41 protein-coding genes and 3 pseudogenes are annotated in these 44874 nt (G+C 66.8%); 23 read left to right on the plus strand and 21 right to left on the minus strand.

Annotated features, from left to right (window positions below):
* Positions 1–191: 191 nt before the first annotated feature.
* Both O0J73_RS05340 and O0J73_RS05345 read right to left on the minus strand, forming a co-directional pair.
* Positions 192–2297, minus strand: a complete 2106-nt coding sequence (locus tag O0J73_RS05340; protein ID WP_006474506.1) for a phosphoglycerol transferase I — start codon at positions 2295–2297, stop codon at positions 192–194.
* Between the two features lie 244 nt (positions 2298–2541).
* A pseudogene (locus tag O0J73_RS05345) lies at positions 2542–4197 on the minus strand (AarF/UbiB family protein); the annotation flags it as partial.
* Positions 4198–4395: 198 nt separating this feature from the next.
* On the opposite strand from O0J73_RS05345, the gene O0J73_RS05350 reads away from it, so the two are divergent.
* Positions 4396–5322 (plus strand): DUF808 domain-containing protein, encoded by a 927-nt coding sequence (locus tag O0J73_RS05350; RefSeq protein WP_308308176.1) that lies wholly within the window; start codon positions 4396–4398, stop codon positions 5320–5322.
* A gap of 105 nt (positions 5323–5427) precedes the next feature.
* On the opposite strand, the gene O0J73_RS05355 is transcribed toward O0J73_RS05350, so the two are convergent.
* Entirely contained in the window at positions 5428–6966 is a 1539-nt protein-coding gene (locus O0J73_RS05355) for a GGDEF domain-containing protein (protein WP_197564019.1), read from the minus strand.
* A 105-nt stretch (positions 6967–7071) separates the two neighbouring features.
* On the opposite strand from O0J73_RS05355, the gene O0J73_RS05360 reads away from it, so the two are divergent.
* From O0J73_RS05360 to O0J73_RS05370, 3 genes are all read left to right on the plus strand, one after another.
* On the plus strand, positions 7072–7707 hold the full coding sequence (locus O0J73_RS05360; protein ID WP_308308177.1) for an NAD-dependent dehydratase: 636 nt from the start codon (positions 7072–7074) through the stop codon (positions 7705–7707).
* Positions 7707–8414: a YafY family protein gene (locus tag O0J73_RS05365; RefSeq protein WP_308308178.1), complete on the plus strand. Its 708-nt coding sequence runs from the start codon at positions 7707–7709 to the stop codon at positions 8412–8414. The genes O0J73_RS05360 and O0J73_RS05365 overlap by 1 nt, the downstream gene beginning before the upstream one ends.
* A gap of 282 nt (positions 8415–8696) precedes the next feature.
* Entirely contained in the window at positions 8697–9083 is a 387-nt protein-coding gene (locus O0J73_RS05370; RefSeq protein WP_308308179.1) for a VOC family protein, read from the plus strand.
* Positions 9084–9194: 111 nt separating this feature from the next.
* Here the strand turns inward: O0J73_RS05370 and O0J73_RS05375 are convergent, their stop codons facing one another.
* From O0J73_RS05375 to pdhA, 4 genes are read right to left on the minus strand one after another with little or no spacing between them, the layout of a single operon-like run.
* The gene (locus O0J73_RS05375; protein WP_197564017.1) at positions 9195–10583 is read right to left on the minus strand and encodes a dihydrolipoamide acetyltransferase family protein; all 1389 of its coding nucleotides are present in this window, start codon (positions 10581–10583) and stop codon (positions 9195–9197) included.
* Positions 10580–10933, minus strand: coding sequence for an SH3 domain-containing protein (locus O0J73_RS05380; RefSeq protein WP_012512332.1), 354 nt, complete (start codon positions 10931–10933; stop codon positions 10580–10582). The genes O0J73_RS05375 and O0J73_RS05380 overlap by 4 nt, the downstream gene beginning before the upstream one ends.
* A gap of 1 nt (position 10934) precedes the next feature.
* A complete protein-coding gene (locus O0J73_RS05385) occupies positions 10935–12002 on the minus strand; it encodes an alpha-ketoacid dehydrogenase subunit beta (RefSeq protein WP_006474353.1) in 1068 nt (355 codons plus the stop codon).
* Positions 11995–13077 (minus strand): pyruvate dehydrogenase (acetyl-transferring) E1 component subunit alpha, encoded by a 1083-nt coding sequence (gene pdhA, locus O0J73_RS05390; protein ID WP_006474350.1) that lies wholly within the window; start codon positions 13075–13077, stop codon positions 11995–11997. The genes O0J73_RS05385 and pdhA overlap by 8 nt, the downstream gene beginning before the upstream one ends.
* A gap of 335 nt (positions 13078–13412) precedes the next feature.
* On the opposite strand from pdhA, the gene O0J73_RS05395 reads away from it, so the two are divergent.
* The 4 genes from O0J73_RS05395 to O0J73_RS05410 all read left to right on the plus strand — a co-directional run bounded on the left by O0J73_RS05395 (position 13413) and on the right by O0J73_RS05410 (position 17936).
* Positions 13413–14288, plus strand: coding sequence for a tryptophan 2,3-dioxygenase family protein (locus tag O0J73_RS05395; RefSeq protein WP_008265566.1), 876 nt, complete (start codon positions 13413–13415; stop codon positions 14286–14288).
* A gap of 180 nt (positions 14289–14468) precedes the next feature.
* Positions 14469–15968: a peptide MFS transporter gene (locus tag O0J73_RS05400; protein WP_049456245.1), complete on the plus strand. Its 1500-nt coding sequence runs from the start codon at positions 14469–14471 to the stop codon at positions 15966–15968.
* A gap of 19 nt (positions 15969–15987) precedes the next feature.
* A complete protein-coding gene (locus O0J73_RS05405) occupies positions 15988–16593 on the plus strand; it encodes a thioredoxin family protein (RefSeq protein ID WP_049456244.1) in 606 nt (201 codons plus the stop codon).
* Between the two features lie 203 nt (positions 16594–16796).
* The gene (locus O0J73_RS05410; RefSeq protein WP_274511259.1) at positions 16797–17936 is read left to right on the plus strand and encodes a hypothetical protein; all 1140 of its coding nucleotides are present in this window, start codon (positions 16797–16799) and stop codon (positions 17934–17936) included.
* A 79-nt stretch (positions 17937–18015) separates the two neighbouring features.
* On the opposite strand, the gene O0J73_RS05415 is transcribed toward O0J73_RS05410, so the two are convergent.
* Positions 18016–18507 (minus strand): MarR family winged helix-turn-helix transcriptional regulator, encoded by a 492-nt coding sequence (locus O0J73_RS05415; RefSeq protein WP_049456242.1) that lies wholly within the window; start codon positions 18505–18507, stop codon positions 18016–18018.
* Between the two features lie 129 nt (positions 18508–18636).
* Between O0J73_RS05415 and hppD the strand changes: the two genes are divergently transcribed.
* A complete protein-coding gene (gene hppD, locus O0J73_RS05420) occupies positions 18637–19749 on the plus strand; it encodes a 4-hydroxyphenylpyruvate dioxygenase (RefSeq protein ID WP_006474253.1) in 1113 nt (370 codons plus the stop codon).
* An 85-nt stretch (positions 19750–19834) separates the two neighbouring features.
* Positions 19835–21142, plus strand: a complete 1308-nt coding sequence (gene hmgA / locus O0J73_RS05425; protein WP_006474249.1) for a homogentisate 1,2-dioxygenase — start codon at positions 19835–19837, stop codon at positions 21140–21142.
* 75 nt (positions 21143–21217) lie between these two features.
* Here hmgA and O0J73_RS05430 read toward each other — a convergent pair whose 3' ends face one another.
* Positions 21218–21757, minus strand: coding sequence for a hypothetical protein (locus tag O0J73_RS05430; protein ID WP_308308180.1), 540 nt, complete (start codon positions 21755–21757; stop codon positions 21218–21220).
* A gap of 125 nt (positions 21758–21882) precedes the next feature.
* Between O0J73_RS05430 and O0J73_RS05435 the strand changes: the two genes are divergently transcribed.
* Together O0J73_RS05435 and O0J73_RS05440 are read left to right on the plus strand one after the other, a co-directional pair.
* On the plus strand, positions 21883–22539 hold the full coding sequence (locus O0J73_RS05435; RefSeq protein ID WP_308308181.1) for a hypothetical protein: 657 nt from the start codon (positions 21883–21885) through the stop codon (positions 22537–22539).
* Positions 22540–22612: 73 nt separating this feature from the next.
* Entirely contained in the window at positions 22613–23572 is a 960-nt protein-coding gene (locus tag O0J73_RS05440) for a sodium:calcium antiporter (protein WP_308308182.1), read from the plus strand.
* A gap of 49 nt (positions 23573–23621) precedes the next feature.
* Here the strand turns inward: O0J73_RS05440 and O0J73_RS05445 are convergent.
* The 8 genes and pseudogenes from O0J73_RS05445 to O0J73_RS05480 form a co-directional block, all read right to left on the minus strand.
* Positions 23622–23966: pseudogene (locus O0J73_RS05445) on the minus strand (Na+/H+ antiporter subunit G); the annotation flags it as partial.
* Positions 23963–24247, minus strand: coding sequence for a K+/H+ antiporter subunit F (locus tag O0J73_RS05450; RefSeq protein WP_006399171.1), 285 nt, complete (start codon positions 24245–24247; stop codon positions 23963–23965). The pseudogene O0J73_RS05445 and the gene O0J73_RS05450, both read right to left, overlap by 4 nt.
* Positions 24244–24750, minus strand: a complete 507-nt coding sequence (locus O0J73_RS05455) for a Na+/H+ antiporter subunit E (RefSeq protein WP_006474206.1) — start codon at positions 24748–24750, stop codon at positions 24244–24246. Before O0J73_RS05455 ends, O0J73_RS05450 begins: the two co-directional genes overlap by 4 nt.
* Positions 24747–26282: a monovalent cation/H+ antiporter subunit D gene (locus tag O0J73_RS05460; protein ID WP_006474205.1), complete on the minus strand. Its 1536-nt coding sequence runs from the start codon at positions 26280–26282 to the stop codon at positions 24747–24749. The genes O0J73_RS05455 and O0J73_RS05460 overlap by 4 nt, the downstream gene beginning before the upstream one ends.
* Complete coding sequence (locus tag O0J73_RS05465) at positions 26279–26671, minus strand: Na+/H+ antiporter subunit C (protein WP_308308183.1); 393 nt, start codon at positions 26669–26671, stop codon at positions 26279–26281. The genes O0J73_RS05460 and O0J73_RS05465 overlap by 4 nt, the downstream gene beginning before the upstream one ends.
* Positions 26671–29499: a monovalent cation/H+ antiporter subunit A gene (locus O0J73_RS05470; RefSeq protein ID WP_308308184.1), complete on the minus strand. Its 2829-nt coding sequence runs from the start codon at positions 29497–29499 to the stop codon at positions 26671–26673. The genes O0J73_RS05465 and O0J73_RS05470 overlap by 1 nt, the downstream gene beginning before the upstream one ends.
* A 333-nt stretch (positions 29500–29832) precedes the next feature.
* Positions 29833–30318, minus strand: coding sequence for an Mpo1-like protein (locus O0J73_RS05475; protein WP_049456234.1), 486 nt, complete (start codon positions 30316–30318; stop codon positions 29833–29835).
* A 144-nt stretch (positions 30319–30462) separates the two neighbouring features.
* On the minus strand, positions 30463–31389 hold the full coding sequence (locus O0J73_RS05480) for a phosphoribosylaminoimidazolesuccinocarboxamide synthase (protein ID WP_197564877.1): 927 nt from the start codon (positions 31387–31389) through the stop codon (positions 30463–30465).
* Between the two features lie 144 nt (positions 31390–31533).
* On the opposite strand from O0J73_RS05480, the gene O0J73_RS05485 reads away from it, so the two are divergent.
* From O0J73_RS05485 to trpE, 5 genes are all read left to right on the plus strand, one after another.
* A complete protein-coding gene (locus O0J73_RS05485) occupies positions 31534–31863 on the plus strand; it encodes a DnaJ domain-containing protein (protein WP_005411327.1) in 330 nt (109 codons plus the stop codon).
* A gap of 29 nt (positions 31864–31892) precedes the next feature.
* Entirely contained in the window at positions 31893–32570 is a 678-nt protein-coding gene (rpe, locus tag O0J73_RS05490; protein WP_010482664.1) for a ribulose-phosphate 3-epimerase, read from the plus strand.
* Between the two features lie 12 nt (positions 32571–32582).
* Positions 32583–33065, plus strand: coding sequence for a GNAT family N-acetyltransferase (locus tag O0J73_RS05495; RefSeq protein ID WP_308308190.1), 483 nt, complete (start codon positions 32583–32585; stop codon positions 33063–33065).
* A gap of 290 nt (positions 33066–33355) precedes the next feature.
* On the plus strand, positions 33356–34309 hold the full coding sequence (yegS, locus tag O0J73_RS05500; RefSeq protein WP_308308185.1) for a lipid kinase YegS: 954 nt from the start codon (positions 33356–33358) through the stop codon (positions 34307–34309).
* A 197-nt stretch (positions 34310–34506) separates the two neighbouring features.
* Positions 34507–35997: an anthranilate synthase component I gene (gene trpE / locus O0J73_RS05505; protein WP_006474076.1), complete on the plus strand. Its 1491-nt coding sequence runs from the start codon at positions 34507–34509 to the stop codon at positions 35995–35997.
* An 86-nt stretch (positions 35998–36083) separates the two neighbouring features.
* Here the strand turns inward: trpE and O0J73_RS05510 are convergent, their stop codons facing one another.
* A complete protein-coding gene (locus O0J73_RS05510) occupies positions 36084–36593 on the minus strand; it encodes a hypothetical protein (protein ID WP_308308186.1) in 510 nt (169 codons plus the stop codon).
* Positions 36578–37705, minus strand: coding sequence for a PAAR domain-containing protein (locus tag O0J73_RS05515; protein WP_308308187.1), 1128 nt, complete (start codon positions 37703–37705; stop codon positions 36578–36580). The genes O0J73_RS05510 and O0J73_RS05515 overlap by 16 nt, the downstream gene beginning before the upstream one ends.
* A gap of 600 nt (positions 37706–38305) precedes the next feature.
* Here O0J73_RS05515 and O0J73_RS05520 point away from each other — a divergent pair.
* The 5 genes and pseudogenes from O0J73_RS05520 to O0J73_RS05540 all read left to right on the plus strand — a co-directional run.
* Positions 38306–39076 (plus strand): SIMPL domain-containing protein, encoded by a 771-nt coding sequence (locus O0J73_RS05520; RefSeq protein ID WP_308308188.1) that lies wholly within the window; start codon positions 38306–38308, stop codon positions 39074–39076.
* Positions 39077–39078: 2 nt separating this feature from the next.
* Positions 39079–39666: an aminodeoxychorismate/anthranilate synthase component II gene (locus O0J73_RS05525; protein ID WP_006474038.1), complete on the plus strand. Its 588-nt coding sequence runs from the start codon at positions 39079–39081 to the stop codon at positions 39664–39666.
* A gap of 16 nt (positions 39667–39682) precedes the next feature.
* Positions 39683–40714, plus strand: coding sequence for an anthranilate phosphoribosyltransferase (gene trpD / locus O0J73_RS05530; RefSeq protein WP_006474036.1), 1032 nt, complete (start codon positions 39683–39685; stop codon positions 40712–40714).
* A 74-nt stretch (positions 40715–40788) separates the two neighbouring features.
* Entirely contained in the window at positions 40789–41583 is a 795-nt protein-coding gene (gene trpC, locus O0J73_RS05535; protein ID WP_308308189.1) for an indole-3-glycerol phosphate synthase TrpC, read from the plus strand.
* A pseudogene (locus O0J73_RS05540) lies at positions 41580–42248 on the plus strand (haloacid dehalogenase-like hydrolase); the annotation flags it as partial. The gene trpC and the pseudogene O0J73_RS05540, both read left to right, overlap by 4 nt.
* 44 nt (positions 42249–42292) lie before the next feature.
* On the opposite strand, the gene O0J73_RS05545 reads toward O0J73_RS05540, so the two are convergent.
* Both O0J73_RS05545 and crp read right to left on the minus strand, forming a co-directional pair.
* The gene (locus O0J73_RS05545; protein ID WP_006473912.1) at positions 42293–43054 is read right to left on the minus strand and encodes a sulfite exporter TauE/SafE family protein; all 762 of its coding nucleotides are present in this window, start codon (positions 43052–43054) and stop codon (positions 42293–42295) included.
* 62 nt (positions 43055–43116) lie between these two features.
* Positions 43117–43806 (minus strand): cAMP-activated global transcriptional regulator CRP, encoded by a 690-nt coding sequence (gene crp / locus O0J73_RS05550; RefSeq protein ID WP_010482649.1) that lies wholly within the window; start codon positions 43804–43806, stop codon positions 43117–43119.
* Positions 43807–43955: 149 nt separating this feature from the next.
* On the opposite strand from crp, the gene speD reads away from it, so the two are divergent.
* Positions 43956–44750: an adenosylmethionine decarboxylase gene (speD, locus tag O0J73_RS05555; RefSeq protein WP_006473908.1), complete on the plus strand. Its 795-nt coding sequence runs from the start codon at positions 43956–43958 to the stop codon at positions 44748–44750.
* The last annotated feature ends 124 nt before the right edge of the window (positions 44751–44874 follow it).

Here is a 44874-nt window from a genome sequence, read left to right on the forward strand (position 1 = left end):
GGGCAGGACGCCCAACCCCGGTCTTGCCGTGTGCGCAGGACTGCGCAGACGAGCAAGCGGCTGCCAAGCCTACAAGGACGTACTTGCGGCGTCCCCGCACTCCGACACCGCCCCGCCAACCCACGGACTGCCCGCTCTTGATGTTGCCGTTGCTTGCAGCAGGTGCAGGGCCGCAGGCCCTGCAAAGAACCCTACCCCCGCGGGCGGCTGCGCGAGGGCACCAGCGCGAAGGTATCCACCGCCAGCTTCTCGGCATGGTTCAACCACGCACGGATCTCCAGATCATCCACTTCGTGGTCCAGCCCGAAGGACACGTTGATCTTGCCGTTGGCATCAGGCTGAACCCACTGCTGGGCCAACACCACCTTGCGCTGCGAGGACACCGCCTCGATCCAGAAACCGCGATCCGGGCGCGTGCTCGCCACCAGCTGCAGCATGTACTGGCCGGCGCGGGTACGGCGGCCCTTCTGGGTGATCATGTGTGCCTGGCGCACGCTCGGGCGCGGGCCCTGGAAGGCGTCCAGCGGTGCATCCACCGCGATGCCGCCGCGCAGGTCATTGTCGCGGTAGAGCTTGATGCCGTTGTCGCGGTTGACCAGCAGGGCGCACCAGTCGCCGTCGGCCGAGCCGTCCTCGAACGCGGTGCAGCGGTCGACGTAGGCCAGGGTGTTGTCCGGGTTCGCGTCATCGAACTGGCGCGAGGTGTTTTCCAGATACACCGACTTCAGGCCCCAGTCCTTGTCGTACTCCAGCAGCACCGGTGGCTGCACGTGCTGCAGGCCGACCACTACCTGGTCATCGCCATCGATCTTCAGTTCGCGGGTCGGTTCGCCCAGCCACAGTGAACGCGCGAAGGCGAGGTACTGCGGATAGTCCCGGCCCCCCTCGCGGCGTGCGGCCACGCTGGCACTCGGTGCGCGCTTCTCATCCAGCAGCGAACGGCCGAAGCCCATGGTCTGCAGCTTCGGGTCGAGCAGGCTGAGCAGGGTGGCGCCGGAATCGAGCGTCGAACCGTCCTCCACCGCCAGCTGGCGCGGTGCCACGCCGTTGCCGAGGAACAGCAGCAGGTTCTCGCGCTTCTGCTGGGTCAGGATGTGGGTCAGATCGTTGGGCATCGCCAGGTGGTCGGAGGCGATCACGATCAGCGTGTCCTTGCCGTACGGGCTGGCCTGGATGCGCTGCACCAGCTGCGAGATCAGCCGGTCGCTGCACTTGAGCGCGTTGAGCATGTTGATGTTGCCGTACTGGCTCTGGTAGCGCTCGCCCTTGCACGACACCGGCAGATGGCCGGCGGGATGATGGGTGTCCATCGTAAGCGTGGTCAGCATGAACGGTGAGCCCGCACGCGAGAGCTGTTCGAAGCGCTGGTAGGCGGTATCCAGCAGTACGTCGTCATGCACGCCCCAGGCCGAGTAGTGGATGCGGCCGATCTTCTTCTGCTGCTTGAACCACGCCAGGTCGTGCACTTCATCGAAGCCGTGGCTGGCCAGGAACTGGCCCTTGCCGGCGAACTGGCCGTTGGCGCCGCCCAGGTAATGATTGGTGTAGCCCTGCTGCTTCAGGTAGTCGCCCAGGCACACGGCCTTGGGCAGGAAGCTGCCCATGCGGTCCATGCTGTTCTCGTCGCCCTGCGAGGTGGTCAGCGGCACGCCGCACATCGACGACACCAGGCCGGCGATGGTCCAGCCGCTGCCCTCGGCCGAGGCCAGCCCCCGCACGTCCAGAGACTCGGAGGCCAGGCGGTTGAGGTTGGGCATCAGGCCCGGGAACACGTTCTCGTCCAGGTAGGTGCGCTCCAGGCTTTCGCCGTAGATCCAGACGATGTTGCGCGGGCGCTGCAATGGCTGCGTCGGCACCTGGTATTCGGGTGCGATACGGGCGAAATCGACCGGGCGCAGCTGCTGGTACAGGCGCTGGCCGTCGCGCGCCAGCGGGCTGATCATGATCGTGGCCACCCACACCGCCGCGAAGCCTGCAAACCAGGCAGCACCGCGGCCGGGCCGGCGCCAGCGCTTCACCCGCGTGGCAAACAACGGGAGCAGCGAGACCAGCGCCAGCACGATGAAACCGGCGATATAGCCCTTGAAGTCGGCGACACCGGCGCCTTCCATGTCGGCGCCCAGGTGGTACAGGGTGGCGGCATTGAGCCCGTCACCAGACAGCTTGTCGATCAACCACCACGCACTGAGTGCAAGCAGCAGCAGCGAGAACGCACCGGCCTTCCACCACACCCACCTGTCGGACGCGAGGAACAACCAGCACAGCAGCAACAACGACAGCAGCAGTATCCAGAGCATAGGCAGCTTCGGCAGTGACGGGGTGGTGGTGATGGACGTCGTACCGACGCGTGTCCATCCGACCGGCGCTGCCACAAGCACATCCACATGACAGGCCGATGACCCGATAGTGCATGCACGAACCTGACTGAAATGTTTGTTGAAATGACGCGCGCGGAATCACGCCCGCAAGGTAAAGCAGGCGTGAAAGGCTTCGTTGGATTGCATTAAAAACCGCATGAATACGGCGGTTTCAATGCATGCGCTAGCGGTGGCCGCGTTCCTCGCGTGCCCGCGCGCGACGATCGAACAGTAGCGCGCTGGTCACGATGCCCAATCCGAGCACCACGCCGATCAACAGCAGGATCAGCGCGATGAGCGGGTAGCCGAACAGGTGCCAGCCAGTGTCGATCTTCATCATCATCGCAGCGGCCATGATCAATGCGGCGCTGATGATGCCGGCCGCCACGCGGTTGGCGATCTTCTGCAGGTTCTCCATCAACCGTGATTCTTCCAGGCCGGTCACCTTCATCTGCAGGCGGTTCTCGGCCAACAGCGCCATGATGTCCGACAGCTTGCGCGGCCCATCGCGCAGCAGCTGCTGCAGCTCCATCGCTTCGCTGGCGATGTTGGCGGCCGACAGCGATTTCTTCAGGCGCGCGCGCATGACGTGCTGCAGCTGGCGCTCGACGATGCGGCGGGTTTCCAGCTCGGGCGCCAGCAGCCGGCACACGGTTTCCAGGTTGAGCAGCGCCTTGCCCAGCAGGCTCAGCTCCGGCGGCGTGCGCAGGCCGCAGGCGGTGGAGATGCGCACCATGTCCAGCACCACGCGGCCCTCGGAGAAACTGCCGCTGGCGGCGTAGCGCGCAATCAACTGGCCGGTCTCGCGCAGGTAGCGCTCCTCGTCGAACGCCTCCAGCCGGGTGCTGATGCTGATCAGGTCGTCGGCCACTTCTTCGCCGCGGCCATCGACGGCGGCGAACAGGATCTTCAGCAGCCGCTCGCGCAGGCGCGGCGGCATGTGCGCGACCATGCCCAGGTCGAAGATCGCCAGCCGGCCATCGGGCATCACCCGCAGGTTGCCCGGGTGCGGATCGGCATGGATCTCGCCGTGCACGAAGATCTGGTCCAGGTAGCCACGGATCAGCGCCGCGGCCAGCGGGTCCATTGATTGCTCGGTGCGGCGCACATCGGGAATCGCGTCCACGCGCACGCCGGTAGCCAGTTCCATGGTCAGCACGCGCTGGCTGCTGTAATCCCACAGCGGTTGCGGAATCCACAGCCGGCGGAATGGCTTGAGATGGCGACCAAACCGCGCCAGGTTCTCGGCCTCGGCGTGGTAGTCCAGCTCCTGCATCAGGGTCTTGGCGAACTCGTTGAGCCAGTCGCGCAGGCGCACGCGGCGGCCCACCTGGGTCAGGTGGTCGGCAGCCAGCGCGAAGCTGCGCAGCGCCTCCAGGTCCGAGCGCAGCTGCGCGGCCACCTCGGGCTTCTGTACCTTCACCGCCACCTGCCGGCCATCGTGCAGCACCGCGCGGTGCACCTGCGCGATCGATGCGCAGCCCAGCGGCTCGGGATCGAACGAAGCGAACAGCTTGTTCACCGGCGCACCCAGTTCCTGCTCGACGATGGCATGGATGCGCTCGACCGGGATCTCGGCCACCTTTTCCTGCATGCGCTCCAGCGCTGTGGCGAATTCCACCGGCACCATGTCCGGTCGCGTGGACAGCATCTGGCCCAGTTTGACGAAGGTCGGCCCCAGCGCTTCCAGATCGCTGACGAACTGTTCCGGGTTGCCGTCGGCGGGCACGTCGGCCTGGTGGCTGGCAGCATCCAGGTTCATGCCCGAGAACACCCCCGAATGGCGGTAGCGCATCAGCAGGCGCAGGATCTGGCTGCGCCGGTTCATGCCCTTGACCAGCGGGGGATTGCCATTGGCGGTGGGCGGATTGCTCAAGCGACACTCCCATGCGACAAAGTTGGTAGTGCCGGCCGCTGGCCGGCAATGTCCAGATTCCGCAGTGTCGCCGGGGGGCGGTAGGCACGCGGTGAATCCGACCGCTTCCGCAGCGGCCCCGGTATCGGTCAGAATCCGCTCATTCCCTCACTTGGATGCCCCATGGCCGGTGCCAGCCTGTTCGCCCTGCTCGACGATATCGCCTCCCTGCTTGACGATGTCTCGGTGCTGACCAAGGTGGCGGCGAAGAAGACCGCGGGTGTGCTGGGCGACGACCTGGCGCTGAACGCGCAGCAGGTGACCGGGGTCAACGCCAACCGCGAGCTGCCGGTGGTGTGGGCGGTGGCCAAGGGGTCGCTGGTCAACAAGGTGATCCTGGTGCCGGCTGCGCTGGCGATCAGTGCGCTGGAGGCGTGGCTGCACAGCCGTGGCTGGAACGTGCCGCTGATCGTGCCGTTGATGATGATCGGTGGCGCCTTCCTGTGCTTTGAAGGCGTGGAGAAACTGGCACACCGCTTCCTGCACTCATCCGATGACGACGCCGAGCGCCAGGCCGAGCGGCGCAAGGCGCTGGCCGACGCGCAGGTGGACATGGTGGCGTGGGAGAAGGACAAGGTGAAGGGGGCGATCCGCACCGACTTCATCCTCTCGGCCGAGATCATCGTGTTGACCCTGGGCGTGGTGGCCACCGCGACCTTCACCAACCAGCTGCTGACGCTGGCGGTGGTCGCACTGGCAATGACGATCTTCGTCTACGGACTGGTGGCGGGCATCGTCAAGCTCGACGACGTCGGCCTGTACCTGTCGCGCAAGGGCGGCGCGATTGCGGCGTTCGGTCGTGGCCTGGTTGCCTCTGCACCGTGGCTGATGAAGTTCCTGTCGGTAGCCGGCACCATCGCCATGTTCCTGGTCGGTGGCGGCATCCTGGTGCACAACGTGCCGGCACTGCATCACGCGGTGCAGGCACTGGGCGGCGAGGGCCAGTGGGGCTGGCTGGTCAGCGCGGTGGGCAACATGGTGGTCGGCGTCATCGCCGGTACCATCGTGCTGGCGGCGGTGAGCGGCTTCCAGAAGCTGCGCGGGAAGTAAGCGGCGACGGGGTCCCCGGTGGAGGCCGGCCTTGGTCGGCGCTTTGTTTCCCGCACGTGCCAACCAAGGTTGGCACCCACCGAAGCGGTTCACGGGGGCCGGGCGCTATCCCGCCTGCACCCGGTTCTTGCCTTGTCGCTTGGCCGCGTACAACGCATCATCGGCGCGCCGCAGCAGCGCTTCGGCGTCGTCGCCGGGCTGCCATTGGGCCAGCCCCGCACTGAAATGCACCGGCACACGCTTCTCCTGCACGGTCAGCACGCGGTGTGCCAGCGAGCGTTGCAGCCGCTGCACCGTGGCCATGCTGTCAGCGCCCTGGGTTTCCGGCAGCACCAGCACGAACTCGTCCCCGCCCAGTCGCGCGATGCCATCGGTGGCGCGCAGCAGCAGCTTGCATACGGACACCAGGTGCTGCAGCAGCGCATCGCCACCGGCATGGCCATGCGCATCGTTGGTCTGGTGGAAATCATCCAGATCGATCACTGCCACGCCCAGCGGCGAGTTGTTGCGCGCGGCACGCGCCAGCTCGCGTTGCAGCAGCTCTTCCAGGCCACGGCGGTTCAATGCCTGGGTCAGTGGATCGATGCGCGCCAGATCGCCGGCCGCGCGCAGTTCCTGCTCCAGCTCGGCGATGCGTTGTTCGGCACGTTCCACTTCCTGGCGCGCATTGGCCAGGTGGTCGCGCGCCTGCGCGGCTTGCTGCTGCACCTTGCCGGTGTCGCGCATCACGTCCTGCAGCAGCTGGTTGAGGTCGGCGATGCTGCGCGCTTCGCGCAGCTGCAACGCGTAGCTACCGATGCGATCGTGGTATTCGCCGGTGCTGGCAGCCATGCCATCCATGCGCTCGATGAACTCGCCCATCAGCCCGCGCATCGCTGCCTTTGAATCGTCGATGCCCTGGCGCAGCAGGCCTTGCTTGTAGATCACTTCGCGCAGCTCGGCGCGGGTGCGCTCGACGGCTTCGGCCTCCAGCGGCCCGTCCAGCAGCTGGCGTACCGCGGCGATCTGGCCCTGCAGCCAGCTGCGGTCGTCCAGCAGTTCGCTCACGTTCTCCAGCAGCAGCGCGAACAGCTCCAGCAGCAGCGCCTGCTGCTCCTGCCAGCTCTCCGCGCGCACGCCGACCTGGTGGCCGAGTTCGCGCACGCCCTGTTCAATCGGCTCCAGAGCGGTGCCCGGCTGCCACTGGCGCAGGCGCAGGGCGAGCGCCTGTGCCTGTTCGCGCAGGTCCGGGTCGTGCTGCAGCAGTGCGACCACCGCGCCGCCCAGCAGCAGCCGCAGCTGCTCGGACAAGCGCAGGCTTTCGGGCTGCCCGTCCGGCGAATGCTGCTCGATGGTGCGGATGTACTTGTCGATCAACTGCCGCATCGCGCGCCCGTAGCGCGGCCAATCGGCACTGGCCTGCGCCGATTGCAGGCGGTCGCCCATGTCGCCAAGCTCGCCGGGCAGAGTGGCCATGCCGTTGGCGAACGCGGCCAGCAGCGGCTCCGGTGCATCGGCGCCAGCAAACAGCTGCTGCAGGGCCACGCCACCGCCGCCCTGCAGCACCACGCGGTCGCCCAGCCCGTCATCCACCACCGCGCGCACGCGTGCCGGCGGCCCAAGGGCAGTACCGGGGGCGGGGCGGTGGTCGGGCTGGTCCGTCATGGAGCAAATCCTGGGGCTGGCAGGGACTGGTTCCAGCATATCGGCGCGGCCGCCGACGGCTTGAACGGCTAGGATGGGCGACAGGATGCCGCAGTGGAGGTAGTGATGCGCGTGATGCTGCTGGGGGCAACGGGCCTGGTCGGCGGGCTGGCCCTGCCGATGCTGCTGGAGGACCCGCGCTGCCGCGCCGTGGTGGCCCCTTCCCGGCGGGCGCTGACCCTGGCCCACCCGAAGCTGTACGCGCCGGTGCTGCAGTTCGACGCCCTGCCGGAGGCGCCCGACTGGGCGCAGGTGGATGCGGTGATCTGCGCGCTGGGCAGCATGATGGCCCAAGCGGGGAGCCGTGAGGCCTTCCACCGTATCGACCATGACTACCCGCTGGCGTTTGCGCAGCTGGCACGCGGCCAGGGCGCGCGCGCGTTCGTACTGAATTCGGCAGCGGGGGCCAATGCAGGCTCCGCGATCTTCTACAACCGGGTGAAGGGTGAACTGGAGCGCGATCTGCGCACGCTCGCGTTTGCTTCGCTCACCCTGGTGCGGCCCGGCCTGATTGGCGGGCAGCGGCAGCAGATGCGCCGTGGCGAACACTTCGCCCTGCGGGTGCTGGGGGTGCTGGGGCCGGTGTTGCCGCGGGCGTGGCGGATCAATCCGGCCGAACGGATTGCCAGGGCGCTGGTGGATGCCGCGCTGGCTCCGCCGCCGGGCGAGCACGTGGTGGCATCCAGCGCACTGGTCGGCTGATGTCGCGTGCGCTGCGCCTGACCCAGCTGCTGCAGCTGCTGCGCCGCCATCGGCGGCCGGTGGCCGGGCAGACGTTGGCCGACGCGCTGGGCATCAGCCTGCGCACGCTGTACCGCGATATCGAGACCCTGCGCGAGCAGGGAGCCGACCTGCGCGGGGAAGCCGGCATCGGCTACCAGCTGGCGCCGAGCGATACCCTGCCGCCGATGACCCTGCCACCGGCTGAGATCGATGCATTGGTGCTGGGCCTGCGCTGGGTTGCGGCCCGTACCGAACCCGCGTTGGCCGAAGCCGCACGCGATGCCCTGGCGCGTATCGCGCATGTGTTGCCCGCAGCGCGGCGCGAGGCATTGCGTGACAGTGGCCTGCGGGTAGGCCCTTCGCGAACGGCGGCCAAAGTGCCGGCGGCGCGCCTGCAGGCCGTGCGCGAGGCGGTCAGTGCGCAGCAGCGCCTCAGGTTCGGTTACGAGGATGCGCATGGCCAGCGCAGCGAACGCATCGTCTGGCCGTTCGCGCTGGCCTACTTCGATGAAGTTCCGATGCTGGCTGCCTGGTGCGAGAGCCGCCAGGACTTCCGCCATTTCCGCCTGGACCGCATCCGCCAGGTGCGCGCGCTGGAGGATCGCTACCTCGTGCCGCGCGCCACCCTGCTGCGGCGGTGGCAGAAGGCGCAGGGCATCGCACCGGACTGGCTGGACCGTTCGTAGCGTCGAGCTTGCTCGACTGCTTCTGTGCTTCGCTTCCGGCTCCTGGGGAGGGCGGCTTTCGCTCTTCGCTCTTGGTAGGGGTCGAGCTTGCTCGACCGCCTTTGATCTTCGCGAACAGCCGTCGAGCAAGCTCGACCTCTACCAGAGCAAGAACAACAGCCGTCGAGCAAGCTCGACCTCTACCAGGGCAAGGGCAACAGCCGTCGAGCACGCTCGACGCTACTGACAGAATCTGTCAGCAGGCCGGTACCACCATGAAGCCTCCCAACAACGGAGCTTCCCATGTTCACGCCCAGCACCCTGCTGCAGTACGTGCGCGACGTCGCCGCAAGCGCCTCCTTCTACAGCGGCATCCTCGGCAAACCGCCGGTCGAGCAGTCACCAGGCTTTGCCCTGTTCCTGCTCGGCGATGGCGCCGCACTGGGCCTGTGGCAGCGCGATGACGTGCAGCCCCCCGTGTCTGCGCAGGCCGGTGCCGCCGAACTGGCGATGGTGGTGGACAACCCGGAAGCCGTGCAGCAGATGCACGATGCATGGCGCGCGCTCGGCGTGCAGATCCTGCAGGCGCCGGTAGCCCTGGAATTCGGACACACCTTCGTCGGTGCCGATCCCGATGGCCATCGCCTGCGCGTCTACAGTCGCGCCGAGGGGTTGGTCGCGCGCGATTGATCGCCCGCATTGTGTAGATCCACGCCATGCCTGGATACGGGCACAAAAAAACGCCGGGCAGTGCCCGGCGTTTTTCCAGATCATGTGCCAACCAAGGTTGGCACCCACCGATCAGCTGGCCAGCGCCAGGTCGTCCATCATCGCGCGCAGGAAGCGGGCCGCTTCACCACCGGTGGCCGCGCGGTGGTCGAAGGTGACCGACAGCGGGATCACCTTGTGCGCTTCCACGCCGCCCATCACCGGGGTCATCTGGTGGCGGGCACGGCCGGCACCGACGATGGCCACGCACGGCGGCACCACGACCGGGGTCGCGTAGCGGCCGGCGAACATGCCGAAGTTGGACAGCGAGATGGTGTAGCCGCTCAGTTCCGAGGCGGCGATCGAACGCGATTCCACCTGCTCGCGCAGGCGGTTGACGCCTTCGCGGATGCCGCGGGCATCGAGCATGTCGGCATTGCGCAGCGCCGGCACGAACAGGCCGTCGTCGGTGTCCACGGCGATGCCGATGTCCACCTGCGCGTGCAGGGTGCGGGTCAGCGCTTCACCGTCGAACCAGGCATTCATCGCCGGCACCTTCTGCGCGGCCACCACGATCGAACGCACCAGGCGTGCGGTGACGTCGTTGCCCGGCAGCCAGGCGTGGATGTCGGCATCGTCGTTCAGCGTGGTCGGCACGACCTTGCTGTGCGCGTCGGCCATCACGCGGGCCATGTTGCGGCGCACGCCCTTCAGCGGTTCCGGCTGGCCCTTGGCCACCACGCCCGGCGGCTGGGTGCGCATCGGCTTGCCGGCGGCAGACAGCGGGGTGCGCGCTTCGCTCTGCACCGGGGCCGATACCTGCGCCGGGGCCGGCGCGGCATAGGCAGCCGCGGCAACCGGTGCCGGGGTGGCGCCAAGCTTGGCGCTGCCGTTGGCGGCGGCCTGCTTGACGTCGGCCATGGTCACCGCGCCATCGGTGCCGGTGGCAGGCACGCGGCTCAGGTCGACGCCCAGCTTGCGCGCCATCGCACGCACGGCGGGTACGGCCTTGACGCCACCGACGGCCAGCGCCTGCTCGGCGTGCACGGCATTGGAGCTCTGCATCGCGCCGACCACGGTACCGGCGTCATCGCGCTCGGCAGCGGCGGGCTTGGCGGCTTCGGCAGCCACCGGTGCGGCAGCGGCCGGCAGCGGCGGCGGGGTCGGTGCGGCAGCCGGTGCGGCATGGCCATGGCTGTGGCCGGTGTCCTGGCCATCGGCACGCTGCGGCAGGTTCGGGTCCAGCTCGAAGCTGGCCAGCACCGAGCCGGTCGGGATGATGTCGCCGGCCACGCCGGACAGCTTCAGCACCTTGCCGGAGAACGGCGAGGGCACTTCGACGACGGCCTTGGCGGTCTCCATCGAGACCAGCGGCTCGTCCAGCTTGATCACATCGCCTTCCTTGACGAACCACTCGACGATGGTCGCGTCCGGCAGGCCTTCGCCCAGGTCGGGCAGGTTGAAGTTCTTGGTCTGGCTCATTTGCAGTTCTCTTCCAGCAGTTCCAGTTCGCGGGCCGGCAGCCAGCCCGTCGCGCCATTGGCGCGCTCGGACCACCACCACCCACCGTGTTCGTGATGAAGCTTCACCATCTCGCCGCTCTCCACATCCAGCTCGCGGGCGTCGTAGTCGCACAGCGCTTCGGCGCGACCCTCGTCCAGCAGCTGCAGCCAGGCGATGGGCGCCCATCCAGCGCGCCCATCGTTGGTGCGTACCCAGGCAAACGCCGGCCATTCCTCGTCACGAACGCCTACTTCGACGATCTGGCCGGTGCGGAACCGGAGCGGGTTGGGATACTGGCTGCGGTAAGCCCCCAGAAGGCGGGCCCGCATGTCAGCCGGCCGCCACCGCGCGCTTGGCCGCAGCCACGATCCGCTCAACGCTCGGCAGGTACTTCATTTCCAGGCGGAACAGCGGAATGTGGGTGTCGTAGCCAGTGACGCGCTCGACCGGAGCCAGCAGGTCGTAGATCGATTCCTCGGCCAGGCGCGCGGCGATCTCGGCGCCGAAGCCCGCGGTCTTCGGGGCCTCCTGCACGATCACGCAGCGGCCGGTCTTGGCCACCGACTCGGCGATGGTGGCGAAGTCCAGCGGACGCAGCGTGGCCACGTCGATCACTTCGGCGCTGATGCCTTCGCCGGCCAGCTTGTCGGCCGCTTCCAACGCTTCCTTCACCTGTGCGCCCCAGGTCACCAGGGTCACGTCGGTGCCGTCGCGCAGCACGAAGCAGACGTCCAGCGGCAGGGCCTCGCCGTCGTTGACGACCACTTCCTTGTACTGGCGGTAGATGCGCTTGGGCTCCATGTAGATCACCGGATCCGGCTCGCGGATCGCGGCCAGCAGCAGGCCATACGCACGCTGCGGCGACGACGGCAGCACCACGCGCAGGCCCGGCACGTTGGTGAAGATGGCCTCGTTGGCTTCGCTGTGGTGTTCCGGCGCGCGGATGCCACCGCCCCACGGCACGCGCAGCACCATCGGGCAGTGCAGGCGGCCACGGGTGCGGTAACGCAGGCGCGCGGCGTGGCAGACGATATGGTCGACCATCGGGTACATGAAACCGTCGAACTGGGCCTCGGCCACCGGCTTCATGCCCTGCGCGGCCAGGCCGATGGTCAGGCCGGCGATGGTGGTTTCATCCAGCGGGGTGTCGAGGATGCGCTCGGAGCCGAAGCGCTGCTGCAGGCCGGCGGTGGCACGGAACACGCCACCGTTGACGCCCACGTCCTCGCCCAGCACCAGCACCGACGGGTCGTGCTCCAGCTCCCAGGCCAGTGCCTGGGTGATGGCTTCGATCAGGGTGATGGGGGTGGTGGTCATGCTCTGTTCTCCGCGCGCGACGGCGGCGCTGTCGGCGGCGTTGGTGTGCGCGCCGGGCGCGCCGTTCTTGATCTCATCCATGGCGCTGCTCCAGGGCGATCGCCTGTGCACGCTGTGCCAGCAGGTCCTGCGGTGGATCGGCGTAGAGGAAATCGAACATCGCCTCGACCGGCTGCACCGGCGTGTTGAGATACAGGTTCACTTCCTCGTCCACGCGCGTGCCGCACGCGGCGACCCAGGCGGTTTCTTCTTCCTCGCTCCAGACGCCGGCGTTGATCAGGTACTTGCGCAGGCGCAGCATCGGCTCGCGCTGCCAGGCATCCTTCACCTCGGCATCGTCGCGGTAGCGGCGCGCGTCATCGGCGGTGGTGTGGTCGGACAAGCGATAGGTCATCAGTTCCAGCACGGTGCCACCGTCGCCGGCCAGCGCACGTTCGCGCGCCTGCTCCATGGCCGCCAGCACCGCGATCAGGTCGTTGCCGTCCACCTGCAGGCAGTGCAGGCCGCCGGCCAGGCCCTTCTGCGCCAGCGTCTCGGCACCGGTCTGGGCCGAACGCGGAACCGAGATGGCCCAGCCGTTGTTGACGATGCACAGGATCAGCGGCAGCTTGTAGGCGCCGGCCGAATTCAATGCAGCATAGAAGTCGGTCTTGGAGCTGCCGCCGTCGCCGCACACCGCCACGGCGATCTGCGGTTCCTTGTTGAGCTTGAACTTCAGTGCGGCACCTGCGGCGTGCAGGCACTGGGTGGAGATCGGCACGCAGAACGGGAAGTCCTTGGCCGCATTGCCGCCGTAGTCGTTGCCGCGCTCGTCGCCGCCCCAGTACATCAGCACGTCGTGCGGACGTACGCCACGCATGAACATCGCGCCATACTCGCGGTAGGACGGTGCGAACACGTCGTCCTTCTGCATCGCGGCGCCGATACCCACGTGCGCGGCTTCATGGCCCAGGCAGGCGGCGTAGGTGCCGAGCTTGCCGGTGCGCTGCAGCGCAATGGATTTGCTGTCGAACGTACGTACGAACAGCATCTGCTTGAACAGCGGTACCAGGACCTTGGGGTCGCGCAGCGACGCGGGCAGGTCATCGCGGACGAGCTTGCCGTCCGCGTCCAGGTACTGCAGGTATTCGATCTTGAATTCAGCGGCAACCGTCATTGCGTACTGCACCTTCGACAGAGAAGTTACAAATGATATGAATCGCCATGTTAAGGAACGCGTACGGAATAGCCTTCCTGCGCCGCAACACGGCGAAGCCCTGTTTTACCCCTGCCGGCGGGTGGGGGGCCAATAACAACAACGTATTCAGTCGTTGCTGCAAAGCATCAGAATACGCCTCTGGCTGACTGGCTGCGCAACGGCCTGATCGGTTCCACGCGCAGCCCCGGCATCGGCCGATGCTCCACGGCCAACCGCACGGCCCGGTATGGACCCGGCGGCTGCCAGCGCGGCGGCAACGCGCTACCCTTGCCGCCCCCGATCTGGTCCCGCCCATGTCCGTCGACAACAACCAACGCGATCTCGAAGCCGGCATCCACACCGATCTGCAGGGGCGCCTGACCTATGGAGGCTACCTGCGGCTGGACCAGCTGCTCAGCGCGCAGCAGCCGCTGTCCAGTCCGCCGCACCACGACGAGATGCTCTTCATCATCCAGCACCAGACCTCGGAGCTGTGGCTGAAGCTGCTCGGCCACGAACTGCGGGCGGCGATCGGCTTCCTGCAGCGCGATGAAGTCTGGCAGTGCCGCAAGGTGCTGGCGCGCAGCAAGCAGGTGCTGCGCCAGCTCACCGAGCAGTGGTCGGTGCTGGAAACGCTGACCCCGTCCGAGTACATGGGTTTCCGCGATGTGCTGGGCCCGTCCTCGGGCTTCCAGTCGCTGCAGTACCGCTACATCGAGTTCCTGCTGGGCAACAAGAACGCGCAGATGCTGCAGGTGTTCGAGCACGACCCGGCCGGGCAGGCGCAGCTGCGCACCGTGCTGGAGGCGCCGAGCCTGTACGAGGAATTCCTGAAGTACCTGGCCCGCTTCGGCCACGCCGTGCCGGCGGTGTACGAGACCCACGACTGGACCCAGCCGCACGTGGCCGACGACGCCCTGCAGCCGGTGTTCGAGCGCATCTACCAGGACACCGACCGCTACTGGCGCGAGTACTCACTGTGCGAGGACCTGGTGGACCTGGAGACTGCCTTCCAGCTCTGGCGATTCCGTCACATGCGCACCGTGATGCGGGTGATCGGCTTCAAGCGCGGCACCGGCGGCTCGTCCGGGGTGGGCTTCCTGGCCAAGGCGCTGGAGCTGACCTTCTTCCCCGAGCTGTTCCAGGTACGCACCAGCCTGCAGGCGGCGCCCCCGGCCGCATTGGGCTGATCCCCATTCAGCTTGAATCCCGGCCGGCGGCTGGATCGTTTCAGATGCAAGTTCAGCGAGCAGGCGGTGACCTGCCTCAAACGGCGTGTATTTGACGTGAACGCCAGAAGTCGGTGATCCTCGCGCGTTGCTCCACTGCACATCGGACGTGCTCGTCATCCACCGAACCAGGAAACCCGCATGAGCGTAAACGCCACTGCGAACACCCCAGAGCCGGCGCTGCCGGACTTCAAGACCACGCTGGGCCATCCGCGCCCGCTGTGGATGCTGTTCATGACCGAGTTCTGGGAACGCTTTGCGTTCTACGGCATCCGCTGGGCCTTGGTGCTGTACATCGTCTCCCAGTTCTACAACGGCAACGCTGCCGGTGAGGGCGACGCCAGCCGCATCTACGGTGCCTACCTGGCCCTGGTGTACGCCGCGGCGATCTTCGGTGGCTACGTGGCCGACCGGGTACTGGGCTACCAGCGCTCGATCCTGACCGGCGCGATCATCATGGCCGCCGGCCTGTTCATGATCTCGCTGCCGCAGGAGCACATCTTCAAGCTCGGCCTGGCCACGATCATCGTTGGCAACGGCCTGTTCAAGCCGAACATCTCGACCATGGTCGGCAAGCTCTACGGCCTGAAGGATGAGCGTCGCGATTCGGGCTTCACCATCTTCTACATGGGTATCAACATCGGCGCGATGATCGCCCCGGTGCTGACCGAGTACCTGGCCCGCAAGGTCTTCGGTACCTCGGAAATGCCGTCGTACAAGGTCGTGTTCATCGCCTCGGGCGTGGGCATGCTGATCTCGCTGGTGTGGTTCTACATCGGCCGCGCCGGCCTGAAGGGCATCGGTGCACCGCCGGCCGGCGCTGAAGGTTTCGGCCGCATCATCATGGTGCTGGTCGGTGCCGTGGTCGCGATCCCGGTTGCGTACTTCCTGCTGGCCACCGGCGCCACTGCGCTGGCCTGGATCCTGGGCGCGATGTTCACCGCGCTGGCCATCCTGCTGCTGGTCGAGGGCATCCGCGAGGGCAAGGTGCAGCGCGACCGCGTGATCGCCATGCTGATCATCTTCGCGTTCAACGTGATGTTCTGGATGTTCTTCGAACAGGCCGGCAGCTCGTTCACCTTCCTGGCCGAGAACATCGTCAACCGCCAGATGGGTGACTGGACCTTCCCGACGGCCTGGTTCCAGTCGGTCAACTCGGTGGCCATCATCACCCTGGCGCCGATCATCGCCTGGATCTGGGTGGCCCTGGGTCGCGCCAATCCGTCGATTCCGCGCAAGTTCGGCCTCGGCCTGCTGTTCAACGGCGCCGCCTTCGCCCTGCTGATGTACGCGCTGTCGCAGATGGTCGTGGACGGCAAGATCCCGTTCTGGACCCTGTTCATGGTCTACGTCATCCAGTCGGTAGGTGAGTTGTGCCTGTCGCCGATCGGCCTGTCGATGGTGACCAAGCTGGCTCCGGTGCGCCTGGTCGGCTTCGGCATGGGTGGCTGGTTCCTGTCCACCGGCATCGGCAACAACCTGTCGGGCATCTTCGCCGGCGTGGTCAGTGGTGAAGGCGGCATGACGGTCGAGTCGGCCCTGAAGGGGTATACCTTCGGGTTCTGGGCCCTGATCGGCTCCGGCGTGGTGCTGTTCCTGATCGCCCCGCTGATCAACAAGCTGATGCACGGCGTCAAGTAATGATGAGAGGGTAGCTGGCATGCGTATGAAGCTCGGTAGTGCAGTGGTGGTGGTCTGTGCGGCGCTGATCGGCGCCTGTTCCCAACCGCAACCGCCTGCCGCCGCCGAGCCGACGCAGCCGCTGGACACCCGACCCACCGAGCCACCGGTCGCTGACCCCAGCGAACCGGTGGCCTCGGGCAACACCCCGGTGGCGGCGGACATCGCCGCCATCGCCGGGCTCGGCGCGCAGTTCGACCCGGCCCGAGACCCCGCCGATGACCTGGCCACCGCCAAGGTGGAAGCCCAGCGCGGCAAGAAGCGCATCCTGCTCGAGGTCGGCAACGCGGCCTGCGATCGCTGCCAGGCGCTGGACGAGCTGGTGGAAGGCAACGGCGACCTGCGCCGCTTCCGCGACGCCCACTACGTGTGGGTGAAGGTCAACGCCAGCGACGAACAGCCCAACACCGCCTTCCTCGCCCAGTTCCCGGAAATGGAGCGCGACTACCCGCACCTGCTGGTGCTGGACGCCGACGGCAGCCTGCTGGTGTCGCAGGCCACCGCCGAGTTGCGCCGGGGCGAAGCGTTCCAGCCTGTGCGTGTGAGCGCCTTCCTCAAGCAGTGGGCGCCTGACAAACCGGAATGAGGTCGCGCCGACCGCTGGCCGGCATGCTCGGTGGGTACCGACCGTTGGCCGGCACTGATACCGGCTCGCATCCGCGCCCCGCGCGGATCTACTGCGCGCGCCGTCACACTCTCCGAATTGGCGTCTCAACTTCACCGAACGTACGCCGTTACCGGCAAGGACTTCAGTCGACGCTCCGTCGACACAACCTACCGGAACGCCCCATGCACAGCGACCACGCCGAACGATTGCCCGAAGCTGCCAGCGACCTGGCCGACGCTGGGGCAGGCGACGGCGTGACCCTGCCGCCGCAGGAAGCGCTGCTGGATGACGCGGGCACCGGCCAGGACACCGTCGAACTGGCCCCCCCGCGCCACCGCCTGCCGCAGATCGCGCTGCCCGACAACGTGGTGCTGAAGGGTGCGGTGCAGAAGCTGGTCGAGCAGAAATCGCGGCTCGACGCGCTGGCTGCCGAGGGCCAGCTGGCCGGACTGCTGCCGCCGGAATGGCAGGGCCATGGCGTGCGCGCGATCGAACTGTCCACCTTCATCCAGGGCGTGCTGCCGTTCCTGCAGCCGGGCGAGCGGGGCGAGACCGCCCCGGCGCGGCTGCCGGTGCGCCACGTGCTGGGCGATGACAGCCGCTGGGGGCTGGATGATGTGTCCGAACCGAAGTCACTGGCCTGGTACCTGGCCAGTGACGAGCGCGCCACCGCCGGCAGCAAGGACGTGGCCGAGGCCTACCTGGTGGGGGCGCTGGGCCTGGCGTGGATGCAGGAAGGGCGCAGCCGCCCGGGTTTCCTGCGTGCGATGGGCCAGGACAGCCTGGCGGCACGGGTGACCATGCTGGGCTACCCGCCGGCCAACGAGCTGGCGCTGTACAGCGTCACCGCGCACGGCCAGCCGCAGATCTGGTGCGTGCATGGCCGTCGCCGCATGCGCCCGCTGGTGGCGCCGTGGCTGAGCGTGCCGCTGCTGACCGCTTACGGCGTGCCGGCACCGGTCGCGTGGCCGACCAGCTTCCCGCCGGTGGAGGCGGTTGCCGAAGTGCTGGCCACCGCCCGGCTCGGCCGCGCGCTGCCCGAAGTGGACCTGGGCAAGGTGGTGGCGAAGATCGCCGAAGACGCCGCATCCGAAGCCTGGCAGCCGGTCAGCCTGCTGCAGCTCAACACGTGGTCGCCGCGCTGGCACTTCTTCCTGGGTACCTTCGTCGGCCTGCCGTCACTGCTGCTGGTGGCCGCGGCACTGGCACTGCCGGGGGCGGTCGAAGCGGCAACCGTCGCGGCGTCACTGGGCTTCGCCGGCGGCGCCATCGCGGCGCTGGCAGTGCCGTGGATCCACGCGCGGCGCAAGCACCTGAGCTGAAAAAGGGGACGGAGGGGATTAAGCCGCAATCAGCACACGTGTGCCCAAAACGACTTAATCCCCTCCGTCCCTTTTTTGCTCAGACCCCTTCGCCCATCCGCTCCAGGCCGTCGCTGGCCAGGCGCAGGATCAGCTTCTCCAGCACCTGCTCTTCCTCGTCGCTCAGTACCGACATCAGCTTGCGGGTGATCTCGATCACCATCGGCGCGATGGTCTCGTACACCTCGAAGCCGGCCGCGGACAGTGCCAGCACCGAGCGCCGGCGGTCGTCGCCGTGGGTTTCGCGCTTGATGAAGCCGCGCTCCAGCAGGCGGGCCACGGCGCGGCTGACCGCCACCTTGTCCATCGCCGTGCGGTCGGACACCTCGCTGGCCGACGAGCCGGGGTACAGCGCCAGGATGGTGATGACCCGCCACTCGGGAATCGCCAGGCCGTAACGATCGCCGTACAGCTTGGCGATGTTGCCGCTGACCCGGTTGGACAGCACGCTCAGCCGGTAGGGCAGGAACTGTTCAAGGTCGAGCAGGACGTGCGAGGCACGCAGGCGGGTCGAGGCGGGTTCGGGGCTCATGTTGCGGTGCACCTTGCTGGTGGTTTCAAGTGTAACTATAAGGGGTAGGTCCAGACCCTGCATTCTCGCCGGGTCGCCACCTGCCCGCACCTGGTTTGTACCGATGCGGTACCGATTCGGAGCCACGCCATGAATACCGCAGTCCCGACCGCCTCGCACCCCAACCCCGGCATGCAGGTCACCACCTTCGAGAACCCGATGGGCATCGACGGCTTCGAGTTCGTCGAATTCGCCGCCCCGGCCGGCCGTGGCCAGGAGCTGCACGAGTACTTCCGGAAGATGGGCTTCAGCGCGGTGCTCAAGCACAAGCAGCGTCCGATTACCGTCTATCGCCAGGGCGACGTCAACTTCCTGGTCAATGAAGACCCCGATTCGTTCGCCGCCGACTTCGCCGAAAAGCATGGTCCGTGCGCCTGCGGCTTCGCCATCCGCTTCAAGAAGCCGGGCCAGGAGGTCTACCAGACCGCGCTGGGCAACGGAGCCGAAGCCATCGCCTTCAAGCCGGACAGCAAGGCGGTCAACGCGCCGGTCATCAAGGGCATCGGCGACTGCATGCTGTACCTGGTCGACCGCTATGGCAGCGCCGGCAGCATCTTCGACGGCGACTACGAGCAGATCCCGGGTACCGACCTGCACCCGGTCGGCTTCGGCCTGACCTTCATCGACCACCTGACCCACAACCTGTACTTCGGCAACATGCAGCAGTGGTCGGACTACTACGAGCGCCTGTTCAACTTCCGCGAGATCCGCTACTTCGACATCAAGGGCCTGAAGACCGGCCTGGTGTCCAAGGCGATGACCGCGCCGGACGGCATCGTGCGCATCCCGCTGAACGAATCGTCCGACCCGAAGAGCCAGATCAACGAGTACCTGGACGCGTACAAGGGCGAGGGCATCCAGCACATCGCCTGCTTCACCGAGAACATCTACGAGACCGTTGAAGCGATGCGCGCGCAGGGCGTGGACTTCCTCGACACGCCGGAGACCTACTTCGACGTGATCGACCAGCGCGTGCCGAACCACGGTGAAGACGTGGCGCGCCTGGCGAAGAACAAGATCCTGATCGACGCCGATCCGGAAACCCACCAGCGCAAGCTGCTGCAGATCTTCACCCAGAACTGCATCGGCCCGATCTTCTTCGAGATCATCCAGCGCAAGGGCAACGAAGGCTTCGGCGAAGGCAACTTCACCGCGCTGTTCGAGAGCATCGAGCGCGACCAGATCCGCCGCGGCGTGCTGTAAGGTCTGCGGGTAATGTCGGCCTCCCGCCGGCATGGCCTGTCCAAATGGTAGTGCCGGCCGCTGGCCGGCAATCTCTGGAGTTTCCATGTCCACCGCCCTCACCGCCCGCGGCTACCAGTCCGGTTTCGGCAACGAATTCGCCACCGAGGCCGTGGCCGGTGCACTGCCGGTCGGGCAGAACTCGCCGCAGAAGGTGGCCCACGGCCTGTACGCCGAACAGCTGACCGGCACCGCGTTCACCGCGCCGCGTGGCAGCAACCGCCGCAGCTGGCTGTACCGGATCCGTCCGGCCGTCACCCACGGCGAGTTCACCCCGTTCGCGCAGTCGCAGCTACAGTGCGATTTCGGCGCACAGCCGGCCTCGCCGAACCAGCTGCGCTGGAGCCCGCTGCCGTTGCCGGAGCTGCCAACCGACTTCGTCGAAGGCCTGTACACCATGGGTGGCAACGGTTCGCCCGATGCGCACGCGGGTGTGGGCATCCATCTGTACGCGGCCAACCGCGACATGGTCGGCCGCTACTTCTACGACGCCGATGGCGAGCTGCTGATCGTGCCGCAGCTGGGCGCGCTGCGCCTGCTGACCGAGATGGGCGTGATCGAGATCGAGCCGCAGCAGATCGCGGTGATCCCGCGTGGCGTGCGCTTCCGGGTGGAACTGCCCGACGGCCCGAGCCGCGGCTACATCTGCGAGAACTACGGCGCGCTGCTGAAGCTGCCCGACCTCGGCCCGATCGGCTCCAACGGCCTGGCCAACCCACGCGACTTCGAGACCCCGCACGCGGCGTTCGAGGACGTGGACGGTGATTTCGAACTGATCGCCAAGTTCGACGGCCGCCTGTGGCGCGCCCCGATCAACCATTCGCCGCTGGACGTGGTGGCATGGCACGGCAACTACGCGCCGTACCGCTACGACCTGCGCCGCTTCAACACCATCGGCTCGATCAGTTACGACCACCCGGACCCGTCGATCTTCCTGGTGCTGCATTCGCCCAGCGACACACCGGGCACCAGCAACATGGACTTCGCGATCTTCCCGCCGCGCTGGCTGGTGGCACAGAACACGTTCCGCCCGCCGTGGTTCCACCGCAACATCGCCAGCGAGTTCATGGGCCTGGTGCATGGTGCCTACGACGCCAAGGCCGAAGGCTTCGTGCCGGGCGGGGCGTCGCTGCACAACTGCATGAGCGGCCACGGTCCGGATGCACCGACCTTCGACAAGGCCTCCAATGCCGATCTGTCGAAGGCGGACGTGATCAAGGACACAATGGCCTTCATGTTCGAGACCCGCGCGGTGATCCGGCCGACCGCGCAGGCGCTGGCCGCCGGCCATCGCCAGGGCGATTACCAGCAGTGCTGGAACGGCCTGCGCAACAATTTCCGGCCGTCCCGCTAGCTTGGTGGGTGCCGACCTTGGTCGGCACCCACTTATATGCTTGAAACGACTTAATTCCCTCCGTCCCCTTTTTCTTTACGCCGCTTCGGCGAAGGCGTCGCAATGCTCCAGCGGCAGTGCCTCCAGCAGGCGCTGCCGCACGCGTTGGCAATAGCCGTCCGAGGTCAGTACGGGCAGCATCTGCATCGCCGACTGCAGCCGCTGCAACACCTCGTCTTCCGCGCGTGCCTGCTGCAGGTCGCGGAACAGCGCCGCCGCCTGCGGGTGGCGCTGCATTTCCAGAATGCCCAGTACATAGATGCGCGCGGCCACCAGCGAGCGGCGGCGTTCGACCGGTGCGCTGGTCGTGACGGGCGTCGGGGCCGGTGACACAGCGGGCCGCGCGACCGGTACTGCGGGCGCTGGCAGCGGTGCTGCGGTCGGCCCGGTGTCCAGGTAGCCGCTCTGCACCAGCTGGATCACCATGGCGGGCGCTTCCTGGCCGAGCAGGCCGGTCAGCTCGGCGACAGTGCGCTGGCCGTCGCACAGGATCAGCAGCCGGCGCTGGCGCATGTCCAGCGGCGCGCGGTGGGCCTGCAGCGCGGTTCGGGCGAGATCGGTCTTGCGCGGTTGCATGGAAGGGACTGGCGAGTCGGTGCAGGCCGAGCCTGAACGAGGGCGATGAAACCGCGATGACAATGCAGCGCCTGCACGCGCATTGCGCTAGCGTGCAGCCACCTTCGTGCCAGGGAACCGCACCGATGAAGCACCTTCCGATTGCTGGTCTGATGCTCCTTTCGCTCACCGCCTGCAACGGCGGCTCCGACAAACAGGGAGCTGCGGGCAGCGGCAGTGACACGCCGGCGGAAACCGCGTCCGCAACCGGGCCGGCACAGTCGGCGGATCCGGATCTGGCCGCCCGCGCCGCCAATGACCTCCGGGCTGACAGCCCAGCGCGCCTGGACGGCTTCGCAGGCGCCAAGCTGGGCGCCAACATCGCCGAGGTCCGTAGTGGATTTGGAGCGCCGCTGCAGGGGCTCGGCACCGATGCGGCCGGCAAGCCGCTGCCGGCCGACGACAGCAACGATGGCTGCTACTTCCTGCGTCCGCAGGACGCCGAGGATCCGCACCTGATGATCGAAGGCCGCAAGCTGGTGCGCTATGACGTGCGCAGCGCCGCGATCATCGCACCGGGCGGCGGCAAGGTCGGCATGACCCTGGGCGAGCTGCAGGTGCTATACCCCGAGCGCGCCGATGTCGGCCCTGACAAGTACGACGAGAAGGCCCAGCACCTGCGTGTGCGCCCGGCGCAGGAAGGCGATGCGGTGATCGACTTCGCGCTGGGTGCCGACGGCAGGGTCGGCGCATGGCGGGTCGGCAAGACTCCGCAGGTCGATTACGTGGAAGGCTGTGGCTGATCCTTGATCCACGGCCCAGCCACGCGCGCGGGGCCAGCGTAGAATCGCGCCACGACCGCTGGGGGAGTGCTCGATGATCGCCATTGCCATTGCCTGGTTCCTGCTCGGCCTGCTGCTGCTGGCGCTGGGCGGGGACTCCATCGTCAAGGCCGTGTCCGGCCTGGCCCAGCGCTTCGGGGCCAGCCCGTTCACCGCCGGCCTGCTGCTGCTTGGGGTGACCACCTCGTTGCCGGAACTGGCGGTCAACGCACGGGCGTTGGCGGTCGGCCAACCCGAGCTGGCATTGGGCAATGCGGTGGGCAGCAGCATCGTCAACATGGGCATGACCCTGGCCCTGGCGGCGATCGCCGCACCGTTGCTGCTGCGCGCGCGCCTGCAGTCGGTGCTGTGGTGGTCGCTGCTGGCGGCTGCTGCGCTGCTGATCCTGTTCGGCCTCGACGGCCGGCTGGTGCGCTGGGAAGGCGGCGTGCTGGTCGCCGGCTTCATCGTCATGCAGGTCGTGCTGCTGCGCCGGGGCGGCAGCGAGAGCGCCGAGGTGCAGGCGGCCATCGCCGAGTCCGCGCTGAGCCGCACCAGCCTGCCGTTGAACGTCCTGCGCGTGCTGATTGCTGCGCTGGCCCTGTACTGGGGCGCACGCCTGGTGGTCGGTGCGGCGGCTGATTTCGGAACCGCGCTGGGCTGGACGCCGTTGCTGGTCGGCCTGCTGCCGGTGGCCATCGGTACCGCGCTTCCGGAGGTGGCTGCCGCCATCGCCGCCGCGCGCCGCGGTCATGGCGACATGGTGCTGGGGCATGTGCTGGGTTCCAGCGCGGTCAACCTGCTGCTGGTGATCGGCGCGATGGCCATGCTGCAGCCGCTGGCGCTGCCGGCCTCGTTCGTGCGCCTGGAACTGCCGGCGCTGCTGGCGTTCGCGCTGGTGCTGTACCCGATGCTGCGTGGCGACCTGAAGATCAACCGCGGTGAAGGCGCGATCCTGCTGGTCGCGTTCGTGGGCTGGCTGGTGCTGGAAGTGCTGCTGGTGGGCGCACCCTGAGGCAGTGCCGGTTCTGTGTGGTCTCTTCTTCCCGCCCCGGTTCCGGCGGCGGCAGCTGTTCCTCGGCGGCCGGTTCGTTGCCCGGCAGGCTGGGACGCTTCTCCATCAGCAGCGACAGCGCGGCCTTGGCCATCATGTGTGCGCTGATCGGCGCGGTGATGAACAGGAACACGGTGATCAGCAGCTCACGCGGCTGCGGGTCCTGGCCGAGGAAGATGTGGTAGCACACCGAACACACCAGCACGCAGCCCACGCCCAGCGTGCTGGCCTTGGTGGGAGCGTGCAGGCGCTTGAAGAACGTGGACAGCTTCACCAGGCCCAATGCCCCGACCAGGATGAAGAAGCAGCCGAACAGCAGCAGGATCGACAGGCCGATCTGGATCGCGGTGATCATTCGACGATGTCCCGGCGCAGCACGAACTTGCTCAGCACCACGGTGCTGCCGAAACCGAGCATGGCGATGACCAGTGCGGCTTCGAAGTAGATCGCGGAGTTCAGGTACATGCCGAACAGCATCAGCTCGGCGATGGCGGTCACCGACAGCGTGTCCAGCGCCAGGATGCGGTCGGGCACGGTCGGGCCGCGCAGCAGGCGCCAGGTAGCCAGCAGCATGGCCAGGCCGACCACGTGCATGCACACCACCAGCGTGGTCTGGATGATCTGGAATCCAGTCATGGGAAGATCTCCATCAACGGGGCTTCGTAACGTCGCTTGATCGTATCGATCAGGTCCTGCGGGTCCTCCAGGTGCAGCACATGCACCATCAGGAACCTGCGGTCGTCGCTGAGCACGGCCGAGACCGTGCCCGGGGTCAGCGTGATCATGCTGGTCAGTGCGGCGATCCCGTGGATGTTGGCGATGTCCAGCGGCAGCCAGATGAAGCCCGGGTGGATGTTCTTCTCCGGGCCCAGCACCTGGATGGCCACGCGGATGTTGGACATCAGGATGTCCCACAGGGTCACGCACAGCAGTTTCGGCAGCGGCCGCAACGTGCCGATGCGGGCGAACTCGCGGTCCAGGCGTGCGGCGAACAGGGGCACCACCACGCCCAGCACCAGCCCCAGCACGATCTGGCCGAGGGTGAAGCTGTCGGACATCAGCAGCCAGAACGCCACCACCATGATGCTGAGCACCGGCGAGGGAATGATGCGGCGGAACAGGGAGCGCTGGGCGGTCATGGCTGGCGGATCTCCGGCGTGGTCGCACGCAGCTGCTGCACGTACTCGCTGGGGTGCAGCAGCTGTGCGGCAGTGGCGTCGGTGTAGCGCATCAGCGGTGCGGCGGCCAGGGTCATGCCGATGCCGTAGGCCAGCAGGATGCAGGCGGCGTACAGCTCGACCCGGCGCAGCCGTGCCTTGCGTGGCGGCGGCGCCTGCGGGTCGACCGGCGGCACGCGCCAGAACAGGCGGATGCCGCCGCGGGTCAGGCCCATGATCACCAGCAGGCTGCTGACCAGCACCGCGGTCCACACCGGGCCGGTGTACTGCGGCGGCATGCCGGCCAGCAGCGCGGCCTTGGCCAGGAAGCCGGACAGGGGCGGCAGGCCGGCCACCGACACCGCGCCGATCAGGAACAGCACCGCCGGCGTTTCCTTGCCCGGCATCGGCGCGACCACTTCCTTGCGGTCGCTGGCGCCGCCGCGGCGGCGGCGGATCAGGTCGGCAATCAGGAACAGCGCCGCGGCCACGAAGCTGCTGTGCGGCAGGTAGTACAGGCCAGCGGAGAGCACCTGCGGCGTACCCACGGCGAAGGCGATGAACAGCGTGGCCGCCGAGACGATCACCAGATACGAGATCAGCACGCGCAGGCGGGTCGCGGCCAATGCACCGAGGCCACCGAGCACCAGCGTCGCCACGCCGGCCCACAGCAGCCAGTCGCGGCCGTAGCCGGCCATCGCACCGGCGTCGTCGCCGAACCACAGCATCTGGATGCGCAGCACCGCGTACAGGCCGACCTTGGTCATGATCGCGAACAGCGCGGCCACTGCCGCCGGGGCACGCGAATAGGCCTCCGGCAGCCACAGGTAGAGCGGCATCAGCGCCGCCTTGGCGCAGAACACCAGCAGCAACAGGCCCATCGTTGCCTTGACCAGGGTCAGCTGTGCCGGCGGCACTTCGGCGATGCGCTGCGACAGCTCGGCCATGTTCAACGAGCCCAGCGAGGCATACAGCAGGCCCAGCGCGATCAGGAACAGGGTCGAGGCGGTGACGTTGAACACCACGTAGTGCAGGCCGATGCGCATGCGCAGGCCGCGGCCGCCGCTGAGCAGCAGGCCATAGGAGGCGATCAGCATCACCTCGAAGAACACGAACAGGTTGAAGATGTCGCCGGTAAGGAACGCGCCGTTGAGGCCGACCAGCTGGAACTGGAACAGCGCATGGAAGTGCGGCGCGCGGCGGTCCCAGCCCGAACAGGCATGCAGCAGGCAGGGAATGGCCAGCAGCAGGGTGGTCAGCAGCATCCACGCCGACAGCCGGTCGGCCACCAGCGCGATGCCCAGCCGCGACGGCCAGTCGCCCAGCAGGTAGACGTTGATCTCACCGCTGGTGGTGGTGGCGAACAGCAGGCCCACCGCCAGCGCCAGCGCCGACAGCGAGGTCCAGGCCACCGCGCGCTGCACCCTGGGGCCGTAGCGGCGGTGTTCGACGAACAGCGACAGCGCAGCACCCAACAGCGGAATCAGGATCGGCAGGATCACCAGATGGTTCATGCGCGGTCCTCGCCCTGGCGCGGCGAAATGCCCTCATCCTGCAGGTCATCATCCGGCTCGTGGGCGTCCACGTGGTCGCTGTGGTTGTCGCTGCGGCTGCGCATGGCCAGCACGATGCTCACCGCGGTCATCGCAAACGCGATGACGATGGCAGTGAGCACCAGCGCCTGCGGCAGCGGGTCGGTGTAGTTGCCGAGGTGGCTGTCCACGCCCTCCTGCAGCACCGGCGCCTTGCCCAGCACCACGCGGCCACCGGCGAAGATCAGCAGGTTGGTCGCGTAGGACAGGAAGGTCAGGCCGAGGATCACATCGAAGCTGCGCGCACGCAGCAGCAGGTAGATGCCGATGGCGGTCAGCACGCCGATCGCGGTAGCCAGGGCCAGTTCCATCAGTGCATCTCCCCGGTGCGTGCCGAACGGCGTTGCAGGTCGATCTCACCCTTGCGGGCGGTGCGGGTGCGCGACGGCTTGATCGTGCCCATCATCGACAGCATCAGCATGGCGCCGCCGAACACCACCAGATAGACGCCGATGTCAAAACCAATCGCGCTGGCCAACGGCACCTCGCCGATCAGCGGCAGGTGCAGGTCGAGGTGGCCGCTGGTCAGGAACGGTACGCCGAACAGCATCGAGGCGCTGCCGCTGAGCAGGGCGATCAGCAGGCCCATGCCGATGCAGCGGATGTAGTCGAAGCCGAAGCGCGATTCCACCGACGCGGTGCCCTGGATCACGTACTGGATCAGCAGCGGCACCGCCAGCACCAGGCCGGCAATGAAGCCACCGCCCGGCGCGTTGTGGCCGCGCAGGAACAGGAAGATCGACACGGTCAGGGTCAGCGGGAACATGATCTGCGCCAGGTCGGCCGGCACCGGCAGCTTGATCGGCGGGCCGGGCATGATCTGCTCCGGTGCCATCCGCGTACGCCGCAGCAGCGCATGCACCACCAGCGCGGCGATGCCGAACACGGTGATCTCGCCGAAGGTATCGAAGCCGCGGAAGTCGACCAGGATCACGTTGACCACGTTCTGCCCATACGCCTCGGGCAGCGCCCGGCCCAGCAGTTCGCCGGCCATGGTGTTGGGCGGCAGGGTCATCGCCGAATAGGCCAGCGCGCCGAGGCCGGCACCGGCGAGGATCGCGATCACCGCATCGCGGCGCTTGCGCCAGCGCGGCCGCTCCGGCCCGGATTGCGCAGGCAGGTAGTTCATGCCCAGCAGCATCAGCACCAGGGTGACCATCTCCACCAGCAGCTGGGTCAGGGCCAGGTCGGGCGCGGACAGGAACACGAAGGTCAGCGCCACCATCAGGCCGACGCCGCCGACCAGCAGCACCGCCAGCAGGCGCTGCTTGTAGACGCGCAGGGTGGCCACTGCACAGGCCATCATCACCAGCCACAGCGCCCAGCCCAGCAGCGGGATCGGCTGCGGTGCGGTCCAGTTCGGCGAGGCCGGATTGGCCACGAACGGCGCCGCAGCAACCACGATCGCCACCAGCACCAGGCCCAGCAGCATGCGCTGCAGGCTGCCGTTGGCGATGCCATTGGTCAGGCGCATGGCCAGCGCGGACACCGCATCCAGCTGGGCATGGAACACGTTGCGACCGGTGCTGACGTTGGTCACGCCGTGCAGGTTGATCAGCTTGCGCAGCCCGAAGTACAGCGCCACGCCACCGACCACGCCGATCGCGCTCATCGCCAGCGGCAGGTTGAAGCCGTGCCACACGGCCAGGCTGTACTCGGGCATGGCCGGGCCGAGGATCGACGCGGCGGCGGCATGCAGCACCGGTGCCACGGTCAGCGCCGGGGCCACGCCCACCGCGATGCAGATCACCACCAGCAACTCCACCGGCACCTTCATCCAGCGCGGCGGCTCGTGCGGCACGCGGTCCAGGTCGTGCGGGCCGGGGCCGAAGAAGGTGTCGTGCACGAAGCGCAGGCTGTAGGCCACGCCGAACACGCCGGCCAGCAGCGCGGCGATCGACACCGCCGTACGCATGATGCCCGGGCCGCCCGCGGTGATCGCTTCGGCGAACAGCATTTCCTTGGACAGGAAGCCGTTGAGCAGCGGAATGCCGGCCATCGCCAGCGAGGCGATGATCGCCAGCGCACTGGTGAACGGCATCAGCCTGCGCAGCCCGCCCAGCTTGCGCATGTCACGGGTGCCGGTCTCGTGGTCGATGATGCCGGCGGCCATGAACAGCGAGGCCTTGAAGGTGGCGTGGTTGAGGATGTGGAACACGCCGGCCACCACCGCCATCGGCGTGGACAGGCCGAACAGCAGGGTGATCAGGCCCAGGTGCGAGATCGTCGAATAGGCCAGCAGGCCCTTCAGGTCGTGCTGGAAGATCGCGTTCCAGGCGCCGATCAGCAGGGTCAGCGCGCCGATGCCGCTGACCGTGTAGAAGAACAGGTCGCTGCCGGCCAGCGCCGGGTGCAGGCGCGCCAGCAGGAACACGCCGGCCTTCACCATGGTGGCCGAATGCAGGTAGGCCGAGACCGGGGTCGGTGCCGCCATCGCGTGCGGCAGCCAGAAGTGGAACGGGAACTGCGCACTCTTGGTGAAGATGCCGGCCAGTACCAGGAACAGCGCGTACGGGTACAGCGCACTGGCGCGGATCTGCTCGCCGGCGGCCAGCACCACATCCAGGTCGAAGCTGCCGACGATGCGGCCGATCAGCAGCACGCCACCGAGCAGGGCCAGGCCACCGCCGCCGGTGATCACCAGCGCCATGCGCGCGCCCTCGCGGGCGTCCTGGCGGTGCGACCAGAAACCGATCAGCAGGAACGAGCTGATGCTGGTCATTTCCCAGAAGATCATCAGCAACAGCAGGTTGCCCGACAGCACCATGCCCAGCATGGCGCCCATGAACAGCAGCAGGTAGCAGTAGAAGCGGTGCGCGCTGTCCTGCTGGCTCAGGTAGTAGCGCGCATACAGCACCACCAGCGCGCCGATGCCCAGCACCAGCCCGGCGAACATCCAGGCCAGCCCGTCCAGGCGCAGGGTGAAGTCCAGGCCGATCTGCGGCAGCCAGGGCACCATCGTGCGCACCACCTGGCCATCGAGTACGGACGGGGTCAGCCAGCCGAGGATGGCCAGCCCACCCAACGGCGCCAGCGCCGCCAGCCAGGCAGCAGTCGAGCGCGAACTACGGGGGAAGGCCGCAACGGCCGCTGCCATCAGGAAGGGCAGGGCCAGCAGCAGGGGCAGGCTGGGGAGCATGCAGGGAATCCATGATTCACGAGCAGGTCAGGGAGGATAACAGGCTGCGAAATGTCGCCGAAACCCATCGAACAGCGATCAATTGCATGTAACGTCCGCTGATTCATCTTTTTTGCGGCGCAGCATCACGTTCCTGCATCACCTCCCCGGTTGCCCTCGGGGGACACCCTACGCCCGCGCAGGGAGACCGCAGCCCCTGTCGCACAGGGGCTGGCGTCGACGGGCGGGACGTGGGGAGCGGTTCACCGGCGCAGGCTGGCAGGGCCGCCGTCGAGTGCGGGTGATGGACCCCGCCCGTTCAGGAAACGACGGCCGCTGTCGGCCGCCGGCACTTCAGTAGCGCCAGTCGAGCTTGCGGTAAGCCTTGGCCATCACCCAGGCCGGGCCGATCAGCAGGTAGGTCAGGTCGGTCAGGAAGCTGGGCTTGCGGCCCTCGAACTTGTGGCCGATGAACTGTGCGACCCACGCCACCACGAACACGCCCACGGCCAGCCAGAACAGGTTGTGCAGGCCGATTTCGGCCTCCAGCAGGCGGCACAGGCAGCCGAACACGAAGAACTGGATGAGCATGCCGATGCCCAGCGGGCGCGACAGCTTGTTGTAGAAGCACCAGGCGCTGAACATCGCGAACGCCGACCAGATGCCGTACTGGAACCAGGTAATCAGTGGCGGCAGGCACCACAGCAGGGCCACCACCGACCAGAGGATGGCCGGCACCGCCACCACATGGATGCGCTGGTTGATCACATTGCGGTGGTCGTCGGAGTAGCTGGCGAAGTAGCGGTCGATCGGCCGCGCAAGCTGGGTGGTGGTCTGCATGCTGCGTTGCTTCCTCGGACAACGTTAGTGCCGGCCGCTGGCCGGCAATCCAGAGCATAGCCGAGTTCGCGAGGTTGCCGGCCAGCGGCCGGCACTACCCCATTCAGAACGCCCCCGGACCTTCCGGCGGGGGGCGCAGGGGGATCAGTCGACGCTGATCCCGGCCAGGCGCTGCAGCGCCTCGGCGTACTTGGCGCGGGTGCGCTCGATGATGTCGGCCGGGATGCTCGGGCCCGGAGCGGTCTTGCCCCAGTCCAGCGTCTCCAGGTAATCACGCACGAACTGCTTGTCGTAGCTCGGCGGGCTGGTGCCCACTTCGTACTCGTCGGCCGGCCAGTAACGCGAGGAATCCGGGGTCAGCATCTCATCCATGATGTACAGGCGGCCATCGGCATCGGTGCCGAACTCGAACTTGGTGTCGGCCAGGATGATGCCGCGCTCGCGGGCGTAATCGGCGGCGAACTTGTAGATGCGCAGGGTGGCATCACGCACGCGCTCGGCCAGGTCCGCACCCACCTGCTTGACCATCGCATCGAAATCGATGTTCTCGTCATGGTCGCCGACGGCGGCCTTGGTCGAGGGGGTGAAGATCGGCTCCGGCAGCTGCTCGGCCTGGCGCAGGCCATCGGGAAGGTCGATGCCGCTGACCTTGCCGGTGCGCTGGTAGTCCTTCCAGCCGCTGCCGATCAGGTAGCCGCGGGCGATCGCTTCCACCGGTACCGGCTTCAGCTTGCGGGTGACCACCGCACGCTTGGCGTACAGGGCTGGGTCCACGCCTTCGGGCAGCACGCTGGCCACGTCGATGCCGGTCAGGTGGTTGGGCATCAGGTGCGCGGTCTTGGCGAACCAGAAGTTGGAGACCTGGCAGAGCATCTCGCCCTTGCCCGGGATCGGGTCGGGCAGCACCACGTCGAACGCCGACAGGCGATCGGTGGCGACCATCAGCAGGTACTCGCCCGGCGGGGTTCCGGCTGGCAGCCGCTCGCGCGGGATATCGAACACATCACGCACCTTGCCGCGATGGCGCAAGGGCAGGCCGGGGAGATCGGATTGCAACAGCGTGGTTGGCACGGGCACTCCTGGGGCGTTGTCGATACGGCTGCTGCCCAACGGACCCGGCGGGCCCGCTGACCAGCGGGCGGCCTAGTGTAAAGCGGTCCGGGCCCGCTGTGACGTAAAATGAGCGTCCATTTCGTCGGTCGACCCCGGAGCGCCATGCGCTGGTACGGAAAACTGCTCGGATTCATCGCCGGCGCCCTGCTGTTCCGGCCCAATCCGCTGTTCGGCGCGGTGGTCGGCCTGTTAATCGGCCATGCCTTCGACTCGGACTGGTTCCGCCTGAACAAGGAGAACCCGTACCGGGAGCTGGGGCTGACCTCGGAGGCCACCGATGCCGAGGTCGAGCGCGCCTATCGCAAGCTGATCTCCCAGTACCACCCCGACAAGCTTGGCGGCGCCGCCCCCGAGCTGCAGCAGCAGGCCGAGCAGAAGTCGCGGCGGATCAATGCCGCCTACGACCGCATCAAGACCCTGCGCAAGCGCTGACCCTTTTCCCCTCGTTGCAAGGCCCGGCCATGTCCAACTGCCTCATCGCCCCGTCCATCCTGTCCGCCAACTTCGCCCGCCTCGGCGAGGAAGTCGACAACGTCCTCGCCGCCGGCGCGGACTGGGTCCACTTCGACGTGATGGACAACCACTACGTGCCGAACCTGACCATCGGCCCGATGGTCTGCCAGGCCCTGCGCAAGCACGGCGTGACCGCGCCGATCGACGTGCACCTGATGGTCGAGCCGGTGGACCGCATCATCCCGGACTTCGCCGAAGCCGGTGCCACCTACATCAGCTTCCACCCGGAAGCGAGCCGCCACGTGCACCGCACCATCCAGCTGATCCGCTCGCTGGGCTGCAAGCCGGGCATCGTGCTCAATCCGGCCACCCCGGTGGACATCCTCGACTGGGTACTGGACGACCTGGATCTGGTGCTGCTGATGTCGGTCAACCCGGGCTTCGGCGGCCAGGCCTTCATTCCCTCGGCGCTGGACAAGCTGCGCGTGGTGCGCAAGATGATCGATGCCAGCGGCAAGGACATCCGCCTGGAGATCGACGGCGGCGTGAAGGCCGACAACATCGGCGAGATCGCTGCGGCCGGTGCCGACACCTTCGTCGCCGGTTCGGCCATCTTCAACGCCAAGACCAGCTACCAGGACGTGATCGCGCAGATGCGCGCCAACGTCGCTGCGGCACGGGGCTGAGCCATGAGTACGGTGGCCGTGTTGAACATCCGCCCGGCCACCGTCGCCGATGCCGGCCTGATCCTGCATTTCATCCGCGAGCTGGCCATCTACGAGAAGGCCGAGCAGTCGGTGCAGACCGACGAGATCGGCATTGCCGAGAGCCTGTTCGGTGCCGACGCCACGGCACGCGCACTGATCTGCGAAGCCGACGGCGAAGCGATCGGCTACGCGGTGTATTTCTACAACTACTCCACCTGGCTGGGCCGCAAGGGCATCTACCTGGAAGACCTCTACGTCAGCCAGGAAAAGCGCGGCGCAGGCGCGGGCAAGGCGCTGCTGAAGTACATCGCGCGCCAGGCCGTGGCCGAAGGCTGCGGTCGCTTCGAATGGTCGGTGCTGGACTGGAATACCCCGGCCATCGAGTTCTATACCGCTGCCGGCGCCAAGCCGCAGGACGAGTGGACCGTGTACCGGCTGCAGGGCCAGGCGCTGCACGATTTCGCCAACGGTTGAGGCCCGTGGGGGCAAACCCCAGTTGGGTGGGTGCGAACCCCAGTTGGGTGGGTACGAACCGCAACCCGGTGGGTGCGAACCTTGGTTCGCACTCCCTGTGAACTCCAAAAAAAAGACCACGCCAATCACTGGCGTGGCCCTGCTGCATGCGTGGGAGGCTGATCCTGCCTCCATCCATCGTCCCTGCTATGGCCTTCCATTCTCCGGTAGCTGAATGACATCTGCGTGACATTCACTGCGGACAAACAGCGCATTGCTAGCCTGTGCCACCCCCGCACCGGAAGCACTGCATGACCATCCCGCGCTGGCGCCTGATCCTCAACGGAAAATCCGCGGGCAACGACGAGCTGCGCGACGCCGTCGGCCATTGGCGCGGACAGGGCGTGCAGCTGGACGTGCGGGTGACCTGGGAAGAGGGGGATGCCGAACGTTACGTGGCCGAAGCGATCGACCACGGCGTGGACGTGATCGTTGCCGCTGGTGGCGACGGCACGCTCAGCGCGGTGGCGGAAACGCTGGCGCATCGCGAGGAACCTGCCGATGCGCTGCCCTCGCTGGCGCTGATTCCGATGGGGACGGCCAACGATTTCGCTACCTCGGCCGGCATTCCGACCGAACCGAAGGACGCCTTCGCGCTGATCGGGCAGGCGCGGCCGCACGCCATCGACCTGCTGCGCGTGGATGCTGATGGCACGCCCTGGTGGTGCGCCAATCTCGCCAGCGGGGGCTTCGGTACGCAGGTCACCGTGGAAACCGATGCTGGCCTGAAGAAGATGCTGGGTGGGCTGGCCTACGTGATCACCGGCATTGCCAAACTGGGGCGGATCGAGCCGATCAGTGCGCGCCTGTCGGGCCCCGATTTCGCCTGGGAAGGCGATTTCATCGCACTGGGCATCGGCAACGGTCGCCAGGCCGGTGGCGGCCAGCAGCTGTGCCCGCAGGCACTGATCGACGATGGGCTGCTGGATGTAACGGTGCTGCCGGAGCTGGAAGGCGAGGTGACCGCCACGCTGGGCCAGATGCTGAAGTCGGGCACCCAGGCCGCGCTGGAACAGCTGGCCACGCGCGCGCGGCTGCCGTGGCTGCAGATCGCATCCGAGCGTGCGCTGACGCTCAATCTGGATGGCGAACCGGTGCAGGCTCGCCAGTTCCGCATCGCGTGCGTGCCGGGCAGGGTGCGGATGCATCTGCCGGCCGGCTGCCCGTTGCTGGTTGGAGTCTCCGGCATCAATGGTGGGCCGTAGCGCCGGTCTCCCTGGCCGCCCCGGACTCGCCGTGATTCAGGTTCACAGGGTTCCCCTCCCGCCCATGCTGCGATACAGTCAAGGGGTGTCCAGCCTGACGACCCCGCATACCCTTTCTTCCGCACGCCGTTGGTGGCGATGGTGGCCCGTTGCCGTCGTCCGCCCCCATAACGCTGTGTCCCGGAAGGAAAGTCGTCTTGAACTCGCACGCTCAGTTTCAGCTGCAGGCCGCTGAAGGCCACACCCACATTCCCGTTGTCCGCGAAGTGCTGTCCGACCTGGACACGCCGCTTTCGGTCTATCTGAAGCTCGCCGACGGCCCCAATACCTACCTGTTTGAATCCGTCGAAGGCGGCGAGCGCTTTGGTCGTTACTCGATCATCGGCCTGCCGGCGCGCCGCGTGTACGCCTTCCACGGCCACACGCTGACCGTGCGCGAGGACGGCCAGGTGGTGGAAACCCGCGAAGTGGCCGATCCCTTCGCCGAGGTCGAGGCGCTGCGCAGCGCCCACTCGGTGCCCAAGCTGGACGGCCTGCCGGGCTTCACCGGTGGCCTGGTCGGCTGGTTCGGCTTCGAGTGCATCGGCTACATCGAACCGCGCCTGGCACCGCCGGCCGGCCGCGATGAACTGGGTACCCCGGACATCCTGCTGCTCGATTCCAACGAGCTGGCGGTGTTCGACAACCTCAAGGGCCGGCTGTACCTGATCGTGCATGCCGACCCGCGCGTCGACGGCGCCTTCGAGCAGGCCCAGGCCCGTTTGGATGCACTGACCGCCAAGCTGCGCGCGCCGGGTGCCGGCTATCCGGCGCCGCTCAACAGCGACGTGCTGGACGAATCCGATTTCGTCTCGGGGTTCACCCGCGAAGGCTTCGTCGATGCGGTCCAGCGCAGCAAGGAATACATCCGCGCCGGTGACATCTTCCAGGTAGTGCTCAGCCAGCGCTTGAGCGTGCCGTTCAAGGCGCGCCCGGTGGATGTGTACCGTGCGCTGCGGGCGCTGAATCCTTCGCCGTACATGTATTTCCTGGATGTCGGTGACCTGCAGGTGGTCGGTTCTTCGCCGGAAATCCTGGTACGCCTGCAACATACTGATGACGGCGTGGGCGAAGTCACCGTGCGTCCGATTGCCGGTACCCGTCCGCGCGGTGCGACCGTCGAGCAGGACCTGGCGCTGGAGGCCGAGCTGCTGGCCGACCCGAAGGAGCGCGCCGAGCACCTGATGCTGATCGACCTCGGCCGCAACGACGCCGGTCGCGTATCGAAGGCCGGCACCGTGGAGGTGGGCGAGCAGTTCGTGATCGAGCGTTACAGCCACGTCATGCACATCGTCAGCGAAGTGACCGGGCAGCTGCAGCCGGGCCTGAGCTATGCCGATGTGCTGCGTGCCACCTTCCCGGCCGGTACGGTCAGCGGTGCGCCGAAGATCCGTGCGCTGGAAGTGATCCGCGAGCTGGAACCGATCAAGCGCAATGTCTACGCCGGCAGCATCGGCTACATCGGCTGGCATGGCGATGCCGATACCGCGATTGCGATCCGCACCGCGGTGATCAAGGACGGCCGCCTGTACGTGCAGGCCGGCGCCGGCATCGTCTACGACTCGGACCCGGACAAGGAATGGGACGAGACGATGAACAAGGGCCGCGCGCTGTTCCGCGCCGTCGCCCAGGCCGCCAAGGGGTTGTAGTTGCCGGGCGCCCTGTTGAGTGCCCGGTCGGCATGGGCATGTCCGCTGATGTGACGGGCCGTCGCCTCCCAGCACGGCCGTACGATTCACCCCTTACCTGTGAATGCCTTGCTTCCGATGATTCGAAGCGCTGTTGTTCCAATCGACTGGAACTCTTTGGATCCGTGCAAAGGTGCGGCGAGCTTTATCATGGCAGTCACATCTGCATCCTCACCTCCCCACGCATCCAGATAGGATGCATCGATGGAACCGGATACGGACACCGACTGGCCTGGTGCTACTGCGGTCAAGTTGGAGAGAAGGGCGCCATCGAGCATGTGCGAGGGAAGCGTCAGTTGGCGCTGCGTCCGGTTGTCATGAAGAACAATGTAAGGGCCACCGTAGCGAATGAATTCCAATGGCAGATTGATGGGCGTGTCCTTGATGTTCCTGACGCTGATATCGAAGGCAATTCTGTCGCCATCAAAGATGCAGGGAGTCTGCCCCTTGCAGCTGGCAGTCATTTCAAAGTCAGGATTTCTATCCATGGAGCGATCTCCTGCGTTGAGTAGGCTGCTGAATCCCATTGCAATGCAAAAGGCTATCTGACGCTGCATTCGATTCTCCTACCCGTGTGGCGCGCTAGAAATTCTTGAACTTCCAGAGCGATCTGCCACGCATGCCTGAGCTCTACGCTGGTGTTGTTCTGGGTTGAATTGATTGTGGCGCCCGGATCGTCATCTGCCTTGTTTGCTGGAATCTGTAGGGCATCTGGGCTCAATGTTCCATCGGGGCGGTAATATCTCAATGTCCACGTGTTCATCCGGTCGTAGGAATACTCGTCAGCTACGCCGAAGCAATGTGCATACTCATGCGCAAAGGTCCATGTGGTTGTTTCCTTCCACACGTTGATATTCATGTTTACGACGTGCTCACGCAGTTGGCTTGGACTTACATTCATTGCGTAGTGATGGCCTCTGGCAACCCATTCGACTTTGAATACTATGGGGAAGGTTCTGATGCCGCACGGGGCATCGGATATCTCCAGAGTGAATTTGTTGTTCCACAGTGTCTGAATGCCTGCCTCCAACCGCGACTTGGCCGCGTCCATGTCCTCTTGCGAAACTGTTGCGCCAGCACCTGAGCCAGTTCGCACAGCCGTTGCCTTGATACGAACCAGTACTTGCACATCGCCTGTGGATTTCAGTGGTACGGAGATTTCGAACTTTCTTTGCAGGCTTAGGTCCAGAGGGTTCCCGTTCTCGTCATGCACGAGGTAGTAGCGTCCATGTGCATTTGTCGCTACCTCAATCTCGTGATCCTCGGCCCAGCATACTGAAGCCCTTCGCCTTGATCTGAGCGTGGATCTTCGATCCGGCGACTCTGCCGGAATGTTCGAAGTGGCGCCTGCCTGGCGCGTCGTAGCCGTGGGTGGTGCCTGGGCACTGGGGGCCGATGCAACTCCCTGATCCACAAAAACCAGGTTCTGCCGCCCCGCAATCAGCCAGCATCCACAACTTGTCCGGTCGCCATGCCGGGCAGCGGCGTTCCCATCCACGATCAGCGTGGCATCGCCGGTAATGATCGTGCCGGGCCCATGCGCCGCACAGATCGTGCGGTCACCTACTCGGGCCATGGGCCGTCCCTCGATATCGGTGAACGGTGAGCCGGTGAGAACGCTGCCGCCACTACTGAGTCTGTCGCCCACGACGATGAACAATCGCGCCATCCTGGCGCTCCTGTGCTGCTGGAGAGTGCGAAGGAGGATGAGCGGCCGGGAAAGCCGCCTCAATCGCACTGGCGCGCAACTGCAAGGGCGGTCACATAGGGCCAGGTGGAAGTCTGCAAAACCAGGACGGAGCCCTTTCCGCACCAAGGCAATTGCGTCATGCACGAGGTGGCCCCCGATTCTGCTCCCTGATCAGGCAGATAAATCTCCCCGCCCCGGGGCGTTCGGGATCTGATACGCTTGGACCCATACACCGCAACGGCGCTTCCAGGCCGCTGCCTCCGGTAATCGCCCCCAGAGTAGTCCGATGACCCGCACCCTGCTGAACAACGTAGCCAAGTGGTGGCGCTTCCAATAGGAAGCGGCAGGTCGTCGCGGTCCCGGACCGCACCTTGCCGCCGTATCGGCGGGCAAGATCCAATAGAACGCTCCCCGGCACGGCGGCTCCCCCAACAGGAGCTGGTTGATTGCTGCACAAAGCGTACCCCCACAGACTTATGCGACGTTGCGGCCACCCGGAGTGGGCGCCTCGCCCGGCTGTGCGTACTGCCCGCAGCAACGAGCCTCCCGCCGTCCTCACCTGCCGACAAGGAACACCGCATGAAGCTGCTTAGCGCATGGTTGTTGTCGTCCACCCTGGCCCTGATGGCCCCGTCTGCGTGGGCGCAGGCCAACACCATTCCCTCGCAGCCGCACCTGCTGGTGAAGGGCGAGGCACGCCGCGTGGTGATGCCGGACCGGTTCGGCCTGCAGCTGAACATCGAAGAGACCGACATGGATGCCGATGCCGCGCGGCGCCGCGTGCAGGACAACGTCGCCCGCGTGCTGGGGCTGTTCAAGCAGTACAAGGCGGAGGAAGGCAGCGTGCGTGCGGATAACCTGCGCATTGGTCCTGCAACGCGCTATGAGCAGAGCCGGCAGGTCTTCATCGGTACCCGCGTAGGGCGCCAGCTGCGTGCCAGCTTCGCCAGCGTGAAGGCGATGCAGGATGTGCTGGGTGCGCTGAAGGCCAATGAGAACGTGCAGGTCAGCAGCGTGGCTCCAACCTATTCGGGCGAAGTGGCGCTGCGACGCGAACTCAAGGGCGAGGCGGCGGCACAGACGCGCGAGTCCGCGCAGGGCCTGGCCAAGGCTTACGGCACGAAGCTGCGCGGCCTGTACAGCATCTCCGATGTGGCGCCGAACTTTGCCTATGGCGTGCAGGCGGGGAATTGGCCTCGCGTCGACGACACGTTCGCGCCGCCCGCGCCGCCCGCGCCGCAGAACAGCATCGAGGCCACCGGTTCGAACATACGCGAGTCGATCGAAGCCGGCCCCATCACCTACACCGAAAACGTGTACGCCATTTTCCTGATAAGCGACGGAACCTGACCATGTTGTGGATGATCGACAACTACGACAGCTTCACCTACAACCTCGTGCAGTACCTGCAGACGCTCGGCGCCGAGGTGAAGGTGGTGCGCAACGATGCGATGAGCGTGGATGAGATTGCCGCGCAGAAACCCGAGCGCATCGTCATCTCGCCTGGCCCGTGCACACCCAATGAAGCGGGCGTGTCGCTGGAACTGATCGAGCGCCTGGGCCCGACCACGCCGATCCTCGGCGTCTGCCTGGGCCACCAGGGCATCGGCCAGGTCTACGGCGGTACGGTCATCCGCGCCGGCAACATCATGCACGGCAAGACTTCGCCCATCCGCCACCAGGGCAAGGGCGTGTTCGCCGGCCTGCCGGACCGTTACCAGGCCACCCGCTACCACTCGCTGGTGGTGGACAAGAACCGCCTGCCGGACTGCCTGGAAGTGACCGCCTGGACCGAGAACGAGGACGGCTCGATCGAAGAGATCATGGGCCTGCGCCACCGCCAGTTCCCGGTGGAAGGCGTGCAGTTCCATCCCGAATCCATCCTCACCGAACACGGCCACGCCCTGCTGCGCAATTTCCTGCAGCGCCCGGCGGCCTGATCCAAGGAGCATTCCCATGAGCTTCTCCCCCCAGGAAGCCCTGCAGCGCACCATCGAGCACCGCGAAATCTTCTTCGACGAAATGGTCGACCTGATGCGGCAGATCATGCGCGGCGACGTCTCGCCGATGATGACCGCCGCCATCCTCACCGGCCTGCGGGTGAAGAAGGAAACCATCGACGAGATCGCCGCAGCGGCCACCGTGATGCGCGAGTTCGCGCTGGCGGTGCCGGTGGCCGATCCCACCCACCTGGTCGATATCGTCGGCACCGGTGGCGATGGCTCGCACACCTTCAACATCTCCACCTGCGCGATGTTCGTCGCCGCCGCCGCCGGTGCGCGCGTGGCCAAGCACGGCAACCGCAGTGTGTCGTCCAAATCCGGCAGCGCCGATGCGGTGGAAGCGCTGGGCGCGGCCATCGAACTGCAGCCGGCCCAGGTGGCCGCTGCGATCGAACAGACCGGCATCGGCTTCATGTTCGCGCCGATCCATCATCCGTCGATGAAGGTAGTGGCGCCGGTACGCCGCGAGATGGGCGTGCGCACCATCTTCAACATCCTCGGCCCGCTGACCAACCCGGCCAGTGCACCGTCGGTGCTGATGGGCGTGTTCCACCCCGATCTGGTCGGCATCCAGGCGCGCGTGCTGCGCGAACTGGGCACCGAGCGCGCCATGGTGGTCTGGGGCCGCGACAACATGGACGAGATCTCGCTGGGTGCCGGCACCCTGGTGGGCGAGCTGCGCGATGGCAAGGTGCGCGAGTACGAGATCCATCCGGAGGACTTCGGCATTGCCATGTCGGCCAGCCGCAACCTGCGCGTGGACAGCCCGGAGCAGTCCATCGCGATGCTGCGCGCGGTGCTGGACAACACCCCGGGCCCGGCGCTGGACATTGTTGCCCTGAACGCCGGTGCCGCCCTGTACGTGGCCGGCGTGGCCAGCGACATCGGCGACGGCCTGGCCCGCGCCCGTGCCGCCATCGCCAACGGCAGCGCCCGCCAGCGCCTGCAGCAGTACGTTGACACCACCCGCGCGCTGGTTGCCTGAGCGCGCGGTTCAGCCTGACCCACCCGATGGCCGATAATGGCCGTCCTCACCGCCCCCGCATTGAACCGACGACGATGAGCGACATCCTGCAGACGATCCTGGCCCGCAAGGCCGAAGAAGTGGCCCAGCGCCGCGCCCAGCGCCCGCTCGAGGAGCTGCAGGCCGCCCTGGCCAGCGCCCCGCCGGTACGTGGCTTCGTGCGCGCGCTGCAGGCCGCGGTGGCCAACGGCGACCCGGCGGTGATCGCCGAGGTGAAGAAGGCCAGCCCGTCCAAGGGCGTGATCCGTCCGGACTTCCGCCCGGCCGACATCGCCGTCAGTTACGAGTTTGGTGGCGCCAGCTGCCTGTCGGTGCTGACCGACGTGGACTTCTTCCAGGGCGCCGACGCCTACCTGCAGCAGGCCCGCGAGGCCTGCACGCTGCCGGTGCTGCGCAAGGACTTCGTGATCGACGCCTACCAGGTGTACGAGGCGCGCGTGCTGGGCGCCGACTGCATCCTGCTGATCGTTGCCGCGTTGGACGATACCCAGCTGGCCACCCTGTCCGAACTGGCGCTGTCGCTGGGCATGGACGTGCTGGTGGAAGTGCACGACATCGATGAACTGGAGCGCGCGCTGCAGGTGCCGGCGCCAATGATCGGCATCAACAACCGCAACCTGCGCACCTTCGAGGTCTCGCTGCAGACCACGCTGGACATGCAGAACGCCGTGCCGCGCGACCGCCTGCTGGTGACCGAGAGCGGCATCCTCGGCCCGCAGGAGGTGGCGCTGATGCGCGACGCCGGCATCCACGCGTTCCTGGTCGGCGAGGCCTTCATGCGCGTGGAAGAGCCGGGCGAGGGCCTGCGTCAGCTATTCTTCGCAGCATGACAACGCACTATCCAACGCCGCGCGGGGATGCGCCGCTGGTGGTCTTCGACTTCGACCACACCCTCTACGACGGCGATTCGGGCACCCACCTGTTCGCCTCGCTGATCAAGCGCAATCCGCTGCGCATGCTGGCCGCGCTGCTGGTCACGCCGATCGCCGGGCCGATGGTGGCGATGCTGCCGACCCGTCGTGCCGGCATTTCGGTCTATGTATGGATCGGCAGCTTCGGCCTCCATCGCGCGCGCGACTTCAACAAGGTGATTGACGCCTACGTGCTGCGCAATGAGGCGCAGATGCGCGCCAAGCTGCTGCCGCAGGCGCTGGACGTCTTTGCGGCGCATCGCGCCAAGGGCGATCGCGTCGTGGTCGCCACCGGCGCGCCCCCCGAGCTGGCGCGCGCGATCCTGGCCTTTGTCGCCCACCAGGACGTGCCGGTGATCGGCACCGAGGTCGGCCCGCGACTGGGCGGGGTCGGCCCGACCCGGCACTGCCACAACGAAGAGAAGATGCGCATGCTGCGCGAGCGCGGCTATGGCGATATCGACATTGCCTATTCCGACAGCACTGCCGACCTGCCGCTGTTGCTGGCCGCCAAGGCGCCGGTGGTGGTGAACCCGAAGCCGGGCAAGGTGGACTTCTTCCGCCGCGTGCTGCCGGCCGGCACTACCGAACTCCGTGCATGCATCGCAGGGCCATGCCCGGCGAGCGCTCAGCGCGCCAGGTACCCGCTCAGCGCGTGGCCGATCTGGAACAGGCTGATGCCCAGCACCAGCACGCCGACGGCCACCAGCACCCAGCGCTCCTTCAGGCGCTTCACCAGCAGTGCGGCCACCGGGGCAGCCATCATCCCGCCGATCAGCAGGCCGGCCACGATCTGCAGGTGATGCAGGCCCATCGACAGCAGGAACGTTGCTGAAACCGTCAGGGTGACCACGAACTCGGCGGCGTTCACCGTGCCGATGGTGGTGCGCGCCTGGCCGCCACGGGCGAGCAGGGTGGAGGTGGCTACCGGTCCCCATCCGCCACCGCCGCTGGCATCCAGGAAGCCAGCCACGAAGCCCAGCACGGGTACCCGCTTGACCTCGCCCTTGGGCATCAGGCGGCCGGCGGCACGGGCCAGGATGATGATGGCCAGCACCAGCAGGTAGAGATAGATGAGCGGGCGGATCACCTCGCCGGGCAGCTGGGTCAGCCCGTAGGCACCGACTGCGCCGCCTACCGCGCCGGGCAGGGCGAGGCGCAGGAACAAGCGCTTATCGACATTGCCGGCGACCAGATGCGACACACCGGAGGCGCCAGTGGTGAAGACCTCAGCGGTGTGGATGGCGGCGCTGGCCTGCGCGGGCGGAATGCCCATGGCCAGCATCACCGACGACGACACCAGCCCAAACGCCATGCCCAGTGCGCCGTCGACCAGCTGTGCGCCGAGGCCGATGAGGATGAACCACCAGAATGCGCTGCTCAGTTCCATGCACCGAGCCTAGCGCGCAAAGGAGTGCGGACCAAGGTCCGCACCCACCGGGTGCTCAACGGTCAACGGGTGCCGTACAGCACCACGGTCTTGCCGCGGGCATGCAGCAGGCCGTCGGTCTGCAGCTTCTTCAGCACGCGGCCGGCCATCTCGCGCGAGCAGCCGACCAGGCGCGCCAGTTCCTGGCGCGAGACGCGCAGCTGGCTGCCCTGCGGATGGCTCATCGCCTCCGGCTCCTGCGCCAGGTCGTGCAGGGTGCGCACGATCCGGTCGGTAACGTCCAGGAACGCCAGGCGGCTGGCCTTGCGGCTGGTGTCGAGCAGGCGCTTGGAGATCTGCTGGCCCAGCGCATACAGCAGGCGCGGGGCGTCGGCCGACAGCGGGCCGAGGAACAGCTGGTGCAGGCGTTCGTAGCTGATTTCGGCCAGTTCACAGGCGGTACGGGTCCGCAGGATCACCTCGCGGCGGTCCGATTCGACGAACAGGCCCATCTCGCCCACGAACTCGCCGGCACCGAAGTAGCCCAGCACAAGCTCGCGATCGTCATCTTCCTCGGCCATGATCGAGACCGAGCCGCTGATGACGTAATACAGGGTTCCCGCCGGGTCACCGGGTCGGAAGACGTCGGTACGGGTGGGATATCGCCGCCTGTGGCTGTGCGCCAGGAAACGATCGATGGTGGCGATATCCAGGGCCAGTGGACTGCTAGCTAGGCGCACGGTTGACACGATAGGGGCGCTCCCTCTGCGCATGAACGGATTCACGGGGTCGATAGCGGAGCTTAACCAGCGCAATTGTTAAGGGCAAACAGTGTGCCAGAACTCTTGCGTCTTCACGTTCCCCCCGGGGGCAGTTTGCCCCATAATTCCCCCTTTCCCTTCTTACACAGGAATCGACCGCCGTGGTCAAGCCGTTGCCTCGCCTGAGGCTGCAGGGTTTCAACAACCTCACCAAGGCGCTGAGCTTCAACATCTATGACGTGTGTTACGCGCGCACCGAAGAGGAGCGTCAGCGTTACATTGAATACATCGATGAAGAGTACAACGCCGACAGGCTGACTCAAATCTTGACCGATGTCGCCGAGATCATCGGCGCCAACATCCTGAACGTGGCCCGCCAGGACTACGACCCGCAGGGTGCCTCGGTGACCATCCTGATCTCCGAAGAGCCGGTGATCGACAAGAAGCAGGCCGGCAAGGAGCTGATCTCCGACGCCGTGGTCGCGCACATGGACAAGAGCCACATCACCGTCCATACCTACCCGGAAACCCATCCGCAGGAAGGTATCGCGACGTTCCGCGCGGACATCGACGTGGCCACCTGTGGCGTCATTTCCCCGCTGAAGGCCCTGAACTACCTGATCGAAAGCCTTGAGTCGGACATCGTGATCATGGATTACCGCGTCCGTGGCTTCACCCGCGATGTGAAGGGCAAGAAGCACTACATCGACCACAAGATCAACTCGATCCAGAACTTCCTGGCCAAGAACATCAAGTCGCGCTACGAGATGTTCGACGTCAACGTCTACCAGGAAAACATCTTCCACACCAAGATGCACCTGAAGGACTTCGACCTGGACCAGTACCTGTTCGAGGAAAAGGCCAAGAACCTGTCGTTCAAGGAACGCATGAAGATCGAAGCGCTGCTCAAGCGCGAGATCGAAGAGCTGTTCCACGGTCGCAACCTGTCCGAGTAAGCCCCATGCGCGATGCCCGCAGGCATCGCCACCCAGGCGGGACGACCCGCCCTGTGGAGCCCCTGTGCCGCGCAAGCGTCATGGCTCCACGGTGATGTACCGACCCACGGCCCGGTGTGAAAAC

This window comes from Stenotrophomonas sp. Sm6012, from assembly GCF_030985895.1.
Classification (GTDB): domain Bacteria; phylum Pseudomonadota; class Gammaproteobacteria; order Xanthomonadales; family Xanthomonadaceae; genus Stenotrophomonas; species Stenotrophomonas forensis.

What these genes read in the sequence shown, in the direction of transcription:
- O0J73_RS05340 (WP_006474506.1), bottom strand. Translation starts at nt 2,297, where the DNA reads ATGCTCTGGATACTGCTGCTGTCGTTGTTGCTGCTGTGCTGGTTGTTC.
- O0J73_RS05350 (WP_308308176.1), top strand. Translation starts at nt 4,396, where the DNA reads ATGGCCGGTGCCAGCCTGTTCGCCCTGCTCGACGATATCGCCTCCCTG.
- O0J73_RS05355 (WP_197564019.1), bottom strand. Translation starts at nt 6,966, where the DNA reads ATGACGGACCAGCCCGACCACCGCCCCGCCCCCGGTACTGCCCTTGGG.
- O0J73_RS05360 (WP_308308177.1), top strand. Translation starts at nt 7,072, where the DNA reads ATGCGCGTGATGCTGCTGGGGGCAACGGGCCTGGTCGGCGGGCTGGCC.
- O0J73_RS05365 (WP_308308178.1), top strand. Translation starts at nt 7,707, where the DNA reads ATGTCGCGTGCGCTGCGCCTGACCCAGCTGCTGCAGCTGCTGCGCCGC.
- O0J73_RS05370 (WP_308308179.1), top strand. Translation starts at nt 8,697, where the DNA reads ATGTTCACGCCCAGCACCCTGCTGCAGTACGTGCGCGACGTCGCCGCA.
- O0J73_RS05375 (WP_197564017.1), bottom strand. Translation starts at nt 10,583, where the DNA reads ATGAGCCAGACCAAGAACTTCAACCTGCCCGACCTGGGCGAAGGCCTG.
- O0J73_RS05380 (WP_012512332.1), bottom strand. Translation starts at nt 10,933, where the DNA reads ATGCGGGCCCGCCTTCTGGGGGCTTACCGCAGCCAGTATCCCAACCCG.
- O0J73_RS05385 (WP_006474353.1), bottom strand. Translation starts at nt 12,002, where the DNA reads ATGGATGAGATCAAGAACGGCGCGCCCGGCGCGCACACCAACGCCGCC.
- pdhA (WP_006474350.1), bottom strand. Translation starts at nt 13,077, where the DNA reads ATGACGGTTGCCGCTGAATTCAAGATCGAATACCTGCAGTACCTGGAC.
- O0J73_RS05395 (WP_008265566.1), top strand. Translation starts at nt 13,413, where the DNA reads ATGTCCGTCGACAACAACCAACGCGATCTCGAAGCCGGCATCCACACC.
- O0J73_RS05400 (WP_049456245.1), top strand. Translation starts at nt 14,469, where the DNA reads ATGAGCGTAAACGCCACTGCGAACACCCCAGAGCCGGCGCTGCCGGAC.
- O0J73_RS05405 (WP_049456244.1), top strand. Translation starts at nt 15,988, where the DNA reads ATGCGTATGAAGCTCGGTAGTGCAGTGGTGGTGGTCTGTGCGGCGCTG.
- O0J73_RS05410 (WP_274511259.1), top strand. Translation starts at nt 16,797, where the DNA reads ATGCACAGCGACCACGCCGAACGATTGCCCGAAGCTGCCAGCGACCTG.
- O0J73_RS05415 (WP_049456242.1), bottom strand. Translation starts at nt 18,507, where the DNA reads ATGAGCCCCGAACCCGCCTCGACCCGCCTGCGTGCCTCGCACGTCCTG.
- hppD (WP_006474253.1), top strand. Translation starts at nt 18,637, where the DNA reads ATGAATACCGCAGTCCCGACCGCCTCGCACCCCAACCCCGGCATGCAG.
- hmgA (WP_006474249.1), top strand. Translation starts at nt 19,835, where the DNA reads ATGTCCACCGCCCTCACCGCCCGCGGCTACCAGTCCGGTTTCGGCAAC.
- O0J73_RS05430 (WP_308308180.1), bottom strand. Translation starts at nt 21,757, where the DNA reads ATGCAACCGCGCAAGACCGATCTCGCCCGAACCGCGCTGCAGGCCCAC.
- O0J73_RS05435 (WP_308308181.1), top strand. Translation starts at nt 21,883, where the DNA reads ATGAAGCACCTTCCGATTGCTGGTCTGATGCTCCTTTCGCTCACCGCC.
- O0J73_RS05440 (WP_308308182.1), top strand. Translation starts at nt 22,613, where the DNA reads ATGATCGCCATTGCCATTGCCTGGTTCCTGCTCGGCCTGCTGCTGCTG.
- O0J73_RS05450 (WP_006399171.1), bottom strand. Translation starts at nt 24,247, where the DNA reads ATGACTGGATTCCAGATCATCCAGACCACGCTGGTGGTGTGCATGCAC.
- O0J73_RS05455 (WP_006474206.1), bottom strand. Translation starts at nt 24,750, where the DNA reads ATGACCGCCCAGCGCTCCCTGTTCCGCCGCATCATTCCCTCGCCGGTG.
- O0J73_RS05460 (WP_006474205.1), bottom strand. Translation starts at nt 26,282, where the DNA reads ATGAACCATCTGGTGATCCTGCCGATCCTGATTCCGCTGTTGGGTGCT.
- O0J73_RS05465 (WP_308308183.1), bottom strand. Translation starts at nt 26,671, where the DNA reads ATGGAACTGGCCCTGGCTACCGCGATCGGCGTGCTGACCGCCATCGGC.
- O0J73_RS05470 (WP_308308184.1), bottom strand. Translation starts at nt 29,499, where the DNA reads ATGCTCCCCAGCCTGCCCCTGCTGCTGGCCCTGCCCTTCCTGATGGCA.
- O0J73_RS05475 (WP_049456234.1), bottom strand. Translation starts at nt 30,318, where the DNA reads ATGCAGACCACCACCCAGCTTGCGCGGCCGATCGACCGCTACTTCGCC.
- O0J73_RS05485 (WP_005411327.1), top strand. Translation starts at nt 31,534, where the DNA reads ATGCGCTGGTACGGAAAACTGCTCGGATTCATCGCCGGCGCCCTGCTG.
- rpe (WP_010482664.1), top strand. Translation starts at nt 31,893, where the DNA reads ATGTCCAACTGCCTCATCGCCCCGTCCATCCTGTCCGCCAACTTCGCC.
- yegS (WP_308308185.1), top strand. Translation starts at nt 33,356, where the DNA reads ATGACCATCCCGCGCTGGCGCCTGATCCTCAACGGAAAATCCGCGGGC.
- O0J73_RS05510 (WP_308308186.1), bottom strand. Translation starts at nt 36,593, where the DNA reads ATGCAGCGTCAGATAGCCTTTTGCATTGCAATGGGATTCAGCAGCCTA.
- O0J73_RS05515 (WP_308308187.1), bottom strand. Translation starts at nt 37,705, where the DNA reads ATGGCGCGATTGTTCATCGTCGTGGGCGACAGACTCAGTAGTGGCGGC.
- O0J73_RS05520 (WP_308308188.1), top strand. Translation starts at nt 38,306, where the DNA reads ATGAAGCTGCTTAGCGCATGGTTGTTGTCGTCCACCCTGGCCCTGATG.
- O0J73_RS05525 (WP_006474038.1), top strand. Translation starts at nt 39,079, where the DNA reads ATGTTGTGGATGATCGACAACTACGACAGCTTCACCTACAACCTCGTG.
- trpD (WP_006474036.1), top strand. Translation starts at nt 39,683, where the DNA reads ATGAGCTTCTCCCCCCAGGAAGCCCTGCAGCGCACCATCGAGCACCGC.
- trpC (WP_308308189.1), top strand. Translation starts at nt 40,789, where the DNA reads ATGAGCGACATCCTGCAGACGATCCTGGCCCGCAAGGCCGAAGAAGTG.
- O0J73_RS05545 (WP_006473912.1), bottom strand. Translation starts at nt 43,054, where the DNA reads ATGGAACTGAGCAGCGCATTCTGGTGGTTCATCCTCATCGGCCTCGGC.
- crp (WP_010482649.1), bottom strand. Translation starts at nt 43,806, where the DNA reads ATGCGCAGAGGGAGCGCCCCTATCGTGTCAACCGTGCGCCTAGCTAGC.